58 protein-coding genes and 1 tRNA gene (2 of these 59 only partly in view) are annotated in these 57,671 nt (G+C 34.4%); 40 read left to right on the forward strand and 19 right to left on the reverse strand.

Annotated features, from left to right (window positions below; genetic code table 11):
* Window positions 1-396, forward strand: partial view of a peptide-methionine (S)-S-oxide reductase MsrA gene (gene msrA / locus BUC31_RS01220; protein WP_073240550.1) — the 3' portion only. Its footprint begins 147 nt before the window's first position; only the last 396 of its 543 coding nucleotides appear in the window; its start codon lies off the left edge, out of view; it ends in the stop codon at window positions 394-396.
* A 129-nt stretch (window positions 397-525) separates the two neighbouring features.
* On the forward strand, window positions 526-933 hold the full coding sequence (locus tag BUC31_RS01225; protein ID WP_073240551.1) for a DoxX family protein: 408 nt from the start codon (window positions 526-528) through the stop codon (window positions 931-933).
* 69 nt (window positions 934-1,002) lie between these two features.
* Here BUC31_RS01225 and BUC31_RS01230 read toward each other — a convergent pair whose 3' ends face one another.
* A complete protein-coding gene (locus BUC31_RS01230; RefSeq protein WP_073240552.1) occupies window positions 1,003-3,141 on the reverse strand; it encodes a carboxy terminal-processing peptidase in 2,139 nt (712 codons plus the stop codon).
* Window positions 3,142-3,332: 191 nt separating this feature from the next.
* Here BUC31_RS01230 and surE point away from each other — a divergent pair, with 191 nt between their 5' ends.
* From surE to BUC31_RS01255, 5 genes are all read left to right on the forward strand, one after another.
* On the forward strand, window positions 3,333-4,106 hold the full coding sequence (gene surE / locus BUC31_RS01235) for a 5'/3'-nucleotidase SurE (protein WP_073240553.1): 774 nt from the start codon (window positions 3,333-3,335) through the stop codon (window positions 4,104-4,106).
* A 45-nt stretch (window positions 4,107-4,151) separates the two neighbouring features.
* A complete protein-coding gene (locus BUC31_RS01240; protein ID WP_073240554.1) occupies window positions 4,152-4,436 on the forward strand; it encodes a hypothetical protein in 285 nt (94 codons plus the stop codon).
* Window position 4,437: 1 nt separating this feature from the next.
* A complete protein-coding gene (lpxB, locus tag BUC31_RS01245) occupies window positions 4,438-5,559 on the forward strand; it encodes a lipid-A-disaccharide synthase (RefSeq protein WP_073240555.1) in 1,122 nt (373 codons plus the stop codon).
* A 68-nt stretch (window positions 5,560-5,627) separates the two neighbouring features.
* Window positions 5,628-6,191 carry a C40 family peptidase gene (locus BUC31_RS01250; protein WP_073240556.1) on the forward strand — a complete coding sequence of 188 codons (564 nt, stop codon included), beginning with the start codon at window positions 5,628-5,630 and terminating at the stop codon, window positions 6,189-6,191.
* Between the two features lies 1 nt (window position 6,192).
* On the forward strand, window positions 6,193-8,205 hold the full coding sequence (locus BUC31_RS01255; protein WP_073240557.1) for a ComEC/Rec2 family competence protein: 2,013 nt from the start codon (window positions 6,193-6,195) through the stop codon (window positions 8,203-8,205).
* A 6-nt stretch (window positions 8,206-8,211) separates the two neighbouring features.
* Here BUC31_RS01255 and BUC31_RS01260 read toward each other — a convergent pair whose 3' ends face one another.
* Together BUC31_RS01260 and BUC31_RS01265 are read right to left on the reverse strand one after the other, a co-directional pair.
* Window positions 8,212-9,744: a peptide MFS transporter gene (locus BUC31_RS01260; protein WP_073240558.1), complete on the reverse strand. Its 1,533-nt coding sequence runs from the start codon at window positions 9,742-9,744 to the stop codon at window positions 8,212-8,214.
* Window positions 9,745-9,780: 36 nt separating this feature from the next.
* Entirely contained in the window at window positions 9,781-11,946 is a 2,166-nt protein-coding gene (locus BUC31_RS01265; protein ID WP_073240559.1) for a S9 family peptidase, read from the reverse strand.
* Window positions 11,947-12,157: 211 nt separating this feature from the next.
* Between BUC31_RS01265 and BUC31_RS01270 the strand changes: the two genes are divergently transcribed.
* Both BUC31_RS01270 and BUC31_RS01275 read left to right on the forward strand, forming a co-directional pair.
* The gene (locus tag BUC31_RS01270; protein ID WP_073240560.1) at window positions 12,158-13,474 is read left to right on the forward strand and encodes a hydroxymethylglutaryl-CoA reductase, degradative; all 1,317 of its coding nucleotides are present in this window, start codon (window positions 12,158-12,160) and stop codon (window positions 13,472-13,474) included.
* Window positions 13,475-13,481: 7 nt separating this feature from the next.
* On the forward strand, window positions 13,482-14,390 hold the full coding sequence (locus BUC31_RS01275; RefSeq protein WP_073240561.1) for a GYDIA family GHMP kinase: 909 nt from the start codon (window positions 13,482-13,484) through the stop codon (window positions 14,388-14,390).
* A gap of 56 nt (window positions 14,391-14,446) precedes the next feature.
* Here the strand turns inward: BUC31_RS01275 and BUC31_RS01280 are convergent, their stop codons facing one another.
* From BUC31_RS01280 to BUC31_RS01310, 7 genes are all read right to left on the reverse strand, one after another.
* Window positions 14,447-16,564 carry a peptidylprolyl isomerase gene (locus BUC31_RS01280; RefSeq protein WP_073240562.1) on the reverse strand — a complete coding sequence of 706 codons (2,118 nt, stop codon included), beginning with the start codon at window positions 16,562-16,564 and terminating at the stop codon, window positions 14,447-14,449.
* Between the two features lie 110 nt (window positions 16,565-16,674).
* Window positions 16,675-17,901, reverse strand: a complete 1,227-nt coding sequence (locus BUC31_RS01285) for a hemolysin family protein (RefSeq protein ID WP_396627745.1) — start codon at window positions 17,899-17,901, stop codon at window positions 16,675-16,677.
* 59 nt (window positions 17,902-17,960) lie between these two features.
* Complete coding sequence (locus BUC31_RS01290) at window positions 17,961-18,167, reverse strand: hypothetical protein (protein WP_073240564.1); 207 nt, start codon at window positions 18,165-18,167, stop codon at window positions 17,961-17,963.
* Complete coding sequence (lptC, locus tag BUC31_RS01295; protein ID WP_073240565.1) at window positions 18,160-18,771, reverse strand: LPS export ABC transporter periplasmic protein LptC; 612 nt, start codon at window positions 18,769-18,771, stop codon at window positions 18,160-18,162. Before lptC ends, BUC31_RS01290 begins: the two co-directional genes overlap by 8 nt.
* 5 nt (window positions 18,772-18,776) lie before the next feature.
* Window positions 18,777-20,150, reverse strand: a complete 1,374-nt coding sequence (locus BUC31_RS01300) for a tetratricopeptide repeat protein (RefSeq protein WP_073240566.1) — start codon at window positions 20,148-20,150, stop codon at window positions 18,777-18,779.
* Between the two features lie 37 nt (window positions 20,151-20,187).
* Window positions 20,188-21,477, reverse strand: coding sequence for a BamG family beta-barrel-assembly machinery protein (locus BUC31_RS01305; protein WP_073240567.1), 1,290 nt, complete (start codon window positions 21,475-21,477; stop codon window positions 20,188-20,190).
* Window positions 21,478-22,206, reverse strand: a complete 729-nt coding sequence (locus tag BUC31_RS01310) for a type III pantothenate kinase (RefSeq protein WP_073240568.1) — start codon at window positions 22,204-22,206, stop codon at window positions 21,478-21,480. It abuts the gene before it with no gap.
* Window positions 22,207-22,306: 100 nt separating this feature from the next.
* On the opposite strand from BUC31_RS01310, the gene BUC31_RS01315 reads away from it, so the two are divergent.
* Window positions 22,307-22,379 (forward strand) — tRNA-Phe (locus BUC31_RS01315).
* Between the two features lie 363 nt (window positions 22,380-22,742).
* Here the strand turns inward: BUC31_RS01315 and BUC31_RS01320 are convergent.
* A complete protein-coding gene (locus BUC31_RS01320) occupies window positions 22,743-24,326 on the reverse strand; it encodes a glycoside hydrolase family 32 protein (RefSeq protein ID WP_084134922.1) in 1,584 nt (527 codons plus the stop codon).
* 55 nt (window positions 24,327-24,381) lie between these two features.
* Between BUC31_RS01320 and BUC31_RS01325 the strand changes: the two genes are divergently transcribed.
* Genes BUC31_RS01325 through BUC31_RS01340 form a run of 4 tightly spaced genes read left to right on the forward strand, consistent with a single transcriptional unit; the run spans window position 24,382 to window position 27,150 of the window.
* Complete coding sequence (locus BUC31_RS01325) at window positions 24,382-24,888, forward strand: rhodanese-like domain-containing protein (RefSeq protein WP_073240570.1); 507 nt, start codon at window positions 24,382-24,384, stop codon at window positions 24,886-24,888.
* A gap of 29 nt (window positions 24,889-24,917) precedes the next feature.
* A complete protein-coding gene (locus BUC31_RS01330; RefSeq protein ID WP_244534033.1) occupies window positions 24,918-25,589 on the forward strand; it encodes a TIGR04282 family arsenosugar biosynthesis glycosyltransferase in 672 nt (223 codons plus the stop codon).
* Window positions 25,586-26,401 (forward strand): purine-nucleoside phosphorylase, encoded by an 816-nt coding sequence (locus BUC31_RS01335; RefSeq protein WP_073240571.1) that lies wholly within the window; start codon window positions 25,586-25,588, stop codon window positions 26,399-26,401. The genes BUC31_RS01330 and BUC31_RS01335 overlap by 4 nt, the downstream gene beginning before the upstream one ends.
* A gap of 44 nt (window positions 26,402-26,445) precedes the next feature.
* A complete protein-coding gene (locus BUC31_RS01340) occupies window positions 26,446-27,150 on the forward strand; it encodes a TIGR04283 family arsenosugar biosynthesis glycosyltransferase (RefSeq protein ID WP_073240572.1) in 705 nt (234 codons plus the stop codon).
* Window positions 27,151-27,153: 3 nt separating this feature from the next.
* Here BUC31_RS01340 and BUC31_RS01345 read toward each other — a convergent pair whose 3' ends face one another.
* The 4 genes from BUC31_RS01345 to BUC31_RS01360 form a co-directional block, all read right to left on the reverse strand.
* Window positions 27,154-28,188: an N-acetylmuramoyl-L-alanine amidase family protein gene (locus tag BUC31_RS01345; protein WP_073240573.1), complete on the reverse strand. Its 1,035-nt coding sequence runs from the start codon at window positions 28,186-28,188 to the stop codon at window positions 27,154-27,156.
* A gap of 66 nt (window positions 28,189-28,254) precedes the next feature.
* On the reverse strand, window positions 28,255-29,520 hold the full coding sequence (locus BUC31_RS01350) for a BamA/TamA family outer membrane protein (protein ID WP_073240574.1): 1,266 nt from the start codon (window positions 29,518-29,520) through the stop codon (window positions 28,255-28,257).
* Window positions 29,521-29,693: 173 nt separating this feature from the next.
* Window positions 29,694-30,569 (reverse strand): hypothetical protein, encoded by an 876-nt coding sequence (locus BUC31_RS01355; RefSeq protein WP_073240575.1) that lies wholly within the window; start codon window positions 30,567-30,569, stop codon window positions 29,694-29,696.
* A gap of 27 nt (window positions 30,570-30,596) precedes the next feature.
* A complete protein-coding gene (locus BUC31_RS01360; RefSeq protein ID WP_073240576.1) occupies window positions 30,597-31,313 on the reverse strand; it encodes a DUF547 domain-containing protein in 717 nt (238 codons plus the stop codon).
* 277 nt (window positions 31,314-31,590) lie between these two features.
* Here BUC31_RS01360 and BUC31_RS01365 point away from each other — a divergent pair, with 277 nt between their 5' ends.
* The 6 genes from BUC31_RS01365 to BUC31_RS01390 all read left to right on the forward strand — a co-directional run bounded on the left by BUC31_RS01365 (window position 31,591) and on the right by BUC31_RS01390 (window position 39,833).
* Window positions 31,591-32,937 carry an NAD(P)/FAD-dependent oxidoreductase gene (locus BUC31_RS01365; protein ID WP_073240577.1) on the forward strand — a complete coding sequence of 449 codons (1,347 nt, stop codon included), beginning with the start codon at window positions 31,591-31,593 and terminating at the stop codon, window positions 32,935-32,937.
* A 29-nt stretch (window positions 32,938-32,966) separates the two neighbouring features.
* The gene (locus BUC31_RS01370; protein WP_073240578.1) at window positions 32,967-34,550 is read left to right on the forward strand and encodes a 4Fe-4S binding protein; all 1,584 of its coding nucleotides are present in this window, start codon (window positions 32,967-32,969) and stop codon (window positions 34,548-34,550) included.
* A 155-nt stretch (window positions 34,551-34,705) separates the two neighbouring features.
* Window positions 34,706-37,111: an alpha-L-rhamnosidase-related protein gene (locus BUC31_RS01375; RefSeq protein ID WP_073240579.1), complete on the forward strand. Its 2,406-nt coding sequence runs from the start codon at window positions 34,706-34,708 to the stop codon at window positions 37,109-37,111.
* Window positions 37,112-37,166: 55 nt separating this feature from the next.
* Window positions 37,167-37,658, forward strand: a complete 492-nt coding sequence (locus BUC31_RS01380) for a toxin-antitoxin system YwqK family antitoxin (RefSeq protein ID WP_073240580.1) — start codon at window positions 37,167-37,169, stop codon at window positions 37,656-37,658.
* Window positions 37,658-38,347 (forward strand): glycosyltransferase family 2 protein, encoded by a 690-nt coding sequence (locus BUC31_RS01385; protein WP_073240581.1) that lies wholly within the window; start codon window positions 37,658-37,660, stop codon window positions 38,345-38,347. Before BUC31_RS01380 ends, BUC31_RS01385 begins: the two co-directional genes overlap by 1 nt.
* A gap of 1 nt (window position 38,348) precedes the next feature.
* On the forward strand, window positions 38,349-39,833 hold the full coding sequence (locus BUC31_RS01390) for a cellulose synthase family protein (protein WP_073240582.1): 1,485 nt from the start codon (window positions 38,349-38,351) through the stop codon (window positions 39,831-39,833).
* Window positions 39,834-39,908: 75 nt separating this feature from the next.
* Here BUC31_RS01390 and BUC31_RS01395 read toward each other — a convergent pair whose 3' ends face one another.
* Window positions 39,909-40,280: a hypothetical protein gene (locus BUC31_RS01395; protein ID WP_073240583.1), complete on the reverse strand. Its 372-nt coding sequence runs from the start codon at window positions 40,278-40,280 to the stop codon at window positions 39,909-39,911.
* 70 nt (window positions 40,281-40,350) lie between these two features.
* On the opposite strand from BUC31_RS01395, the gene xerA reads away from it, so the two are divergent.
* The 17 genes from xerA to BUC31_RS01480 all read left to right on the forward strand — a co-directional run bounded on the left by xerA (window position 40,351) and on the right by BUC31_RS01480 (window position 53,189).
* Entirely contained in the window at window positions 40,351-41,478 is a 1,128-nt protein-coding gene (gene xerA, locus BUC31_RS01400; RefSeq protein WP_244533990.1) for a site-specific tyrosine recombinase/integron integrase, read from the forward strand.
* Window positions 41,479-41,584: 106 nt separating this feature from the next.
* The gene (locus tag BUC31_RS01405; RefSeq protein WP_073240584.1) at window positions 41,585-41,809 is read left to right on the forward strand and encodes a hypothetical protein; all 225 of its coding nucleotides are present in this window, start codon (window positions 41,585-41,587) and stop codon (window positions 41,807-41,809) included.
* Window positions 41,810-42,113: 304 nt separating this feature from the next.
* On the forward strand, window positions 42,114-42,515 hold the full coding sequence (locus BUC31_RS20655) for an HAD domain-containing protein (protein WP_396627736.1): 402 nt from the start codon (window positions 42,114-42,116) through the stop codon (window positions 42,513-42,515).
* 51 nt (window positions 42,516-42,566) lie between these two features.
* Window positions 42,567-42,851 carry a hypothetical protein gene (locus tag BUC31_RS01415; protein WP_073240586.1) on the forward strand — a complete coding sequence of 95 codons (285 nt, stop codon included), beginning with the start codon at window positions 42,567-42,569 and terminating at the stop codon, window positions 42,849-42,851.
* A gap of 665 nt (window positions 42,852-43,516) precedes the next feature.
* Window positions 43,517-44,158 (forward strand): hypothetical protein, encoded by a 642-nt coding sequence (locus BUC31_RS01420; protein WP_073240587.1) that lies wholly within the window; start codon window positions 43,517-43,519, stop codon window positions 44,156-44,158.
* Between the two features lie 213 nt (window positions 44,159-44,371).
* A complete protein-coding gene (locus BUC31_RS01425) occupies window positions 44,372-44,881 on the forward strand; it encodes a hypothetical protein (protein WP_073240588.1) in 510 nt (169 codons plus the stop codon).
* Window positions 44,878-45,171: a hypothetical protein gene (locus tag BUC31_RS01430; RefSeq protein ID WP_073240589.1), complete on the forward strand. Its 294-nt coding sequence runs from the start codon at window positions 44,878-44,880 to the stop codon at window positions 45,169-45,171. The genes BUC31_RS01425 and BUC31_RS01430 overlap by 4 nt, the downstream gene beginning before the upstream one ends.
* A gap of 228 nt (window positions 45,172-45,399) precedes the next feature.
* On the forward strand, window positions 45,400-45,876 hold the full coding sequence (locus BUC31_RS01435; RefSeq protein ID WP_034669023.1) for a cupin domain-containing protein: 477 nt from the start codon (window positions 45,400-45,402) through the stop codon (window positions 45,874-45,876).
* 246 nt (window positions 45,877-46,122) lie between these two features.
* The gene (locus tag BUC31_RS01440) at window positions 46,123-46,473 is read left to right on the forward strand and encodes a hypothetical protein (protein WP_073240590.1); all 351 of its coding nucleotides are present in this window, start codon (window positions 46,123-46,125) and stop codon (window positions 46,471-46,473) included.
* A gap of 350 nt (window positions 46,474-46,823) precedes the next feature.
* On the forward strand, window positions 46,824-47,303 hold the full coding sequence (locus BUC31_RS01445; protein ID WP_073240591.1) for a hypothetical protein: 480 nt from the start codon (window positions 46,824-46,826) through the stop codon (window positions 47,301-47,303).
* A 133-nt stretch (window positions 47,304-47,436) separates the two neighbouring features.
* Window positions 47,437-48,480 carry a hypothetical protein gene (locus tag BUC31_RS01450; protein WP_073240592.1) on the forward strand — a complete coding sequence of 348 codons (1,044 nt, stop codon included), beginning with the start codon at window positions 47,437-47,439 and terminating at the stop codon, window positions 48,478-48,480.
* Window positions 48,481-48,823: 343 nt separating this feature from the next.
* Window positions 48,824-49,252, forward strand: coding sequence for a helix-turn-helix domain-containing protein (locus BUC31_RS01455; RefSeq protein WP_073240593.1), 429 nt, complete (start codon window positions 48,824-48,826; stop codon window positions 49,250-49,252).
* A 431-nt stretch (window positions 49,253-49,683) separates the two neighbouring features.
* Window positions 49,684-50,235: a TetR/AcrR family transcriptional regulator gene (locus tag BUC31_RS01460; protein ID WP_073240594.1), complete on the forward strand. Its 552-nt coding sequence runs from the start codon at window positions 49,684-49,686 to the stop codon at window positions 50,233-50,235.
* Window positions 50,236-50,289: 54 nt separating this feature from the next.
* Entirely contained in the window at window positions 50,290-51,150 is an 861-nt protein-coding gene (locus tag BUC31_RS01465) for an SDR family oxidoreductase (protein ID WP_073240595.1), read from the forward strand.
* A gap of 155 nt (window positions 51,151-51,305) precedes the next feature.
* On the forward strand, window positions 51,306-52,358 hold the full coding sequence (locus BUC31_RS01470; RefSeq protein WP_073240596.1) for a YHYH protein: 1,053 nt from the start codon (window positions 51,306-51,308) through the stop codon (window positions 52,356-52,358).
* Window positions 52,348-52,974, forward strand: coding sequence for a hypothetical protein (locus tag BUC31_RS01475; protein ID WP_073240597.1), 627 nt, complete (start codon window positions 52,348-52,350; stop codon window positions 52,972-52,974). Before BUC31_RS01470 ends, BUC31_RS01475 begins: the two co-directional genes overlap by 11 nt.
* The gene (locus tag BUC31_RS01480) at window positions 52,974-53,189 is read left to right on the forward strand and encodes a hypothetical protein (protein WP_073240598.1); all 216 of its coding nucleotides are present in this window, start codon (window positions 52,974-52,976) and stop codon (window positions 53,187-53,189) included. The genes BUC31_RS01475 and BUC31_RS01480 overlap by 1 nt, the downstream gene beginning before the upstream one ends.
* Before the next feature lie 95 nt (window positions 53,190-53,284).
* Here BUC31_RS01480 and BUC31_RS01485 read toward each other — a convergent pair whose 3' ends face one another.
* The 3 genes from BUC31_RS01485 to BUC31_RS01495 all read right to left on the reverse strand — a co-directional run bounded on the left by BUC31_RS01485 (window position 53,285) and on the right by BUC31_RS01495 (window position 56,353).
* Window positions 53,285-53,701, reverse strand: a complete 417-nt coding sequence (locus tag BUC31_RS01485) for a hypothetical protein (RefSeq protein ID WP_073240599.1) — start codon at window positions 53,699-53,701, stop codon at window positions 53,285-53,287.
* 98 nt (window positions 53,702-53,799) lie between these two features.
* Window positions 53,800-54,471 carry a class I SAM-dependent methyltransferase gene (locus tag BUC31_RS01490; protein WP_073240600.1) on the reverse strand — a complete coding sequence of 224 codons (672 nt, stop codon included), beginning with the start codon at window positions 54,469-54,471 and terminating at the stop codon, window positions 53,800-53,802.
* Window positions 54,472-54,550: 79 nt separating this feature from the next.
* A complete protein-coding gene (locus tag BUC31_RS01495; protein ID WP_073240601.1) occupies window positions 54,551-56,353 on the reverse strand; it encodes a DUF885 domain-containing protein in 1,803 nt (600 codons plus the stop codon).
* Window positions 56,354-56,626: 273 nt separating this feature from the next.
* Here BUC31_RS01495 and BUC31_RS01500 point away from each other — a divergent pair, with 273 nt between their 5' ends.
* The 3 genes in view from BUC31_RS01500 to speB are tightly spaced (at most 29 nt apart) and all read left to right on the forward strand, a layout consistent with a single transcriptional unit that may run on beyond the window.
* Window positions 56,627-57,172, forward strand: a complete 546-nt coding sequence (locus BUC31_RS01500) for a forkhead box protein (RefSeq protein ID WP_073240602.1) — start codon at window positions 56,627-56,629, stop codon at window positions 57,170-57,172.
* Between the two features lie 10 nt (window positions 57,173-57,182).
* Entirely contained in the window at window positions 57,183-57,560 is a 378-nt protein-coding gene (locus BUC31_RS01505; protein ID WP_073240603.1) for a nuclear transport factor 2 family protein, read from the forward strand.
* Window positions 57,561-57,589: 29 nt separating this feature from the next.
* Window positions 57,590-57,671: the 5' end (the start) of an agmatinase gene (gene speB, locus BUC31_RS01510; protein WP_073240605.1), read on the forward strand. It continues 701 nt past the right edge of the window; the window shows 82 of its 783 coding nt (coding positions 1-82); its start codon is at window positions 57,590-57,592; the stop codon falls past the right edge of the window.

Below are 57,671 nucleotides of genomic sequence, written 5' to 3' on the forward strand. Positions count from 1 at the left end.
ATATGTTCAGGGTTAACTGGTCATGCAGAAGTAGTTCAAGTTACTTTTGATCCCACCATCATTTCTTATGAAGATATTCTGATAATTTTCATGACAACCCACGACCCCACCTCTTTAAATAGACAGGGTGCCGATGCTGGAACTCAATATCGTTCTGTCATTTATTTTCATAATGACGAACAAGAGAAAAAAGCAAAAATAGTATTGAACGAGATGCAAGTGGTATATGAAAAGCCTATTGTAACCGAGTTAAGTCCTTTAGGAATTTTCTATGATGCTGAAGAGGATCATCAAGATTACTACAAGAATAATTCTGAGCAAGGCTATTGCCAGGTTGTTATCAATCCGAAGTTGGCAAAGCTTAGAAAGTTACATGCAGACAAGCTTATATCTTAGTATGTAGTTCGGTTTATCTTAAGAGATATTCTATTCAACTACAGTAATTTTCAGTTCACCTTTAAAAACTTAAAACTTTTTAAAGGTGAACTTACTTTTGAGTCATCATAACATTAAAACCTACTTATTATGAATTCTCAAAAATCTTTTTATTACATCGCTTTAGGGCTTTTCGCTATCGCTGTTATAGGTTCTATCATCAATTCATTCTTAAACTATGAGATGGTTGCTGAAACATTTACAAAACTTGGCTACCCGGTTTATCTAATACATGTTCTTGGTGTATGTCAATCTTTAGGTCTTATCTTAATTCTGTTCAACAAATCTCATTGGTCTTTAGAATGGGTATATGCTGGCTTCTTTATGAATTACACATTGGGTGCTATTGCCCATTTATCTATAAAAGATGGTAACGGAGCATCTGCGGTAATATGTATCGTACTTTTATTTGTAACATACATTCAAAGTAAAAAAATACGTAGTACAAATAATGAATTAGCTAAATTTGGAAAACCCGAGCACGCTAAATTTATTTAAAATATTTGCACATAAAAAAGCCGCTATATAAGTTATATAGCGGCTTTACTATTTTATAAAATAAGAACTCTAATTCTTAACACTAGCTAGTTTACCTTGCTTAATGTTGTTCATTTTTAAATCTTCTAATACGTTTACAGCTTCTTCAACATAAACATCTTTTGCTAAATTTTTATGCCATCTATTACGCTTTTCACGTAAAACAGAATCTTTAGTGAACAATTGCTCTTCATAACCTAAAGATTTAAACGTAAGTTTAGAATCATAATCGGTTAACTTTTTAAAGTAGTTCGATTGCTCTTTATCCTTGTTTTTCTCTTCCTTATAAGTGTCAAAATTTAAAGAAATCTCTGTTTCATCTTGCTCAGCTTTCAACCACTTTGCATTCTCTTCTATCAACTTAATTTGTTGACTAGTTGCCATTCTTTTTTCACTATCGGCAATAGTTTTCTCATAGTTAATATAACCATCCCAAGCTTTATAATCAGCAGGTGTGATTTTATCCCATCCTAACGGATTAGATTGATCTCTTTCTCCTAAATCAATATAGCTATATCTGTCTGGTACAACGATATCACTCTTAACACCTTCTAACTGCGTAGAACCACCGTTAATTCTATAGAACTTCTGAGTAGTAATTTTAATAGCACCTAAATCTCCGTGTTCATTACTACGTAACATATTGTTCAACGGTATAACGTTCTGTACCGTTCCTTTTCCAAAAGTCTGCTTACTACCTATTACAATAGCTCTTTTATAATCTTGCATTGCAGCGGCTAAAATTTCAGAAGCAGAAGCAGATAATTCGTTTACTAGAATTACCAACGGGCCATCCCACTGAATTCTTTCATCTTTATCATCATAAACATCTTTGCCTTTATCTTTAGATTGCACTTGAACAATAGGACCATCTTTAATAAACAAACCTGCCATTTCAACAACAGTCTTTAAAGATCCACCTCCATTATCACGTAAATCTAGAATTAGACCTTCCATGCCTTCTTCTTTTAAACGCTCTACTTCTTTAGCAACATCCGTTGCCGCATTTCTTTCGCTATAATCATTGAAATCAACATAGAATTTTGGAAGATTTATAATTCCGAATTTTTCTTCTCCTTTAATAATATTCGCAGATTTCGCATACGACTCTTCTAACTCAACAACGTCTCTTGTTAAAGAAACAACATCCAAAGAACCATCTACCTTTTTAACAGTTAAATCTACAATAGTACCTTGTGCACCTTTTATTAGTTTAATAGCATCGTCTAAACGCATACCTACAATATTTATAGGCTCTTCTCCATTCTGACCAACTTTGATAATTTCATCACCAACTTCTAATCGCGCATCTCTCCATACTGGTCCGCCAGAAATAATTTCTACAATTTTTGCCCCTTCAGCTTTTTTCTGAAGTCTTGCACCAATACCTTCAAACTTACCTGACATGCTGGTATCAAACTTCTCTTTCTCTTCTGGAGCGAAGTAAAATGTATGTGGGTCAAATTCATCTACAATAGTATTGATGTATTGTACGAACCAATCTTTACGTTCTAAATCACTTACAAAATCAAAGAACTCATCCAAAGTAGTTTCTGTAGATTTTCTTGATTCTTCTTCTGCCTCTTTTAGCGAGTGTGCAGTATGATCATGCTCATCTGTACTTTCGATTTCGTCATTCTCCATATGAGAAATTTTAGAATCAAACGTACCTAAGGTGGCATATTTCAATTGCTTTCTCCAACGTTCTTTAAGCTCTTTTCTATCTGCAGCAAATGGCTCTTCATCATATTTAATACTGATGCTTTCATTCTCAGAATAATCAAAAGGAGTTTCTAAGACTTCTTTATAAATTCCTTTTGCATCGCCCATACGCTCCATCAATCTTTCATATACTACATTGAAAAATGTGATATCTGTATTTTTGATTTCATCGTCTATCTGATACTTGTACTTTTCAAATTCTGCGATATCTGATGCTATAAAATATCTCTTGGTAGGATCAATTACATCAATAAAATCTTCAAAGACATGTACCGAAAAATCATCATCAAGCGCTTTTGGCTCATAATGTCCTTTTTCTAACACATAGGTTATTAAATCTAACAACAATTTATCCTTATCGTCATTTTCAAAAGTCTTATTTGTAAAACTGCATGATGCTACAGCTGCAAGCATCAACAATAGTACGTAGGCTAAATTTCTTTTCATAAAATTATCTTTTACTTTCCTTTTCAATATCTCCGAATTTGAGGGTTGTAAGCAACATATAAAGCTACTTAAACCCCTAAGGTAAAGAAAAAACCATGCCAATTAAATGTGCTTAGAACTAATTTTTTGTTAAACGGCATTTCGGGCTTATCATATTTAAAAACGTATTTTTACTACAGAAAGTATATGATATGGAAAAACCACTGATTTTAATAACGAATGATGACGGAATTACTGCGCCTGGTTTACGCATGCTAATTACGATAATGAAAAAAATAGGCGATGTGGTTGTGGTAGCGCCAGACAGTCCGCAATCTGGTATGGGGCATGCCATTACATTGGATACTGCGCTATTTTCTAAAAAAATGAAAATAGACCTTGACCAAGATGGTATAGATGAATATAGTTGTAGTGGTACACCTGCTGATTGTGTAAAATTAGCGCTTCAAGAAATACTACCAAAAAGACCCGACATTTGTGTTAGTGGCATTAACCACGGCTCTAACTCTTCAATAAATGTTATTTATTCAGGCACTATGAGTGCTGCGGTAGAAGCGGGAATCGAAGGAATTCCTGCCATTGGTTTTTCATTATGTGACTATAGCTGGAACGCTGATTTCTCTCAAGCTCAAGATTTTATTCATGACATTGTCACCCAAGCTTTAGCAAACGGAATTCCGAAAGGCACAGTATTAAACGTGAATATACCTAAGCTTAAAAAAGAGGAAATAAAAGGTATAAAAGTGTGTAGGCAGGCAAAAGCAAATTGGAAAGAAAAATTCGATAAGCGAACCAACCCTATGGGTAAAGATTACTATTGGCTTACCGGAGAATTTGAATTACTAGACAAAGGTGAAGATACTGACGAATGGGCACTGGCAAACGGATATATTTCTGTTGTACCTATCCAATTCGATTTAACTGCCCATCATGTCATTCAAGAATTGAATACTTGGGAGCTTTAGTAAATCACTGTTTAAATATTTAATTATACCGCACAATTATTTTAAATGAATACCAAAAAAGAAATTCTAATAGGCTTTATAGTAGGTATCATAGCAAATGCTCTTGGTACATTACTATACATTCTTATATTTTCAGACTTAAGCATTACCGAAACTTTTGAAGCCGCTGTTAATCAAGAACATGTTGGCAGCCTTTTGGCATTAGGCGCTATTCTAAACCTAGTTGCTTTTTTTGGATTTCTAAAAATTAAAAGGGACATTAGAGCTAAAGGGGTTTTGATCGCTACAATTTTAACGGCTTTCTTGATTCTTTACTACAAAGTATTTTAAAATGAAGTACTACATTATTGCAGGCGAAGCTTCTGGTGATCTTCATGGCTCTAATTTAATTAAGGCGCTGAAGAAACAAGATTCCAATGCTGACATTAGATGTTGGGGTGGTGACTTAATGCAACAGGCAGGCGGAACTTTAGCCAAACACTACAAAGAATTGGCTTTTATGGGGTTTCTAGAAGTTGTTCTCAACCTAAATGTCATTTTTAAAAACATAAAATTCTGTAAGCAAGACATTGCAGCTTTCAACCCTGATGCTATTATTTTTATTGATTATTCCGGATTTAATTTAAGAATTGCTAAATGGGCAAAAGAGAACAATTTTTTGACCAACTATTATATTTCTCCTCAAATATGGGCTTCTAGGGAAGGTAGAATAGAGAAGATAAAGGCAACAGTAGACCACATGTATGTAATTCTGCCTTTTGAGAAAGAATTTTACGAAAAGAAACACAATTACCCAGTCAATTTTGTAGGGCACCCATTACTAGACGCCATTGACAATAGACCAAAATTAAACGAAGCTAAATTTAGATCAGATAACGGCATAGATCAGAGTAAACCAATAATAGCATTACTACCTGGCAGTCGCAAACAAGAAGTTCAAAAAATGCTTTCTTTGATGCTTTCCTTAACCAACGACTTTGCTGAATATGAATTTGTTATTGCAGGCGCACCTAGTTTAGACAAAGAATTCTACGCTACTTTTCTTACCAATGCGAATGTAAAGTTCATTCAAAACAAAACTTACGAATTACTTTCTATATCAACTGCTGCTTTAGTTACTAGTGGCACCGCAACTTTAGAAACTGCCTTATTTAAAGTGCCACAAGTAGTATGCTACAAGGCAAATTGGATTTCTTATCAAATTGCTAAACGTATTATCACTTTAGAATATATTTCTTTGGTTAACCTTATCATGAAAAAGGAAGTAGTTAAAGAATTAATACAAGATGATTTCACCAAGCAGAATCTAAAAAAGGAGCTGACCTTAATTTTAGATGGGGAAGCTAGAAGTAAACAACTGGCTGAATATGATGAGTTAATTGCAAAATTGGGTGGTTCTGGAGCTAGTGCTGAGGCTGCTTCGCTTATCATTGCAAATGCTAAAATTTCATAGCTTTATTATTTTTAAAAAATAATTCTATAATTTTGGAGTTACACGTACTACAAGGTACACTCTATTTTATGCGCATATTACCATATTTTATTATCATTTGCTTTTTAGCCAGTTGCGGAGTCAAAAAGACGAGCACTTCTGACAAAGAGCGAAAAATATCTGTTGCTGCCGCAAATAATGCTAGAACAGGAAATGTTACCGAACCTACAAGAACAGAAGAACGAAGAGCAATAACTTCTTCAACGCACACAAAGGCCGACGAAATTATTAATACTGCCCTTTCATTTTCAGGTACACGCTATAAGTTTGGCGGTACCACCAAAAAAGGAATGGACTGCTCTGGTCTATTATATATTTCTTTTGGCGAACATGATGTGCAACTGCCTAGAACTTCTATTCACATGGCAGAAGAAGGTCATCGTGTTACTGTTAAAAATGTAGAAAAGGGCGACTTGCTATTTTTTAAGACTTCAAGAGGCTCTAAACGCATTAACCATGTAGGTATGGTGGTAGGTACAGACAATAACGAAATTACATTTATACACGCATCAACATCACGTGGTGTTACCGTTTCATCTTTACGAGACGGATTCTGGAACCAAGCATTTGTAAAGGCTACAAGAATATTATAGCATGAAACTCTTAGCGTTTATTCCTATCAGATTAACGCTTTTACTCATCCTTGGAATTTTAATAGGTTACTTTTTTTCCTTTAACTTATTATATACTCTTCTTTTCACAACTTTTCTTTTTCTACTATTAGCTTTTATTTTCTTTTTTGAAAAGAATACAAAATCGATTTTATTTGGAACCATTGCCGCGCTAACATTCGTATCATTAGGCATTTTTAGTTACACTGCTGCACAACCTAAATATTATAGCAGTCACTACAGCAATCACCAAAATACCAGTAACGAACTGTGGACGTTAAAAATCAAAGAAGTTCTAAAACCTAATCAGTTTTCGACCCGCTATTTAGCCTTGGTAAAAAGTATTGGTAATGAACATGTAAGTGGCACTATTCTTCTCACCATACCAAAAGATGCAGTGAATTTAAACTTAGCTATCGATGATGAATTTGTTACTTACGCCAAAGTCAAACCTATTTCTTCTCCACTAAACCCTCATCAATTTAATTATAAAAAATATCTGGAGAATCTAGGTGTATATCATAGTATACGAATAGAACATGATAAGCTTGTGAAAATTAAAAGTTCGCAAACTACCCTTCTCGGCATCGCAGCAAGAGCTCGAAATCATATTATTAAAAAACTTGATAAAGAAAATTTTGGAGCAGATGAATTAGGAGTCATACAGGCACTATTGCTTGGGCAGCGTTCAGATATTTCAGAAGAAACGTATACCAACTACCAGAAAGCTGGTGCTGTGCATATTTTAGCAGTATCTGGTTTACACATTGGTATTTTACTCTTGGTTATTCAATTTCTATTGAGTCCGATGAAAAACATACCTAATGGGCGAACCTTTATTTTAATTCTATCAGTTCTCTTTTTATGGGGTTTTGCTTTTATTGCCGGGTTGTCTGCTAGTATTATTCGTGCTACTACGATGTTCACCTTTGTGGCATATGCATTATATTTAAACAGACCCAGCAACACCTTCAATATACTTGCGCTTTCCATACTATTTATTCTACTATTTATCAATCCGAATTTATTGTTTCAAGTCGGATTTCAAATGAGCTATGCAGCTGTTTTTGCTATACTTTGGATTTTTCCCTTGCTTAAACAATTATGGTTTCCGAAGAATAAAGTGGTACGCTACTTTTGGCAATTGCTATGTGTTAGTATAGCCGCACAATTAGGAGTTCTACCAATTAGTTTATTCTATTTTCATCAGTTTCCTGGACTGTTCTTTATTTCGAATTTAGTGATTGTACCTGCTTTGGGAGTGATTCTTGGTATGGGAATTTTAGTGATTGCATTATCACTATTAAACTGGCTCCCCACTAAATTAGTATGGTTTTATAATGAAATCATTGGTTTAATGAATAGCTTAATAGCTTGGGTGGCAAAACAAGAAAGTTTTATTTTCAGTGCTATCTCTTTTGATTTTATTCAACTATTGTTAAGTGTTTTGGTTCTGGTAATGGGCGTAGAACTTTGTACAAAACTCAACTACAAACGAATAGTTTTCTTCTTATTAAGTATTCTATGTTTTCAAGGTTGGACAATCTATCAGGAATATGAAACTCACAACAAGTCGCAAGTATTGGTGTTACATCAAACGAGAAAGAGTCTCATTTTTAACAAAAGCGGAGATGATTTATCCATCTTAACAGATCTTGATAATAAACCTGATTATCTAATTTCTGATTATGTAACTGCTGAACGTATAGATTCTGTTCGATATTATTCTTTAAAAAATAGCTATGCTTTTGAAGATGAATTACTCTTGATCATTGATAGTACCGGAATTTATCCGAAGTCGGCATCCCATAAAATTCTACTAACACAATCACCAAAAATCAACCTAGATAGATTGCTAGACAGCATCAGTCCAAAAGTGATAATAGTAGATGGCAGTAACTACAAAAGCTATGTTGAACGCTGGGAAGCGACCTGTATAAAAAATAAAATCCCTTTTCACTATACTGGTGAAAAGGGAGCTTATTATTTTGAGTAGTATAAATTAATGCACTTTACCCATCATTTTTTTAATCAATGGAGATGCAACTAGTACTATTAATGCTGCACCTAGCGCGTATTTTGCAACAAGACCAAATCCATCTGTATAGATACCTAAAGTTTCGAAACCTCCAACATTTTTATCAGTGCTTTCAATTGCTAATTGTTTACCAATGAAACCTACAATCTGAAAAGCAAATGCTGATGCTAAAAACCATATACCCATCATAAATGCAACGATTCGCTTAGGTGATAAATCGGTGATTTTTGATAATCCTACTGGCGACATTAATAATTCACCTACGGAGATTAAGAAGTACATAATTAACAAATAAGAAAAAGGTACCATACCATTCGAGTCAGCACTACCACTACTCATTGAAAGAATCAAGAAACTTATACCTGCAAATGCCAATCCTAAACCAAACTTATATGGTGTTCTAGGATCTAGATTTTTCTTCTTTAAATAGGTAAACAACATTGATATAGGAATAGATAATATGATGATATACATTGAATTTAATGCATTTGTTTGTGATGCATCTATAAAAGTCAAATTAACATTACGTGCAGCAAACAAAGTGATAATACTTCCTGAAAGTTCATGAAAACCCCAGAAAATTGTAATAAAAAATGTAAATAAAATAGCTACTATTAATTTTTTACGCTCTTCTGCAGTTGCCTCTATTAATATTTTCAATAGAAATGCACCAATTGCTATCGCAATTAAATAGAAGATAATATTTACAATGTTATTGCCCTCTAAAAAGCTACCTTTTTCCCCTAATGATTTGTAAGCAGAAAGTAAATAAGCAATCACAGGAACTGACAATACCGCTAAAATCGGTATCATTAAACCCTGTTTTACACCTAATATTGGTTTATCTAAAATAGTTTCAGTTGGAGGCAAACCTTTATCTCCAAATACATTTTTATTAATACCACTCCAAAAAGCGATTAATCCTAATAACATACCAATACCTGCAAGACCAAAACCATAATGCCATCCATAAGTTTTACCTAACCAACCACAAAGTAATGGTGCAGCAAAACCTCCAATATTAATACCCATATAAAAGATAACAAAACCCGAATCTTTTCGAATATCACCATCTTTATAAAGAGAACCGACAAAAGTGGAAATATTCGGTTTAAAAAAACCATTCCCAACAACTATTAAAGCTAGGGCTAGAAAGAATGCATAATTGTTTTCTACAGCTAATACAAAATGTCCGAATGCCATTAAAATACCCCCCAAAAAAATAGATTTACGCATGCCTAATATTTTATCAGATATGCGCCCTCCAATTACTGTAGATGCGTAAACCAATGAACCATAAGAGGCATAAACCGCTGCCGCTGCAAAATCCCTAGTAGCTAATGCCTCAAAAACAACATTAACCATGTAAAGCGTTAGCAGTGCACGCATACCGTAGAAACTAAATCGCTCCCACAATTCAGCAAAAAACAAATAAAATAAACCTTTTGGATGCCCAAACAATTGCTGCTCTTCGACTGGTTTAATCGTATTTTCCATATAATTAATTTAAAATTTTTGAGTGCTTAGTTTTGATTAAAGTTTTTCTTTTATAAAATTGGTCATCTTATTGAAAAGGTGAATTCTTGTGTTTCCACCATAAATTCCATGATTTTTATCAGGATAAATTCCCCAATCAAATTGCTTATCTGCCTGTATTAAAGCTTCGATCATTCGCATGGAGTTTTGCACGTGTACATTATCATCTCCTGTACCATGTATTAACAAATAATCACCTTCTAACAACTGCGGATAATTAAATGGAGAGTTGTCATCATAACCACTTGGGTTTTCTTGCGGCGTTTGCATGTAGCGTTCCGTATAAATAGTATCATAAAAAGCCCATGATGTAACAGGCGCAACGGCAATTGCCATTTCAAAAGTATCGTTACCTTTTAAAATACAATTAGTTGACATAAAGCCACCATAGCTCCAACCCCATATACCGGTTCTTTCTTCATCTATATACGGTAATTCACTTAATTTTTTAGCTGCAGCAATTTGATCTTCTACCTCATATTTGCCTAATTCTTTTTGAGTAACTTTTTTGAAATCTCTTCCTTTGAATCCGGTTCCACGACCATCTACACATGCTACAATATACCCTTCCGCTACTAACATTTGGTGCCAGTAATCATTAGCGCCCATCCAACTATTACTGACATTTTGCGAACCAGGACCACTATACTGATACATAAACAAAGGATACTTTTTTGAAGGATCAAAATCTTTAGGTTTGATCATGTACATATTAAGATCATTGCCATTAATAGAAATTGTAGAGAACTCTTTCGGACTCACAGCATACCCTTCTAATCTCTTCAACAATTGACTATTGTCTTTTATATCTTTAATCTTCTTACCATTAATAGCTTGGTGTAAAGTATATACCTGAGGCATTTCTGCACTAGAAAATGTATTAATGAAATATGTAAAATCAGTACTAAAAGAAGCGTTGTTTGTTCCTTTGATTACAGCTAAACCTTTTTTATCATCACCACCGCTACTAATATTATAGACCCCACGGTTTATAGAACCATTTTCAGTTGATTGATAGTAAATTTTATCTTCATTTTGGTCGTAACCGTAGTATTTGGTTACTTCCCAATCGCCTTTTGTAATCTGATTCATTAAACTACCATCTTCCCCATAAAGGTAAATATGGTTCCAGCCATCTTTTTCGCTAGTCCAAATAAAGCTATCATCTTCTAAAAATGTTAGGTTATCGGTAATGTCTACATACGCATCATCTTTTTCTTCTAACAAAACAGTTACTTCACCTTTTTTTGCATTTACCGCATACATGGTTAAATGATCTTGATGCCTGTTCAAGGTTTGAACACTCAACATATTTTTATTATTCATCCATTTAATACGCGGAATGTAATACGCATTATTGGTGTTTACTGCAGAAATTGCTCCACTTGCAACATCTAAAAGATGCAACGTAACTATAGAATTGTTCTCACCAGCTTTTGGATATTTAAATACATGTGGTTGTTGGTATAATCCCGTACCATAAACATCCATAGAAAACTCTGGAACATTGGTTTCATCAAAACGAAGAAATGCAATTTTAGAACCATCGGCATTCCATTCAAAAGCACGAACAAAAGCAAACTCCTCTTCATAAACCCAGTCGGTAACACCATTGATGATTTTATTGGTTACTCCGTCAGTAGTAATCTGTCTGGTTTCTCCTGACACCATGTTAAAAATGTAAATATTATTACTCTTTACATAGGCAACCTGACTACCATTTGGAGATAATAACGGTTCTTGTATTTTGTCTGCACTAATTTTCACTAACTTTTTTGTAGCTATATCGTACACATAAAAAATGCCTAAAGTAGAGTGTCTAAAAATAGGCTCTACTTCTGTAGATAATAAAATCTTTTTTTCATCTGAACTAAAATCATAAGATGAAAACGAAGGAATATCTGCTAAATCTGCAGAAGAAACTACTGTACCTACTTTTTCTAATGTTTTGTAATCGTATTTATCAACCGTAGTAATTTGGCTGAACCTATTCGAATTAAGAACTGTATACTGGGTGCCATTCTTCATAGATCTAAGGGCATCCATCCCTTCTGTTCTAAAAGCGCCTTGATATATTTCAGCAACTTCAATCTGTTTTTCCTGTGCCCAAGTAATTGCAGTGAATGAAAGTAAAATCAACGCAAATAAGTGTGTTTTTCGCATAAATAATTGAATTTTGTTAAATCTCTCAAGTTTACCACTATTTCCTCAAAAAAACACGCTTTACAGTGAAAAAGAAAGCGGTTTTAACGCTTTGCCCTTAGAAACTAGATTATAGTCAATATGCTTATCTTTACAACCATAGAAATGTGTAGTATTTTTCTAAATCTAGACGTTTACACAACATCGAATATTAGTTGAAAGTTATACCTAAATGACCAAGCCAATAAGCGGTTTCTCCAAGCTTACGAAAGAAGAAAAAATAGATTGGGTCACCACAAATTACACCCAAAATGCAACGCAATCAAAGAAAATATTACAAACCTACTGGAATGAAAATTCTAGTATTCAGCAGTTGCATGATGAGTTTATTGAAAATACTCTGACCAATCTTTATATGCCATTAGGCATAGCCCCTAATTTTTTAATTAACCAGACACTTTATGCCATACCAATGGCTATCGAAGAAAGTTCAGTTATTGCAGCCGCTAGTAAGGCTGCAAAATTTTGGTTGAACAAAGGCGGATTTAAAGCTGAAATCATAGGCACCGAAAAAGTAGGTCAGGTACATTTTATTTTTAAAGGCGAAGCAACAAAGCTGAACTCCTTTTTTACGTACTTGAAACCTATTTTACTTGCCGAAAGTGCTTCTTTGACAACCAGTATGAAAAAAAGAGGTGGTGGTATTTCTGATATCGTTCTAAGAGATAAAATCAGCGAATTAGATCATTACTTTCAGCTACATGCTACTTTTCAAACGAAAGATGCTATGGGCGCTAATTTCATAAATAGCTGCTTAGAGCAATTTGCAGCTACCTTAAAAAAAGAAGCCGCAAATTATAATGAATTCTCAGCCTTAGAGAAAGATGTAGAAGTTGTAATGAGCATACTTTCTAACTATGTACCCAATTGTACCGTTCGTGCAGAAGTTAGCTGCCCAGTTGAAGATTTAAAACTAGCAGCAGAATTAACGCCACAATATACCGCAGAAAAAATAATACAGGCCATTAACATCGCTAAAGTAGAACCCTATAGGGCGGTTACACATAATAAAGGAATCATGAACGGTATTGATGCCGTTGTATTAGCTACAGGAAATGACTTTAGAGCTGTTGAAGCTGGTGTACATGCATATGCCTGTAGAAATGGTCAATACAGTAGTTTAACACATGCCAATATTGAAAACGGAATTTTTAAATTCTGGATAGAATTACCCTTGGCATTAGGTACCGTTGGCGGACTAACAAACCTACATCCGTTAGTGAAACTGAATATGGAGATACTTCAACGACCATCTGCTGAAGAACTAATGCAAATTGTAGCGGTCGCGGGTCTAGCACAGAACTTTGCCGCAGTAAGTTCTTTGGTAACCACCGGAATTCAAAAAGGACATATGAAAATGCACCTGATGAACATATTAAATCAATTAGGTGCAAATGAAAAAGAAAAGGCTACGTTAGTTGAGTATTTTAAAACCAAACCCGTTACGCACCACGGTGTAGAAATTCAGCTGAGTAACTTAAGAAAGTAAGGTATCTATGAAAGAATTTTATAGTAATGGAAAATTATTGCTCACAGGCGAATACGCCATTCTTGATGGTGCAAAAGGTCTAGCATTACCTACATCTTTTGGACAATCATTAAAACTTAGAAATAAAAATTCTGAAACCATTCACTGGTTTAGTGTTGACGAGAATGACGACACTTGGTTTTATGCTGAATTTTCTAAATTAGGTTTTAAAACTATTAATACAACTGATGAAGCCGTCTCAGATAGATTACAACAAATATTAACTGAAACGCAAAAGTTTAATTCTGAGTTCTTATCACGTATTTCAGCATACAGTGTAATTGAAGCTAAAATTACCTTTCCTAAAGATTGGGGATTAGGCACATCTTCTACGCTAATAGCAAATATGGCAACATGGGCAGCCGTAAATCCATACCAATTGTTAGAAGCTACATTTGGCGGTAGTGGTTATGATATTGCATGTGCAACACATAACACAGCAATTACCTACCAAAGAAATGGTTTTGAGCCCAAAATAAACAAGGTGTTTTTTAATCCTGATTTTAAAGATGATTTATTTTTTGTTTACCTAAACCAGAAAAAAAATAGTAGAGACGCCATTAATAGCTACCGTAGTTTAGACATTAATAAAGAGGCACTTATTACCAAAATCGATAGTATTACAGATAAGATATTATCTTGTACTGATTTAAAGGATTTTGAAGTCCTACTAGACCAACACGAAGCTATTTTATCAGAAGCACTTCAAACACCTACTATTAAAAACACTCTTTTTTCTGATTACTCCAGAACTATTAAAAGCTTAGGTGCATGGGGCGGAGATTTTGTGCTAGCAACAGGCACTGAAGATGACATGCAATACTTCAAGAAAAAAGGATACAACACCGTAGTCCCCTATTCAAAAATGATACTATAAAAAAAGAGCATCCAAATTGGATGCTCTTTTTTTATATATAAATCTTAAAATGACTACTAGTAGAAAGTAGCTCTTTTATCTTCTATTTCAGAACCGTCCTTTAACGCATTGTAAACTGCAGTGTTCACGCGGCTAGCTGCTCCTGTTTTTAGAGTATTAGCATATACACTATAGTTATCTAATTTAGGAGCTTCTGTTTTCTTCACGATTTCAATTTTGAAAACACCGGTGTTTCCTTGAATCAACCCTGAAGTTGCACCAGCAGACATTCCGTAAGCAGTACCTACTACTACAGGTTCGCTACCTGCACCAGGAATTGTCGGAGATTTTACGGTAAGAGCAGAAGCATTAGAAATACTTACACCGTTATCAGATGCAATAGCACTCATATCTTTACCCTTGTTAGCTGCGATGATTTTCGCTGCCTTACGTTCTTTTCTAATGATTGGCAAAACAAGCACAGAAGCATCTTCGGCACTCATTACTCCTTCAGCATAACTACCTGTCAACTGAACAACTGCATAACCGTTATTAATGTTGAATCTCTTTACATCGCCAACTTTAGTATCACCGTTAAAAGCCCACTGAACAATGTTTCTTTGATTTGTTAAGCCAGGAAGATTTTCATCTAATGCCTTAATCTTATTTACTGGACGAACTACATATTCATCTTTCTTAGCCAACGTTGAAAATGCACTTTCATCATCTGTAGTTTCCATTTCAAATTTGGTAGCACTTGTAAACAATGTATTAATTGTTTCTTCTGATGCAACGATTTCTCTTGAGATGGTAGCAACTTGAACTACATCTTCTTTGTCATCTATTTTGATAACGTGAAAACCGAAATCAGTTTCAACCAAACCAATTGACCCTTCATTATTGTTAAATGCAAAGTCATTGAATTTAGGAACCATAACTCCTTTTTGGAAGTATCCTAAATCTCCACCGTTTGGTGCAGAAGGTCCGTCAGAGTTATCTCTTGCCAATTCTGAAAATACTACTCCAGATTTCTTAGCCTCTCTTAATAATTCTTTTGCTTTAGCTTCAGCCTCTTCTTTAGTTCTTGTTACAGTAGGGTTAGCTCTAGTTGCACCTGTGTAAGCCAATAGAATATGACTAGCTTTTACAGAACCATTTGGTTTTCTAGCGATCATTTTAGAAATCTTGTACGAATCTCCATCTTTATAAGGACCGTAGATCTGACCAACATTTAAACTAATTAACGTATCAGCAACACTAGAAGGTAAATTCTTCTTCGCTTTAAAGATAGTATCAAACTTAGTATCTGAAAATCTATCTAAAAATGCAGTAACATCTTTTGTATTCCTAAAACCTCTAATAGTATCGTTACGATCGGTTTGAGAATTGTACTCAACTGTATCATCTAAAAGTTTAGTAATCTCATCTTTAATAGCAGTTTGATCCGCTTCAGATGGTTTTTCTTGAAAATATACATATTGTAAATCTCTAGCAGGATCTTGCTTATATTCCTCTTTATGTTTACTAACGTAATCAGCAATTTCACTTTTAGTTATAGAAATAGTACTATCTGCAATTGAAGTGTAAGGTACTCTTACGTACTTAATGTCCATTTTTTCGTTAGCCAATTTATAATCTAACTCACCTTCTTTCAAAGTAGCACCTACACCAGCTCTTACCATATTAAAGTAAGTCTGCTCTTTTGCCAATTCAATAATTTCATCTTCTGTTTGCAACCAAGCTTCGTATTGTGCAGGGTTGTTTACTTTCCAATCTGCTACAGTTTGTCTAAACATGTTTGCATCAAACTGACCGTTCTGATCTTGAAACTGAGGATTCTGAGCATAACCGGTAGTTCTAAGAAAATCAACAATTTGATCTTGCTCAATACCAATACCTAAATCTTCAAATTGCTCACCTAAGATCGTCTTTCTTACTTTGTTCTCCCAAACTTGGTTTACAACCTGCATAGATGATGCTGTTGGACCAACTCTATTTGAAGCAACTTCAACTTCTCTTCTGAATTCATCAATAGAAATATCTTCTCCATTAATTTCAGCTACTGATGAGCCTACTTTTTCTCCTCCAAAATTGCTACTGGTAAAAACCCCAGAAATAACAAATGCAAAAAGTGCTAAACCTATTATCAAGATCAACACTGTTGTACGTTTCCTAATATTTTCTAATACTGCCATTCTAATTAACGTTTAAAATAATCGTTTGTGGTTATTGGGAGGCAAAACTACCATTTTTAATTGAAATAATAAAAACTAAAAAGCCTCCTAATTTATTGATTGATGCACTGTTATTCCTCTTCCAAAACTTCTATAGAAATCAAATCGATTTTGGTGTTAGAAACTTCTAGCACAGTAAACTTATAAGACGCTATGGTAAGCTCTACTTCTTTATCTGGAATTTCCCCTAGTGTATGCACCAAAAGACCCCCTAAGGTCTCATATTCATCTGATACCGGAAGATTTAATTTGTGGTTTTCATTGATATCATCAACTTCTAACCTTGCAGAAAAAAGAAAGTGACGTTCATCAACTACTTCTTCTCTTAAGTCAGTAGTATCATGCTCATCTTCTATTTCCCCAAAAAGCTCTTCTACAATATCCTCCACGGTCACAAGACCAGATGTACCACCATATTCATCTAAAACTACTGCTATACTCTTGCGTTTTTTGATCAAAACGTTTAAAATATCTTGAATTAGCATTGTTTCTGGTACAAACTCTACAGGCAATAAAATGCTTTTAATAGTCTTTGGCTTCTTAAATAACTCATAAGAATGCACATAACCAATTACATTATCTACGGTATCATTGAATACCAATATTTTGGAGTAGCCTGTTTCTGTAAATATTTTAGCCAAGTTTTTTGGACTCTCATACATTTCTACAGCTACAATTTCCGTTCTTGGAACCATAACCTCGCGCGCTTTTACAGCCGCAAATTCTAATGCATTTTGAAATATTTGTATTTCGGTATCTACCTCATCTTCTTCTTCTATAGTTTCCATCTGTTCGGTAATATAATCACCTAACTCTAGCTTACTAAAGGCTAGTTGCACTTCATCACCCGATGTTCCAAACACATATTTCAATATCAAATCAGAAATCCAAATAATGAAATCTGATATGAACGAGAATAATATGTAAAATAAAAATGCTGGGATTGCCAATAACTTCAACAGGTTATTTGCATAAATCTGAAAAAGCACCTTTGGCAAAAACTCTGCTGTTATTAAAATAACGAAGGTAGAAATCAGTGTTTGGGTCAACAGACTAAAATCTGTTATCAACAACTTTAAAAGAGCATTATCTGGAACAATACCCGTAAACCAATTCATAAGTACATCGCCCATGAAAAGACCATAAATAACCAGCGCTATATTGTTGCCAATAAGCATGGTTGCAATAAACTTAGATGGTTTTTTGGTTAATCTAGTTAATACCCTAGCCAAAAAGCCATCTTGCTTTTTCTCTATTTCAATATGGATTTTGTTCGCAGAAATAAAGGCAATTTCCATTCCTGAGAAAAATGCTGAAAAAATCAAGGAAAGTATAATGATAATACCGGCTGTACCCACTATTTGTTTTGATTATCCCGTTTACGTTGTTCGAATTTTTTTCTATAGTTTCTTCTAAACAAGAACATACTTATAGATACTATGGCAAAAAATATGAAAAAATAAGCCATACTTCTATCCGTATTCCAATCTGTAAAAATTCTATAAATTGAAAAACCAGCTACTATTACATATAAGTACTCTGTATACCTTAATATATTAATCATTCTCTTGTTCTTTATCTTCTTTAATCAACATAAGACCATAGGTTTTGTGTGCATTTAGAAATTTAAGGTCTTTCTGAATATCCATTCCCTCACCATCCATCACCGTTCCATCATCAGGATTGGTAAACGTAAATTTCTCTTGCGTAAATGCCCATTCATTACCGCGATCATAATATAATTGAGATGTTGACAATTTCTTGCCATCATCACTTTTTATAAGCACATTACCACGCAAATCTACGATAGAAGTCTTAGAGTACAACACCCCGTAGTCTGCTTCTATGGTTGTTTTTTCATTTTTATCATTAAAAATCTCTACCAACAAGCCTTTTGGAAAAGTTTGATACGGAAAAGATAACTGCTCAAAATCGTTTCTTATAGGTCCCGATAGTACCGCCATAACTTTAGAAGAACCTTCATCTTCAGACCCTAATTTTTCAGGAGACTCGGTATAGGTAGCCACAAAGTTCTCTGCCACACTTCTAGGGAAAACTTCCTTTGCCGCTTCTTCACCAACTCTCTTGTAATCATCTTTACAAGATAAAAAAAGCATTGCCATGGTACATACCACGGCAATGCTTTTAAAATTATTAATCTGTATCATTTTTTCTATAAAGAAGGTACTTTTACGCTACCACCAACCCAACAGTTGAAAGTAACAGTTTTACCAGCCATACCTGAGCTAAAGATCATTTCTTTAGATGGCGCTTTTGCACTATAACTGTTTGCAGCTTGACTTGAAGAACCACTTAATGATGGATCTACTCTACCTGCTTTTCTTGCCATATCTGCCGCCTTCCAATACATTGCTCTTTTTTCGAAAGCAGATGTACCACAACCGTTTGCACTTGTAGCATATAAATTAGCTATTAATAAATATGCACGACCATTAGATGCATTTGCATCAATCGCTTTCTGTGCGTAGCTACGTGCTGTTGACTTGCTACCTTTTCTTTTATTAATTACAGCTACTTTGTAAGCAATTTTAGATTTTTTCTCATTATTCGTTTCTAAAGACAATGCTTTATCGAAATCTGCAAGAGCTCCTTTAGTATCTCCATTCTTCATTTTCAAAGTACCACCGTATACATAAGCATCGGCAGATGGATCTAATCTTAACTGAGCTTCAAATAATTTCTGGAACATTGGATCATCTGTACATTCTTTGTTGAACATAAGACCAACAGCTCTTTTTACCCAAACAACATCATTCTGCTTCTCTTCAAAACTCTTTTCGTAAAGTGGAATTAAGTTGCTACAATCAGCTAAAGGGCCTAATTTAGAATCTATACTTCCTGCGATTTTACCGTAAACTTCAGAATAAGAATTATAAGATTTTAAACGAGATTTTTCTTTAGAAGTTAATGTACCAGCTTCTTCTTTAGGCAAAAGCTTAGCAATTTTACCAGTAAGTTGTTCGTTTTCAACCTCAATTTTTTCAGTAACAGCATCGTACACATCAAATACTTCTTGCAAATCTTTTCTACCAGCCTTATGCTCATCTACCAAACTCGAGAAATAGATATATAATGCTTTAGGGCTTTTAAAATTTTCTTGATCTTTTGTAAATGCATCGCTCAACATGCTGTACATTTTAGCATCATCTGCCATTTTATTATCGTACATCACTAATGCTTTGTCAACTTCAGTTTCAGCTACGCTAGTTTTAGATGCAAAATACTTCATCTTATTATCATAAAGACCCATAAGATCATTCGCAAATTTCTCTTTGTCAGCACCTGTCGCGTTTTTCATCTTATCTTTCAGTATACGTTCACCATATACATAGATAGCATTATTTAATTGTGGACAAGTTTCATAAACCATTTTCCATGGCTCATAAGCCGCATCATAATTTTTAACTTTCGAATGCTCAGAAAATATAGATAAGTTAGTCATACATTCAGGGTTCTGTGCCTGTGCATTACTTACTCCCATCATCCCTAGGAACATTATTGCCGTGAAGTAAAGTTTCGATTTCATATTTCTCTTTTTAAATGGTTAATGTACTAATTTTTTATTAATTGATTTTTCTTTTCTGGAACCAGCGATCGTTCAATGAAAGACCTACATTAAACTTAAAATAGCTCTCTTCTATTAAATTAGCTCTAGTCGTTCCTCTTTTGCCAATTTCAAAACCTAAGTTAAGATTAGAGAAACTTCTACCCAGTGGTAAGCCTAATCCAAAAGTTATGCCAAAGTTATTTATATCAACATCATTCACCAACATACCAGTCTTATCTAAACGCAAACCTGCACGGTAAGTAATTCGTTTTAAGTAACTTGAAAACGAATTATGATCTGGCGTAATAAAAGCACCCAATGCAAATGAACTTGCATCTTCATATGCTATACTATCGGCACCTAAGAAAGAATTTTCAAAAGAACTCATCTCTTGAAAACTATATTCAGCACCTACAAACCATTTATAATCTTCTCCATAACCTAAACCTATTGTAGTTGTCGTAGGTATCTTCAACTCGGTATTACTTAAATTTTGAGCGGCCAAATTAACTTCCACCTCTTCAATTGTTCCACCATTAGCAACTGAGAAAGAACCTATTTGTCTATCATTCTTAGATACTAAATTACCTTGGGTATTTACTCGAATAGAAGAATGTAGTCGTTGCCTTCCTTTTATAATAGGGGTATAATTTAATGCGTAGTTAAAGTCAAACCCATTAATTCTAGAACTTCTTCTATCAAAAGTCCCAAATTGAATATCTTCTACCTGTTGCAATCTTTCGCTATCCAAAGTACCGAAGTTGAAATTTACCGTAGCTCCAATACTTAAGTCTTTTACAACTTCATATCCTATAGAATAAAAAGCACGGGTTAAACCGCCTTCTCCATTATATACATTAACTAAATCTGAGCCACTTGCATTTGTACGTTCTTCAACCAAATTATACCCTACTGAAGAGTATGGCATAATACCAAACCCCATACCTAGACCATTACCTACACTAAAACCAAGTGCCAAATAATCCACATTAGTAATAGAGCTTTGTTGTTCTTCGGTAAAACTTTTAAGTGTGTACTGTTTATTAGAGACACCTACTGTATAGGTCACCAGACCTTCTCTATCCATTACCTCTAAACCAAGCTTACCATAAGCTGCAGGATTTTTCAAATTTATATGAATACTATCGGCATAGACGCCAATACCACCCATCATTTGATTTTCAACCGTGCTTTCGTTTTTTAAATCGCCAATTCCAAAGAAAGAATAGGGAGAAACGGTGCCATCTTGAGCGTACATACCCACGGTGGTTATGTATACAATTGCAATTACAATTTTTCTGATCATTTAGTGCTTGTTGTATTCCAGCAAATAATTAAGCCCTTTCAGGAGAAATTTGGAATCCGCAAATATGGTATTTTTTAATCGTTTAGACAAAAATAGTGTGTCTCCACCAGTTAAAATAACTGTTAAATTTTCAAATCTGGCTTTGTAGAGATCAATGACACCGTCTATTTCAAGAGTTATACCGTTCACTACACCACTATGAAGACAGTTTTCTGTTGTATTACCAATATAGTCTAACAGTTCTTTTTTTTCCAGTAAAGGTAACTTTGCCGTTTGCTGATGCATGGCATTATAACGCATTTGAACTCCTGGAGAAATTGCACCGCCCAAATATTCATCAAAATCATTTAGCATATCATAAGTAACACAGGTACCTGCGTCAATGACCAAATTATTCTGATGCGGATTAAAATAATACGCTGCAGTTGCCAAAGCCAAACGATCAACACCCAAGGTCTGAGGTGAGGCATATGAGTTCTTAAATGGCACTTTTGAGGCGTTAGTTAACTCATGTAAATCACAAAATACGGCAACAACCTTCATTTGATCCTTAGAAAGTGACCCTACACTAGAAACTATTGAAGATTTTATATTTGGAAATTCTTTGAAGATTTTTTTTACCGCTTCAACAAACAAATCGACAACAACAGTCTCTAAATGAATTATTTCCGACTTTTTAAAGATTGCCAACTTAACGTTTGTATTACCCGCATCAATTATTAAATTCATGTTACAAAGATTAAAAATTAAAAAAACATTTTTCTTTTTTCACGATTTAGTTTGTAAATCATAAAATTGAAATTATATTTGCAGCCGCTTATAGCGACATGGTGCCTTAGCTCAGTTGGTAGAGCAATGGACTGAAAATCCATGTGTCCCTGGTTCGATTCCTGGAGGCACCACAATAAATCCTTACTTAACGGTAAGGATTTTTTTGTTTTAACACCCTTCCTTCCTAATACAAAAATATATAGGTTAGTATACAAATCATAGAATGAGGTTGTGCTTTTCACCTTTAAATCGACAAAAAGAATAAATTAGAAATTTTAAGATTTCCTTGAAATAAAACAGGTTTTAGAATTATACTGCTATTTATTCTAAAAAAAATATGAGCACATCATCATAGCCAACGATTGAGCTAACACAATTAGCCCAACCGCAGCATAGAGATACTAAAAACTATCTTGCAAATTATATGAAAATGGAACATAGCAAGTAGAAGTACAGACGAAGAAGTTTTGACCTATGCGGCAACACTTCTGGAACTAATCCCAGACACGCTCTACTTTATGTTCTGTAAAGTCTTCAATAACTAACTCTTCTTCTGAATTATTTACAATGGTTATCGCCCTGAAAAACTCAGTGGGAAAGATTTGATTGGTCATTACATACTGACCTCCATTGATGAAAAGTTCTAACGAAGAATGATCTAGAAGCAATACAATTTCAATTGGATCATCTGGCAAATTCGGAATTTTCATTTGCTGAACTCCCGGCGAAAATTTATCACTAAAATCAACATTGCCCGATTTTCTTCGATCTAGCGTAACCAACTTTTTATCCCTATCAATATCAACACTAAGGCTATCTCCATTTTTATTCCTAAAATAAATCTGAGCATTTGGAACTGACAACGTAAATTTCGTTTTGCTTTGATTACTATATTTAAGTGGAATAATTCTTTTTCTAGTAGGTAGAATCTTTATTATGCTTTCTGGGTATGCCAAGGCAACATGCTTTTCAAAACCTATTACCGGATAATTAAATAAAGATACTTCGTCACCAACCTTACGCAAAGTCAACTCTCTTGGAACTGTCATAGCGCTACGCCATTTTTCCGTTGGTGTGTCACGTGCATAATCCCAATTACTCATCCAACCTATAAAAATACGTTCATCGTTAGGTGCGTCATTGTAAGTTACACCAGCATAATTGTCCCTACCTAAATCTACCCACTTATTTTCTTTTTGATCTGTTGTAAATGTTGTTCCATCAAAATCACCAATAAAATATTGCGTACCGCTTCCTCCATTTGGAGCACCAGGATTAATACTAACTAGAAGTACCCATTTTACTTCCTCTGTACCTTCAATTTTCAATGGAAACAAATCTGGACATTCCCATACTCCGCCATGAGCACCTTTATCCTTGCCAAATTCACTTACTTTTTTCCAGTCTTTTAAATCAGGAGAATTCCATATTTGTAAATGATCTCCCGCCACTAAAAGCATGGTCCAGTTTTCTTCAATTTCATTCCAAAATACTTTAGGATCTCTAAAGTCTTTGATTCCCGTATTACCTATTACTGGATTACCCTCATACTTGGTCCAGCTATCGCCATTATCTAAACTATAGGCAATTCCTTGAGTTTGAAAATCCTTTTTCCCTGCCTGCTCGCCTTCCATATCATGATAGGTGAAAATTGCTACCATTGCCGGGTTATCTTCTGTGCCAAAGCCAGAAGTATTATAATGATCCATAACCGCACTCCCAGAAAAAATTAATCCGTTTTCATCAGGGAATAATGCAATAGGCTTATGCTTCCATTTCATCATATCTTCACTAACGGCATGCCCCCAATGCATAGGACCCCAAACCGTACTATCAGGGTAATATTGGTAAAACAAATGATATACTCCGTCATTATAAACGAGTCCATTAGGATCGTTCATCCAATTCTCTTCTGGTGTAAAATGAAACTGAGATCTATACGGTTCCACATAGTGCCCCGTAACTTCTATTTCGTCTGTAACGACCTCCTTTTTTACTTCTTCCTTACAACTAAAATTGCACAGAACACTTAGTAGTACAACTACCATCAAACCTCTATTTCGTATAGTTTTAACCATAAATTCACTTTTATACCGATACTCCTTATATCTTAATTATAGTACCTTTGTGACCATGAATTTAATCAATTATAAATTAACATTCTGCTTACTCATCTTACTTTCTATTTCCAAAATAGGTTTAGGACAAGATGATATATCAAAAGTTTTGAATACTTGGAACAAAGGCTCCATACCCTACGCCTATTTCAACAATATACCGGAAGCCGATTCCATTCTATTTTTAGACACCAGAGAAAAAGAAGAATTTGATATTAGCCACCTAAAAAATGCGGTGTGGGTTGGTTATAAAAATTTTGATGAAGAAAAAGTACTTCAAACTATACCTGAAAAATCACAACCAATTATTGTTTATTGTTCTATTGGGGTTAGATCAGAAAATATAGGTGAAAAATTAAAAAAACTAGGATATACTAAAATTCTAAACCTGCATGGTGGTATTTTTGATTGGAAGAATAAAGGAGGAGCCGTTTTTAACGACAAAGAAGTAGTAACCGATAGTGTTCATGCTTTTAACAAACACTGGGGAAAGCTATTGCATGAAGGAGTTAAAGTTTACTAGTTAGGAAAAATTAAAAAATTACATTGGCAATACTACAGAACAACAAAGCAGAGCGAGACGAAAAGGTTATAGATTTCACCCTCGCAAACTCAAATAATCTTTTACTTATTTTCACCAGAAACCCTGAAATAGGTAAAGGAAAAAGACGCTTAGCAGCTACTGTTGGCGACCAAGCTGCATTTGATATTTATAAATTTTTATTGGACCATACCGTAGCGATCACCAAAAATTTATATGCCGAAAAAGAAGTGTATTATTCCGAAGAAATTTGGGAAAATGATATTTGGGACAATCAAAAATTTGGTAAAAAAATACAAGTGGGCGAAGATTTAGGTGTTCGTATGGCAAATGCTTTTCAAGAGGGATTTCAAAACGAATATCAAAAAATCATTATCATTGGTAGTGATATGTTAGACCTTTCTCAAGAAGATTTAGAAAATGCTTTTAAATCTTTAGAAAAAAATGATTTTGTAGTTGGTCCTGCTGAAGACGGCGGTTATTATTTACTTGGCATGAAGCAGTTTATGCCTGCACTTTTCAAAAACAAAGCATGGGGTACAGAAACCGTTTTAAAAGATACATTAGCTGATCTTGAAAATAAAACTACTGCCCTCCTAGAAACAAAAAACGATGTAGATTATTACGAGGACATAAAGGATATTGATGCCTTTAAACCCTTTTTAAAACATATAAAATTATGATGAAAGATGAACTTTTAGAATCTGTAGCATACCTTAAAAATAAAGGTTTTGACAAACCAGAAATTGGCATAGTTCTAGGCACAGGATTAGGAAAACTGGTTGATAGTGTTGAAGACCCTATTGAAGCTCATTACAATCACATTCCATTTTTTCCATTGGCAACCGTAGAATTTCATACAGGTAAATTGGTATATGGCACTATTTCCGGTAAGAAAGTAGTGGTAATGCAAGGTCGTTTTCACCTGTACGAAGGGTACGACTTTTTAGATATTACTTACCCTATTCGCGTAATGCATATGTTGGGTATTTCTAAATTATTCATTTCTAATGCTGCCGGTGCAGTAAACCTTGATTATAAAAAGGGCGATATGATGCTGATAGAAGATCACATTAACCTACAAGGTGGTTCCCCATTAGCTTTTAAAGGTGTTAGTGATTTTGGCGAGCGTTTTGCAGACATGTCAGAACCTTATGATTTAGATATGCGCAACAAATTAATGACCATTGCTAAAGAGCATAATATCTCCCTGAAAACTGGCGTTTATGCCTCTGTTGTTGGACCACAATTAGAAACTAAGGCAGAATACAGAATGATTAAATTAATTGGTGCAGATGCTGTTGGTATGAGTACCGTACCAGAGGTTATTGTTGCCAATCATTTGTCATTACCTATTGTTGCCGTTTCTGTTTTAACAGATGAATGTGACCCAGACAATTTAAAGCCTGTTGACATCAGTGAAATCATCGCTATTGCTGAAAAAACGGAGCCTAAAATGGTGAAATTATTTCAAGAATTAATCAAGCAATTGTAAGGATTCTCAATATTTGGCTACCATAAGTAAGCAAACAGTATTGTATGAGTGCCCACCAGCCAACCATTAGTATTATTATACCGGTATTGAATGAAGAAAAGTACATTAGGGATGTACTTTTCGCTATTTCAACCAATGCAGGCTCTGACCGCATTAAAGAAATACTAGTGGTTGATGGCGGTAGCACAGATAACACCGTTGCAAATGCTATAAAACATGGCGCATCTGTTGTTAAAAGTAAAAAAGGACGTGCTGCACAAATGAACCTTGGGGCAACAAAAGCCAGTGGTGATATCCTTTATTTTTTACATGTAGATTCTTTACCTCCAAAAGATTTTGACAGTGCTATTCTAAATGAAATTGACCAAGGTTTTGAGGTGGGTTGTTTTCAAATGCGCTTTAATAGTAACAGCCGCTTTTTAAAATTCTTTTCTTGGTGCACCCGTATTAACCATCAAATTTGTCGTGGCGGAGATCAGTCATTGTTTATCACTAACAAACTTTTTCACCAACTTAATGGCTTCAATGAAAAATTTGTGATTTACGAAGACAATGAATTTATTAAACGGGTTTACAAAATAAAAACTTTTAAGATAATCTCATCTGCCGTGACTACTTCTGCACGACGTTATGAAGAACGCGGTATGGTAAGATTACAATGGCATTTTGGGATGATTCATTTAAAATACCATTTAGGCGCTAAACCAACGGAGCTGCATCAATACTATTTGAAATATATTGCGGCTTAATCTTTATTCTCCCTCAAAATCTAACAGCACTCCTTCACTTATCCATTTGGCGAGTGCCTGTCGATTGTCTGGATCCAGAATTCTGACTTGATCTTTTTTATTCCTAATATTCCCAATCTCAATGTATGCCATTGCAGGGTGTGTTTTCTTTACTAAATACAGTGATGTTCTATCTTCAAAAGTACCCGAATACGTTCTATTAGGCTGGTATTTTTTGTACTTATCCCCAAAGGTCTTATGAATACTTTCTGCTAGTTTTTCTCCATTTTTACTTTTCTCGTGGTGGTAAAAGAAAACATCTATATTTTGATTTTCGCTTCTACTATCTACATGGGTTACGATCAAGCGCTGGTATTTTCCTCTATTTTCTTTATACAAATCATTAACGATATATACCCGCTGTTTTAATCTAGCAACTTGGTTTAGCGGTATTGTTTTATTCATATATGCCACCTCATCATGGTCAATTTCAAGAACGAAATCATCTCTAATTCCGTCATTTTCGTCTTGTATAATGATATATACTTCTGCACCATGAGCCAATAGCTCTTTAGCCAATCTTAATGTAATATCATAGGCATATTCATCTTCAGCTATCGCCTTGCCTGCATAAACACCCATAGCACCAGGATCAGGACCACCGTGACCAGAGACCAAATAATATACGTTACCTTTTAACCGTTCGCTTTTAGTAATTACTGTTTTATGCTGCTCTCCAAAAATGTCATAAGAATCACTTTCTAACTCTTTAATTTCTTTTGATTGCAGTTGCAGGGAATCTACAATTGCAACAGTATCTAATTTTATTCTTGGAAGCACATAAATTCTACCAGCGAATAGGTGCACACTATCGCGTAAATCATGATGATTTAAGGCTACAAATTCATCATAAACCTCATACGGATTAACACCTTGCTTTCTTAACAGCGACAAAATTCCGTCGCCGGGTTCTGCCACTACCGTTTTCAACGAATCTTGCGCAACGCAAAAGGCGCTCAAAAACAATAAAAACAAAATTGTAAAACTGTTGTGTTTCATGCTATTATTAACCGCAAGGTCTATGCCATAGTTTACTTATGACTATCTAATGAAGTACAAAGATTGCTAAAAATATTGACCAATACCAAAGACAATTCCGTTGTCGCCATCTTTTGTGATTCCGTAGCCGTAATCTATCCTAAAAATGGCATTGAAAATTCGCTTGTGCATAAATCGGAGTCCTACACCTGGGTAAATTCTAAGATTCTCACTCTTTAGCAAATCATCAAATCCGCCTGCGGGATTTCTCCATGTGCCTCCATCTATAAATACGTTTCCTTGCAATACAAATTTATTTTTGTCAATTAAGGTTTGTCGGTATTCGGTATTCAAAACAACCATACCTGTACCTCTATCAATGGTATTACCTACTCCTCTAATATTTAAGTTATTATCTACAGTAAAGGGCGCGAACGGACTATCAACATTACTTGCCAAACCTAAACGCAACCTATTTGCCCAGTTACCCCTATCGCCTATTCTTTTAAAGTAGGTAAAATCATTGAACCCAATTAAGAATTCAGGCAAATTTGTATTGGTACTACCCACATATTGCAAATTCAGCTGACTTCTAAATCCTTCTAAATAGTGATAAAAATAATCTAAACTGTTATGGTCATAAATAAATTTGAACAGATGCTTATCTACATTTAAATTCAATGGTACGCCAGAACTGGTAGCCCCATCAATATATTCATAGTCTTCAGTAAAAAAACTAAAGCCCAATTCTATTCTATTCTTAAAATTGAGTTCGTAAAGTCCTAAGAGTTCAAAGCCGGTATTGTTATATTTATAATCTGCTGTATCATCTTGAAAAAAAACAGGTTCTAATGTGGTGAAATTATTATAATTTACTGCAAGCCCAAGTTTATTAGAGAATAGGTATGGTGCTCTAACACTTAGCCCAAAAGAGCTATAATTATCATACTGATAAAAAGCACCTAATGTAATATTGCGACCAAAAGAATTGAACTCTTGTATCCCTATTCTAAAAGCAAAATCATCATTTGATGAGCTGAAAAGATTTGCGAACGGAATTAACGTGAAGTTTTCTTCAATTACATACTCAACGTTGCAGGTTTCGTTCGGTAAAATATTGACGTTAAAATAAGCATGAGATATAGAGGGCAACCTTTTTAAACGAAGTATATCTCTATTCATAAGAACAGAATCTAACAGCATACCTTCCCTTACATCTACAAGATTTTCAATGAAAGATACTTTGGTACGCTTTGTTCCAGAAAATTGCAATTCTGCCACAGTAACATCTTGCCCTTTCATAATGAAATTGACAAGCATTAAAAATAGAAATGGTAGCGTTTTTGTATTCATTTTTTCAAATACTCATATCTTAAGCTATACGAATCTTTCATCAAGATTTTCAATATAGAACAAAATAATCGCGTAATCAATTATAGTTCAAAAGCATACCTATAATCACCAAAAAAGAGCCTAGTTGTTTTCAACAACAAAAGGCTCTTTAAAGGAACACTCAAACTATTTATTTAAAAAATTCCTCTCAAACCTAAATTAAAGGTTTGTCCAAGTCCTGTATTATTACCACGCACAAAGTTGGTATACAGTATTTCTAGGTTCAAGGCACTTGTTAATTGATATTTTGCACCGCCACCTAAGGCTGTAAAATCTTGTGTAAAATTGTTTCCTAAATCCAATCGCTGAGAATGTTGCGCCAATGCTAAAATGGTGAATTTACTGGACGGGAAATAGCTAAGAAATAATCCCGGACTAAGATTTAAGCTATTATTTGCAAAACTCTCTTCTTTGTCACCAAAGCTTAACTCTGAGTTAATTTCACTAAAAAGCTGCCATTTATCGCCAGGAAAAGTATAATCATAAAAGAATCTATTCTGCCAGATGTATCCTTTTTGATCCAAAAAGACTCCGTTTTCAGATTCGTTATCTACCAACGGAATAAAAAATGAACTTTGAATAGAAAAATTACTGACCGAAGCAATTGGTACAAATTTTACCGATGGCGCTATCGATGTTAGCCCCGATCTAGCTGTATTATTCTCACCATCAAATTTAAATACATCTAAGGCACTTCTATCACCAATTACATTGGACCTGAATTCTAAAATTGCACCTACATTCCATCTTTTATTTGTACCAACACCTGTGTACCCTTCTAATGTAGAAGTAAAAAAAGTCTGCCTTGGCTCTTTACCTTCTGTAAATGTACTTTCGGTTTGTGTGTATAAATTATTAAACCACTTAACATCGTACTGACCTTGACCTACCAATTTTGAGGGTGTGTACTGCTGTATATTGCTTTTCTGTTGCAAACTATCTTGACTATACCCCTTAAATAAGGCACAAAAAGCTACTACAAGAAATAGATTTCTAGTTAAAATATTCATTTTTAGGTTTTTAAAATTCTTAGTTGATTATTTAGCTTCGTTCAAAGACCAGTCATAAGAGTAGTAAGATACTTTTGCATTATCTGGTAATTGTTCTTTTCTATAGGTATTGATAAAATCTACCGTACTTCCTTTTTGTTCAAAATCTCCTTTGTACCACTCAAACAATTGTGATATCTGGACTTTATTCTTATTTACTTTTATAAAAGTAGGATTGTTCAATGCCATTACGGTCTGCTTTTGCAACTGATTTTCTAATGCTTTAGGTGTATAAGCCGAGTTTATTATTGGTGGACATCCTAAACCTGCGCATACCAATACAAAATGAAACCTTGCTTCTGCTGGGAATTTTGCTCTCAGCAAATCATTTTCTATTCCGTTTAAGGTTATGGACCTACCTCCTATTTTATGTTTGGTTTTATCAAAAAAACCAGCAACATCTAAAGGAGATTTTAATGGATAGTTTTTTACGATACCATCAATTACAAGTAGGTTATATGCATTGATCCAAAAGGCTTGGTAGGTAGCAGCATCAGTTTCTGATACAGAGATACCTTTTGCAGATTCTAAAATAGATTTTAGAGCATCTGGATTATTTTTGATATCAGCATACTTAACTTTACCATCAACTACATTAGTTTTAAAAAAGCCATCGCTCTTGTTAAAAAAGGCAGCTACATCTTGTGCAGATATATTGGTTACTATTAAAAGGAAAAACAAAGTCTGTATTAAAGTTCTTTTCATCGTATTTTAAATTTATGATCGCTTTTGAGATTGTTTAGGTCGTGGCTTTTTTCAAAAACATACACTTTCTAAAAAATATAATTTTTTTTATTTAAAATTTTAAAGCCAATTAAACACTGATTTACTGCATGTTACAAATCCGTTTTAATTCTATTAAAACGCAAACTACGTTTAAAAGTATCACAGAAGTATAACAAGTTTATAATCTTTCTAAATAAAAAGGGTCGTGTTAAGTTCTTACCTTTATTACCGACACAACCATCAACAAAAGCATTTTATGGATCATATTGTAATTATTGGTAATGGTATTTCTGGGGTTACCCTAGCTAGGCACATACGTAAGCTATCAGACAAAAGAATCACCATTATTTCTGCAGAAAGTGACTATTTCTTTTCCCGTACCGCATTAATGTATGTTTACATGGGGCACATGAAATTTGAACATACACAACCATACGAAAACTGGTTTTGGAAGAAAAACAGCATCGACCTCGTAAACGGATTTGTAGAAAAAGTAGAAACAGATGCAAAAAAGCTAGTCTTAAAAGGTGGTTCTTCCATATCATATGATAAGCTAATTATTGCAACAGGTTCTAAACCGAACAAGTTTGGCTGGCCTGGTCAAGATTTAAAAGGTGTACAAGGTTTGTACTCCAAACAAGATCTAGAGATGCTTGAGAAAAATGCCCCTAATAAAAAGGTTTGTAACCGTGCTGTAATTGTCGGCGGAGGACTCATAGGTATTGAAATGGCAGAGATGTTGCGTTCTCGCGAAATACCGGTTACTTTTTTGGTTCGCGAAAAGAGCTTTTGGAACGGTGTATTACCTGCAGGTGAATCTGCAATGATCAACGAACATATTCTAGAACATCATATTGATCTACAGTTAGACACCAATCTTGAGAAAATTATTTCTGATGAAAATGGGCGTGCAAAAGCAGTAGTCACAGATAAAGGCGAAAACATTGAATGTAATGTGGTGGGTTTAACTGCTGGCGTAACACCAAATATAGATTTTCTAAAAGATTCTGGTATTGAATTAGGCAGAGGTGTTAAGGTTAATAGATTCTTGGAGACCAACGTAAAAGATGTATTCGCTATTGGCGATTGTGCAGAGCAGCATGAGGGTATTGGTAGCAGAAGACCTATTGAAGCTGTTTGGTATACGGGTAGAATGATGGGCGAAGCGCTTGCGCAAACTATTTGTGGCAACCCAAGAGAATACAACCCTGGTCACTGGTTCAATTCGGCTAAATTTTTAGATGTAGAATACCAAACCTACGGCTGGGTATTTAGCGAACGTAGTAAAAAAGATAATGAACACCATTTTCATTGGCGCCACGCTTCTGAAAAAATATGTATTACCGTTGCGTTTGACAAAGACAGCCATCAATTTTTAGGTATCAACACCTTTGGCATTCGTATGCGACATGAAATTTTTGACCAATGGTTAACAGAGAACAAGGATATTGACCATGTAATGACCTATTTAAAAGATGCCAATTTCGATCCAGAGTTCTTTAAACTTTATGAGGATGAAATTATCGCCAAATACAATGCTGATTTCAATAAAAATATCAGTGCAAAGAAAAAAAACTGGAAACGTATTTTCAGTATCGCCTAACTAAATAACAATCACAAACAACACCTACTATGGGTAATTTTGACAGAAGTATGTCACTTGCGGGAGAACCGCCTAAAGCATTAAATACAGGCCAAAAATTGGCAGTAGTAACAGGAATGATCGGTTTAGGCATTCTCATATTACAATTGTTCAATTTAAACCTAGGCAATACTGCGCTATGGTTAACGGTTTCCATTGTTGCCATTTTCACGGGAATCATCTGGTTTTCCCAAGCTGCATACGCACACAAACACAAGGGTATTAAAAATGATGGTGTTTGGTTTAAATCTATTTCTAGCCGTGGCGTACTTGCCTGGATGGGAGGTATTGCCTTAACAGGGTTTTACATTGTGCTCTATTTTTATCCGCAGTATTTAGGTCTGGTAAAAGATGGTGATAACACTGGCTTAATTGCATTATTTGATCCATTAAGTAAAGGACTTAGTGGTAACCCTGCCAGCCAATGGTTCGTTTACGGTACTATGTATACCGTTGCTATTTTGGCTTTTGGCGCTAAATTCATTTGGAAATATCGTCATAATAAATATGAGCAATTGAGAACGGTTAGTGTTATGTTTTTTCAAACTGCATTTGCCTTTTTCATACCAGAAATCATGGCTCGATTAAATGGCGATTTACCATATTATGACCTTAAGAATATGTGGCCGTTAAACTATTACAACTTTGAACGTTACCGTATTAATGGGTTCATAGATTCTGGTAGTGTTGGTATGACGATGTTATTTTTCGGTATCATATCCATCTTTGTGATTTCTCCTTTTTTAACCTATAAATACGGTAAACGTTGGTATTGCTCTTGGGTTTGTGGTTGCGGCGGATTGGCTGAGACTGCAGGAGATTCTTTTCGTCAGTTAAGCGACAAATCTAAATTTGCTTGGAAAGTAGAGCGTTGGGTAGTACACAGTGTGGTAGTATTCGTAACCTTAATGACTACAGCAGTTATTTACTCATATTTAGGAAATGACAGTAGTAAATACTGGTTAACAAAAACAATGTTCATCTCTGGTGTAGCAGTTATTTTGACTGCAGTTTTTGCATGGGTAATGATTTATAAAAGAGAAGAATTGGCGAAAGATGCCAAATATGGTGCTATCGGCTACTTCACCATTATCGTTGTATTAATAGGAATGCACTTTTTTAGTGACTCAGCAAACATATTCATTTTCAAAGCAGAAACATTAAGAACCACTTATAGCTTTTTAATTGGTAGTATATTTTCTGGCGTTATTGGAACAGGATTCTACCCTATTTTAGGTAATCGTGTTTGGTGCAGATTTGGGTGCCCAATGGCAGCCATGTTAGGTTTTCAACAACGTATGTTCTCTAAATTTAGAATTACCACCAATGGTGGTCAATGCATTTCTTGTGGTAACTGTTCTACTTATTGTGAAATGGGTATCGATGTTCGTGCCTATGCTCAAAAAGGAGAAAATATTGTACGTTCTAGTTGTGTAGGCTGTGGTATTTGTTCTGCGGTTTGCCCAAGAGGAGTTTTAAAATTAGAAAACGGACCAGAAAAAGGACGTATTAATTCTCAAGATGTTTTATTAGGTAACGATGTTGATTTAATGGATTTAGTGAATAAAAAATAGATCTCATTTCTAAAATGAAATATGTTATTTTTTTGCATTGTGATTCTTATACTCACTTGAACTAAAATTATATAACAGGAAAAATTTCATGAAAGACTGGTTTTTACTAATCTTTCATGATCTTTACAACCTACTAACACCAACCAATACATTAGATGAATCGCTTTTTAATCCTCTTACTTTTAGTATCAATTTCGGCTCAATCGCAAACGGAACTTAATTATCCTGAAGTTGTTTATGGCAAAGAAAATATAAGTGCCAGCTGGGTAAGCCACCCAGATACTAAAGGCGGCGAAGACACAGCCGTGTTGTTTCGTAACACCTTTGAAGTAGCAAATTCCAAAGCTGATTTTATTATCAATATTTCTGCAGACAACCATTACTACCTTTATGTAAACGGTCAGTTTATTACTCACGGACCTCAGTTGAGCGACATTCAACATTACAAATTCGAAACCTTAAATCTTAAAAATCACCTAAACCAAGGGAAAAATATTATTGCGGTTAAGGTGATTAATTTTGGTAAAAGAAGATTTTTAGGCATGCAGTCCATTTTTACTAGTTTAATGGTGAATGGCGTTTCTGAAAACGCCAAAATCATTAATACCACCGGGTTCAATGACACTTGGGTAAGCGCCATTGACGAATCTTACAAAGCGAACGAAGTAGTTTGGAGAGGCGACGGTGAAAAGGCTATCGTTGGCGGCTTTTATGCCAACAACCCTACTGATATCGTTAATATGAACAACTACCCTACGCATTGGGAAACGTTAGATTTTGATGATAAAGATTGGAAAAAAGTAGAGTTCTTTGAGAATGCAAGCAGTATGGGCGGCTCTATTGCTTATTTATTAGAACCTCGTAATTTACCTTTACTTTCTTGGGACGAAGAAAGAATTGCAAGTATCGTTCGTTCATCAAAACCTATTAAAACTGAGTTTCCGGTATTAGGCACTTTGACACTTGCTCCTAATACAAAAACTACTTTTCTTTTAGATCAGCAGTATGTTACCAACGGATTCCCAGAATTGATTTTCAGCAAAGGGAAATCGGCTACTATAATCATTAAATATGCTGAGAACCTTTTTGGTGCCAATAATGAAAAAGGGGATCGTAATGACTTGGAGAACAAAAAGCTTCTAGGCTATTACGATGAAATTATTTCTAACGGAAAAGATGCCCAAAAATTCATTCCGAATTGGATGCGTACATTCCGGTTTATTGAGTTTGAAATTGAAACTAAAGACCAAGAACTTGTTCTTGAAAATTTCGTAAACCACAGGTCTAGAACTACCATACCATCTATTGCAAAATTCACTTCAGACGATGACATGTATAATGACATTTTTGACATCTGTAAACGTACTATTGATATCTGTACACAAGATTACTTTTTAAGTGATGCCTATTATGAAACCATGCAGTATGTAGGCGATACAAAAATACAAGGCTTAATCTGGGAAACTTTAAGCGGTAATGCCGAACATACCAAAAATGCGATTCGCCAGTTTGACCATTCTAGAGATTCTGACGGAAACATCTTAGGTGCTTATCCGCTTCGTTCTACATTTATTTACCCTACGTATTCTTTGGTCTGGGTAGATATGATTGCCGATCAGTACAATACCTCTGGTGATAAAGAATTTATAAAAACCTACAAAGATGGCATTATTAATACCCTAGCGGGATTTGAAAAGAATATGAACGACCTTAATTTGGTCAACAAAACACCATACCGTTATTTTATAGATTGGTACACCGGACCAAATAACGGAAGCGGAACCGCTACTAAAAACGACGGACTCAACTCTGCCGTAGTTAGTTTACATTATGTGCATGCGCTACAAAACGCTTCTCGCCTTTTCAGTGAAATTGGTGATGAGCGGACTGCTAGCAACTATAAAAATCGTGCGGACGAAATTATTACATCGGTATACAAATTGTGCTATGATACCGATAGAAGTCTTTTTGCCGAAAGACCCGATAAAACCATTTATGATCAGCATACCAATATCATGGCAATATTAACAGATGCCATACCAGAGAATCAACAGCGTGCGCTTTTAGATAAAATTCTAAACGAAGAAGATTTATTACAAGCCACTTACTACTACCGTTTTTATCTATTTGAAGCGATTAAAAAAGTAGGCGCTCCAGAATTATTCGATGTTGCCCAAGAACCATGGGAGCAAATGATAGATGACCACATGACTACTACTTTAGAGCGTTTTGAAAGTGTAGAGAAACCAACAAGATCAGAGGTACACCCGTGGAGTGCATCGCCCGCATATTTTTATTTTAATTATTTGGCAGGCATCCGCTCTGTAAAGAATGATTTTGAAGAGGTAGAAATAGCTCCGGCATTTGGCAAACTAAATCAGATAGCAGGTCTACTTCCTACATCAAAAGGAAATATTGAATTTGAATTAAAAAGAAACAAACATAAATTATCCGCAGAAATAACCCTTCCTACAACCATAAAAGGAAAAATAGTTTGGCAAGGAACAGTGGTTAATCTAAAAGCAGGAAAGAATACATATACCCTAAAAAGCTCTAAATAATATGGCATTTTCGGTACCTGTTTCAATAAAGCAATGAACTTGAAATATTAAAAAAATGAAGCTATTTAAACTTTTTTCCGCCGCTCTTATTTGCTTAGGACTGTTAGCTTTTATAAATCCTGAAGACAAACGTTACGAGCGCACTTATTACGATGACGGAACTTTAGAAAGTGAAGGCTGGATTCGCTATAGCACAAAAACAGATTATTGGACCTTCTACCACCCAAACGGTCATAAGTCTGAGCAGGGTTTTTACGCTTATGGCAAAAAAGAGAAATATTGGTTCTTCTTTAGCGAAGACCGTATTAGAACCAAAGAGGGGAAATTCGTTGAAAATAAAGAAATAGGTTGGTGGTTGTTTTACGACAAAAAGGGACGTGTAAACCACAAATGCCAGTTGACAAAAGGAATTAAAGACGGATATTGCCTAAAATACAAGGATACAAAATTGATATCTGCAGAGAAATATAGCAATGGTGAAAAAGTAAAAGAATGGACCTCTTTTCGCGCTTTTACCAGTGAAAATAGTTTATCAGATTTAAAATAATGACAGACATTAAAGTAATTATACCAGCTTTTAACGAAGCAGAATCCATTGCACATGTCATCAACGAGCTTCCTAAAACGGTTTCTGAGGTAATTGTTGTGAACAATAATTCTACCGACGATACCGTAAAAAATGCAAAAGCTGCAGGGGCTACAGTACTTACCGAGACTAGAAAAGGTTATGGTTATGCCTGCCTTAAAGGGTTAGACTATGTTGCTTCAAAATCTAAACAACCCAACATTATTGCATTTATTGATGGAGACTATTCTGACTACCCAGAAGAGCTAGATAAGCTAGTTGCGCCTATTTTAGAAGATGACATTGATTTTGTGGTCGGTGCCAGAACTAAAAACTTACGAGAAGAAGGTTCAATGACGCCGCAACAGATTTTTGGTAACTGGTTAGCGACATTTTTAATGCGATTATTTTTTGGCGCAAAATTTACGGATTTAGGTCCTTTTAGAGCAATTAAATACGAAAAGCTCAAGGAATTGAATATGGAAGACAAAACTTATGGATGGACGGTTGAGATGCAACTGAAAATACTTAAGAAAAAAATGACATATATCGAAGTACCAGTACGTTACAAACGAAGAATTGGCATCTCTAAAGTATCAGGAACCGTAAAAGGTAGTATATTTGCAGGCATAAAAATTTTGGGGTGGATCTTCAAATACAGTATTAAATAATATGGCACTAGCTTTAGCTTATTTTATTATCATAATTTATAGTATTTCATTACTATTAATTTTCTTTTATAGCTTGGCGCAGCTGAATCTGCTAATCAACTACTTATCTCAAAAAAGACAGAACCAAACAGCACCAAAATTTAATCTGTTAGACCCAAAAGAAATTCCGTTCGTAACCATTCAGCTTCCTGTATTCAACGAGGAGTATGTTATGGATCGCTTGTTAGAAAACATCGCTAAAATAGAATACCCTAAAAGTAAATTAGAGATTCAGGTATTAGATGACTCTACAGATGAGACCGTTATTACTACCGCTGCTACTGTTGCAAAATTACAAGAGACCGGTTTAGATATTCAACATATTACAAGAACTGATCGTTCTGGTTTTAAAGCAGGAGCATTAAAAGAAGGCCTTAAAGTAGCAAAAGGAGAGTTTATCGCCATTTTTGATGCCGATTTTCTACCTGCATCAGATTGGTTGAAGAAAACAGTTATCTATTTTAAAGATGAAGAAATAGGTGTAGTACAAACCCGTTGGGGGCACTTGAACCGCGACTATTCTACTTTAACCAAAATACAGGCATTTGCCTTAGATGCGCATTTTACTTTAGAACAAGTTGGGCGTAATAGCAAAGGACATTTCATCAACTTTAACGGTACCGCAGGTATTTGGCGTAAAGAATGTATTATAGATGCCGGTAACTGGGAAGGCGATACACTTACAGAAGATCTTGACCTTAGCTACCGTGCACAATTAAAAGACTGGAAATTCAAGTATTTAGAAAATGTAGAGACTCCTGCAGAACTTCCTGTTGTTATTAGTGCCGCACGTTCTCAACAATTTCGTTGGAACAAAGGTGGTGCAGAGAACTTTAGAAAAACTGTTTGGAGCGTTGTAACCGCAAAGAATATATCTTTTAAAACGAAGTTTCATGGGGTAATGCATTTACTGAACAGTTCAATGTTCTTATGCGTTTTCTTAGTAGCATTGTTAAGTATACCATCACTTTATATCAAGAACACTTACGGTCATTTAGACTGGGTATTCTCTCTATTAAGCTTGTTCACCGTAAGTACAATCATCTTATTCGTTTGCTATTGGTTTACTTACAAGAGTATACAAGGTAGCGGCTTTAACAACTTTGTAGATTACATACGTATCTTTTTTACCTTTTTCTCTGTTGCCTTAGGTTTCTCATTACATAATACCATTGCAGTAATTGAAGGTCATATGGGTAAAAGAAGTGAATTTGTGCGTACGCCAAAATTCAATATTAGTACCATAAAGCAAAGCTGGAAAGGTAACAAGTACTTGGCTAAAAAATTATCTCCAAATATGATCTTAGAATTTGCCTTAATGATTTATTTCATGTTTGGTATGTACAGCGCAATACCATTAAATGATTTTGGACTGTTTCCGTTTCACTTTATGCTATTCTTGGGCTTTGGGTTTGTTTTCTTTAAATCATTGACCTCAAGAGCGTAAAATAGTTTTAAACAATATATTACAAAGGGATAGCCAATTGGTTGTCCCTTTTTTTATGTTAAATCATCTTATTGATTAATCATTCATATAATCTTGCCATTGTACGATTAGATACTTCTGCACTCCGTTTCTATTCATACTTAAAAATCCAAAATCATAACAAAATAAATAAAGCTCCCCTTTCTTCGTTTTCCAATAATGCGTAAAATATTTAGGATTAAATCCGTCGTTTAAGAGAACCGTACTTCTAATGGTAGTAAAACCAGATTTATTAAACTTTTTTAAAAGCCTTCTATTTTTTTTCAACTGCTTGTCTACACTTAGATAAAAAACTTCTTGTTTTTGAATCTTTTCATATTGATGAATGGATTTACATTTTGCAGAACAAAATTTCTTATCGGATCTTCCGACAACTTCAATATTGCACTCTGGACATCTTTTTTTCATAAACGAATGTAAACGTATATTACCCAGTTAATATACCGTTAATTATTTTATTTTCAATTATTCTTACAACATGAATCCATTAAAGTCAATAACCTTATACCATTTAATGATTAAAGATCAGAAGATGATCGGTATTAAATTCTCACCAGATAAATTGATACAGAACTTGATCAAGGGGCTTCCTAACCCTAAATGGAGTCAACAATATAATATGGCTTATATACTGAACACAAAAGAAAACCTGGGAATTCTCTTTACTACTTTTAAAGGCATCGTATGGATTAATTATAATAAATTTTACCCTAACAAACCTGTCAACACCTCTAATGAAATAGTGGACGTTCAATGGTTTAGAAAAAGGTCAATAGTACCAGGCTACCGACTTTGCCCAGAAGAATACTTGTTAAAACTGGAACTAAAAAAATACGCCAATAGTACTGTTAAAACCTATGTAACCTTCTTCGAAATGTTTATAAACCATTATAGTGATCGAAAATTAGAGACGCTTGATGAAGGTGACATACGGGCTTATCTACAAGTTCTAATTCAAAGAAATGCATCTAACTCTTATTTAAATCAAGTCATCAACTCCATTAAATTTTATTACGAAGTTGTATTAGGAATGCCTAATCGGTTTTATGAAATAGAACGACCAAGAAAAGAGTATAAACTACCAACGGTAATTTCAAAAGAGGAAATAATATCTATAATTGAACATACCAACAACTTAAAGCACAGATGCATTGTACAACTACTGTATGGTTCTGGTTTGCGCCGTAGCGAGCTTTTGAACCTAAAACTAAATGATATTGATAGCAAACGAATGCTTATAAGAGTTGAAGGAGCAAAAGGCAATAAAGACCGACTTACACTTTTATCAAAGAATGCACTCGAAGATTTGAGGATGTATTTTAAGGAATGGAAGCCTAAAGAATTTCTTTTCGAAGGGCGCAAAGGGGGAAGATATAGCCCAGAAAGTGTAGTGCAAATAGTTAAACAAGCCGCTAATAAAGCAGGTGTAAAACAAAATGTGTCACCGCATACACTTCGTCATAGTTTTGCTACACATCTTTTAGAATCTAATGTTGACCTTAGGCAGATTCAAGTACTTTTAGGGCATGGCTCAAGCAAAACAACAGAAATTTATACCCATGTTGCAACAAATACTTTTAAAACAATTAAAAATCCTTTAGATTAGAGTTTATATAATGGGGATATATGTAATTGTACACATATCCGTACGTTAGCTACAAGTACTCCAAAAATAAAAATATTGATATTATGGAAAAAAAAAAATAAAAGATTTGTCAAAAGAAGAGCTTAAACGTAAAGAAAAAAGCCTAAAATCAATAATAATATTCTGCATACCAATAATTATCGGACTTTTTTATTTTGTTCTTCGAGATTATTTTGATGGAAAAGAAATTGACTTTGCGATGCTGACTATTGCAATATGTACAATTGGTGGTCCAGTTACAGTATACCCTGAATTAAAAAAAGTTCAAGAAGAACTAAAAAACAAGAAGTAATTAACCCAAGCATCTACTAGAATTCTAAGTTTATTTCCAAAAATGGTATTTACTCGTTCGGAAAAAAATTTAGTTTGCGCAGATGGATTTCACTCGGTCGGAATTCTTACATGGGACTCTACTCGGATGGAAAATCAAAACGGAATCGAAATGTGCTTACTCGTATGTGTCGTACCAGCAGCTAACAATACCTATAATTAATGCGGGTGCTGGTTCTAGCCGAAATGTTGGTTGATTTGCATTTTCGCAAAAGCTTTTTTCTTATTTTTAAACTCAAACTAAAAAACGCTAAAAGCTTTTACTTGTGCTTGGCTTGAAATTCCCTGAATTTCTACGCCGCACTAATCATAGCTTAAGCGTTATCTGCAATTTGAGAAACGACAAACTTTTGATATTAGATTTAGATGGAGTTCTAATAACAAATCCATCTTGGAAAGCCGACCGAATTCACTCGGATGGATATTCTGAATTTAATAAATCTTGTGTTGAAAATCTAAACAGACTTCTCACTCTTGCGGAATTTGACATTTGGTTGAGCTCAACTCGTCGAACCGTGAAAACTCTGAATGAATTTAATCTGATTTTTAAAAATCGTGGAATAAAAAAAGATATCGTTGGATTTTTACCAGAATACGCAGATTGCAGAAATCGAAAAGAGGAAATCCTAAAATTTATAACGGAATTTAAAGCGTCTGATTTTGACTGAATTGACAAAAGGCTTAAATAGTGAAAAATTAAAAGAGGCTATTGAAAAAATATGAAACGAAATTGTCAAAAATGTTCTGATAGAGAATTTGAAGTTCCTGAATATACTCTTGAACAAAAAAAGATGCTATCTGATTTAAAAGCAAATAAAAAACTCGGAGAATTAATCACAAAAATAGAATCACTACACAATATCAAAAGTATTGACGCCAAATTTAATTTTATGCATATCAACACAAAATACGGAAAATGTAATCGTTGCAAAGTTGATAACCTTAAAGGAGAATATGTGATTTGTCCGAAATGTAAAGCGCTAAATTTCAATTGGAAAGTATAAAAACTGTAGCTAACAAGGTGTATAATTCATTGCTAGTTATAGCCTACTTACGAAAGTCCTCGCGGACTTTCTATCTGTGATTTATTTGCTAACTTTAATGCTTAAAACACGCAACGAAATCATACACTATACCGTTGTGGGGCATACTGTGGTTCTGAAGAACGGTACGCAATCAGAACGCAACGGCGAACGGACGCCAGCCCAACGACCGCTGATTTTTTGCGGTGGTTTGTGCCTCATCGAAAGAAAAAAGCGGTGAAAAATCCCAAATTGAGGAGGGTTACGGAGCAGTTCGTGCAAAAAACCGCTTTTTTTGGGCTTGTTATCGGCGGACGAAATAAAGGTCAAAGCAATTTTGGTTTGGACTGGAACTAATCGATTGGTAGCAAGGCGACTGCGGTGAAAATGAAAATCAGGACGGAGTGTTATCTAAGTAATGTCCCCTTGCTACGGAGTGTTTGCTTAGTTCAGGATTTTGAAAAATGGTACGCCCCACAACATTATATAAGTGATCATAGCAGTTTAAGGATAAATCGATTGGATCGTGTATTTTTGCAATGGCGCAATGCTTGATTTTGAATAATTTATCAATCCTTGCGCAGAAAATGTCGAAAGTTTGGTAACTTTTTGCCCTGCTACGACACTTATATTTAGCGTTGTACATAATGTTGAAAAAAGTACTTTTCATAATATTTCTAACTGCTCAATCAGCCTTTTCACAGGTCGAAAAAGTGGATTATGAATTGTATTCTTTGATAATATCGGAGCAATTAGAATTTGGAATTAAAAGCAGCATTGACTCAGTTTTATTAATTGAGCAATTCGAAAACAAATTTGACAATTTATATGATGTTTTTAACTCAAAATCTGATTCTATTTCGAAGTCAGACATAAATTTCATTTCAATAAACACGGGAAACGATACAATCTTTATAAAGCGACTTATACAGGAATCTAAATTTAGAAATTCTGTGAAGAGATTGACAACTGATTTTGGTTTAAGCCCGAAAATTAATGCAAATCTATTATCGACGGAAAAGCTAAATATTCAGTCAATAACTTCAAAAAAATACTATTCGATTTTTGGTAAAAAATTCAAGCGAAAAAATCCTTGGAAACGGATTATCAAAAAATACGGAACAAAAAATATCATTGAATTCTCTAAAGTTAAGTACAACGGAAATTTAGCTTCAGCTTATTTCGGATTTCATTGTGGAGGTTTATGTGGAAATGGAAGGGTAGTGATTTTCGAGAAAGTTAATGGAGTGTGGGAAATTCTGACTTCAATAAACCAATGGGAATCCTAAAAAAACACTATGTACAACAAAGCCTAAACGTAATGCGGAGTTTTGGGCTAAATCGAAAGGTCTGTGTATATTTATGAAGTCGCTAAATCTTTGGGATTTAGCTTTGGGCAAAAAAAGAAAAAACAAAACCAAAAGCTTTAGCTTCGTGCGCAGTCGGAAACGAAAAGTTTCCTTGCCCCCGCACTACGCTTAGCCGAACCGTTAGCAATAATTATGAATCATATCAAATACTTAATTCTTTTAGTTCTTATTTCAGTATCTATTGAAGTTGTTTCACAAGATACCTTGGACATGAAAGAAGTGTATATCGACAATGATTTGGTCTATAAAATGGATGGTCAAAGATTTACTGGACTTGCTCAACAGAAACGGAAAAATGGAAAACTGAATTATGAAGAACAATATAAAAACGGAGTAATTCTATGGAGTAACTTATACTTTAATACTAAAGACAAGAAAGTCTCTGATAAAACAATCTACAACCGTTATAAATTATGGGTAATTGAAAAGGAGATAAGACTCCGACTATCACAAGATACTTTACATATCAAAACCTACGACGAAAACGGAAAAAAAATATTACTTGAACAGTTTGAGAATAACAAAGTGACCTATAGCTGTGAATACAACGGAAAGAAAAGACATGGACGGGAAATGTGTTATGACGATGATGGAAATCAGTTGATTTTCCAGTATGTGAATGGAAAAAAAGTAAAAGAATGAAACCATTACTAATACTAGGAGTCGGTCTTGTACTATGGGCGCTAAGTATTTATTTAGTTCGCAAATGGAAACATTTTTGGATTTTCTTTGCTATAAATTTTGCAATATTAGCCATTTACACCACATACATAATCTATGGAAATTTGGATTTTTTAGGACATGACGAATATGGATTGGGAAGATTAATGATGTTATTCGCAATACCCTTAATACATGTTTTAATTGCGTTCATTCTTGCTATGGTTATAAATTACCGCCTGCAAAAAATAACTATTGCCAACAATGCCTAAACGTAATGCGGGCTTTGGGGCTAAATCGAAAGGTCTGTGTATATTTATGAAGTCGCTAAATCTTTGGGATTTAGCTTTGAACGAAAAAAAGAAAAAGCAAAACCAAAAGCTTTAGCTTCGTGCGTAGAAGGAAACTCAACGATTCCTTGCACCGTACTACGCTTAGCCGCACCGTTGTACGCAAGCATGAAAATCGGAACAAACAAGAAATATATGAACATCAAGAAAATGAAAAAATCAATTTTCCTCCTATTACTTTTAACCTCTGTATCTGTATTTTCCCAAAACTCAGATTACAAGGTATCCTCCTATCTAACGGAAGGAACAAAAGCACCGAATACTCATTATATCGGAGAAGCTTGGTTGAATGCTATTATCCACGATGATGAGGAATTGGGTTATAATATTACAAAAGCAACTTTTAAAGCTAACTCGACCTTGGACTGGCATAAACATGGAACTGCGCAAGTCTTAATAATTGTAGATGGAGAAGCATATTATCAGGAGAAAGGAACTGCGCCTGTAATTTTGAAAAAAGGCGATGTAATTAAATGTGAGAAAGACATTGAACATTGGCATTCTTCTACCAAATTTAGTGATGTAACATATTTAGCTTTATATGGTGGTGGACAACCAACTTCTTGGACTGAAGTAGTTACGCAGGAGTATTATGATGAAGTAGCCGAAAAACTAAAGGGTAATTGAAATAACACACTCGGACGGAAATGCCAACGTACAACAATGCCTAAAAACAATACGGGCTACGGGTTTTGACGAATGGCTTGCGTATTTTTATGAAGTCCGCCAAAACAATTGGATTTTGGGATTTTAAAAGAAAAAAATAAAACCAAAACAAAAGGTTTCGGCTAATCGCTGAACGGAAAGCAAACGCCAGTTTGCTCCCGTACTGTTCTTAGCCGAGCCGTTGTAATCAATAGCCAAAAAAATAAAATGTTTGGAAACAGATTTTTGAACCGATTGACTTTTACCATTCTTTTACTACTTTCAATTTTATTAGCATCGTGTTTTCAATCTGAAAAGGAATTTATTGAAGAGTATCGTAAGGAGCTAAAACCTATTGAAATTCAAGGACTAATCATAGCAACAAGAAAGAACAACAAAGGGCGATTTCGTTTTTTGATAACTCAAAATATGGATACTACTACTATATTTTATACTGGAGTATTATATCCGAGTAAAAAGTTTCATGTAGGAGATTCAATTTTCAAACCTAAAAACCAAATGAAATTTACAGTTAAAAGGAAAGATTCCATATTTGAATATGAAGAAAGAAAATATTAATCCAAAAGAAGATAAGTAGTTTGCGCGAATGGACACCTTACTCAAAGGTAACTGTTACGCAGATGGAATGTACTCTGGCGGAAAAGTAGAAAACGTAATCGCTATGTGCTTACTCAGAAGGCAGCTACTGATTACAACAAAACCTATAAACAATACAGGCTTAGGGCTTAAACAAAAGGTTTGTGTATTTTTATAAAGTCCGCAAAATCTTTGGGATTTTGCTTTAAACAAGGAAAAGAAAAAACAAAACAAAAAGATTTTGCTATGTGCGTGGGGGAAAGCAAACGCCAGTTTGCTCCCGTACTGTTCATAGCTAAAACGTTGTACGCAAGCTGAAAAACTCACTCGAATTGACAAAAAAGATAATATTTGGAATTATAGCATTCATAATCGGATTTGGAATCGCATTGTATTCTGAATCTTTTTTTCGTGAAATAATTCAAGATGTTTTTAAATGGTCAACTTCTGACAAAATTAAATTTGTTGCAAATAATATGTATATTTTCTCTGATAAAACATATTACATAACATTGGGAATAGTTCCTTTGATTTTGACACTTGAAAATCTGAATAAGAAGATGACTACATTTCTAAAAAATGGAATTATTTGCTTACTGATTTTCGGAATTTCTTTAGTCACTATTTCAGTTATCGATGCGAATATAAAAATTGCAGAATGTACAGCCTGTGATGACGGAATTAGAAAATTACATTGGAATGGAATAAATTACGGACTGATTATAGGTGCAAGCGCCATCATTTCGATTGTTCCGAGTCTGATAAGAATAATAAAACGAACGAAAAAAGCCAGCGTACAACAACGTGTATAATTCATTGCTAGTACTTGCCTACTTACGAAAATCCTCGCGGATTTTCTATTCGGTTTGTATTTGCTAATTTAGTTGCTGAAACACGCAACGAAATCATACACAAGACCGTTAGCAGTAATATCAAAAAAATAAAATGACATTTAAAATATTAGCATTTAGTACATTTTTACTTTTATCAAGTAACATTTTTGGGCAATTAAAATTTGATACCGATATTTTGGACCTCAATAAAAAGGGAAATATTTCTCGTATTGAACTAAAATCGTATAATTATAATAGAGGTGCAAAGAAACAAGAACTAAAAAAGACAGAAGTTTTTACTTTTAATTCAAAAGGGTTTAGAGTATTATATTTCTCAAATGACTACTTATCCCAAAAAGACTCTATTGTATATGATAATTCCAATAACATAAAAGAGATATACCTTTTTAATAAAGATGGTTCAAAGAAAGAAAGGATTCACGCCTTTTATGATTCGCAAAACAAACTAAATTCTGTAAAGTACTATTTGTACAATACTATCAAGAAGGAACCTATAAATTACAACAACTTACATTTTTTAAATGAAACACCTTCTAAAAATGGAACTATTCAAAAATACAAATTTGATGACGGTATTGAACAAGAGTTTCACTTCAATAAAGAAGGTCTCATGACAAAGAAGACTCGCGGAAACATAACGGACTCAAATTATCAAAAACTAGAATATGAGTATTCCGAAAAATATGACAACAAGATAAAATCTAATAAATATCGAAAAAAGTATGAACATTTATTAGTGCAACAATTTCAAAATAATTGTATTCTTTTAAACTCCCTTTATCAAGATATTTTTGATGCTAGTTCTCATATTACACAACGAGAAATTACAACAATCAAGACATTTCAGAAAAATGACACATTAATAAATATAGATTACTTTGAATATGACTCAAGCGGAAATAAATCAAAATCAATTGTGGATTACATAGCTGCTGATATAAAGTATAGTGTTGAATACAAGTACAATGACAAGAATAATTTAATTGAAGAATCCTATATAAGAAAAAATGGTACAAAAACTTATCAATATGAATATGCATATGATTCTAATAATAATTGGATAGAGAAAACTTCTTACAGAAAGCATCTAAAAAGATATGCCGACATTACAAAAAGAATAATAGTGTACAAATAATACTACTGCTAACAATGCCTAAACGTAATGCGGACTTTAGGGCTAAATCGAATGGTCTGTGTATATTTATGAAGTCGCTAAATCTTATGGATTTAGCTTTGGAACAAAAAAGAAAAAGCAAAACAATAAGCTTTAGCTTCGTGCTAAGACGGAAACGAAAGGTTTCCTTACTTCCGCACTACGCTTAGCCGAACCGTTGGCAACAATTAGGTACGTTAAAGGCACATCGTTTACAAAGTTAAAGGGACATCGTTTACACTTTTTTAGGAGTTAATTTGAGGGTACGATATACAAACAACGTTTACACTTTTTAAGTTGCATTTGAAACTAAAATTCAGATGCTATGCCTTGGAAAGAACAGACGATTATGGAACAAAAAATTGAATTTATCTGTGAATGGCGAACTGGAAAATTCACTATCACGGAGCTTTGCAGAGTCTTTAAAATCTCAAGACCGACGGCTTACAAAATCATTGCCCGGTTTGAAAATGAAGGTTATGAAGGTCTTAGTGAACTCTCCAGAAAACCACGTAGCCCACATCCTAATTCCACCGATGAAAAGATGGTGAACAGGATTCTTGAATTGAAGGTAAAAGATGGCATACAATACTTTGCATTTGATTTCGAAAATAAAACCATTGTTCTTCAAAGTTTCGGCGAAAATAATTTGGCAGCAACAAGCGTTAATGGGGAAACTCACAGAATCAATATCAACAAAGAGATTAACTCAGACACTCTACTACTTCCTAAAATTGAAGAATATCGAGTTTAGCATAATAAGCATCGTTATAAGTTCTATTATTGTGACAAAAAATGTAGCGGAATAAAAACTGACTATTATTCAAATGAATCTACTCGAACCGATGGAAAATTTAGTAAAGGACTTGCAATTGAGGAATTAAAAAAAATCTATATCAGAAAGAAATCACTTAGCTAATGAAATATAAGAATCTAATTATTACAATTGGGGTTATAGGAAATATCCTGCTTTTAATCAGGTTCTTAATTGACCCCTATTTAATATTTTGCGAACCTTGTATTTCAGGTCGCACGTGCCCACCTTGTCGCACCGAGTTTGCTAACAATATTTGGATTTATTTCCTCATATGGAACCTGTTGGTTGTACTATTAGTTACGCTTAGCAAACAAAAAATAAAATAAAATATTTTGGAATAATCATTCCAATATTATTACCTTTGCTTCGTGAATAAGAAAGAAGCCATACTATCATCAGCACTTAAATTGCTTACAGAGAAAGGAGTACACAATACCCCAATGTCCGCTATTGCAAAAGCTGCCGGTACTGGTATGGGAACTATCTATAACTACTTCCCTAATAAAGATGTTCTTATCAATGAAATTTACATTAGCATCAAGAATAAAGAAAAAGCCCTCTTTCTAGATTTTGATGCCAACCAACCAATTAAAACCCAATTTGAGACCTATTTTTCCTCAATAATTGAATTTTTTATTGAAAATCCGGAGAGTTTTAAGTTTATGGAGCAATTACAAGCATCTCCTATTATTACAGAAGAAATACGAACAGAAGGTGCAAAAGCTATCAATCCGGTAAAAGAACTATTAATAAAAGGTAAACAGGAACGCATTATAAAAGTTATTGCAGTAGATGAGTTACTCATGTTTATTGGTGGTGCCGTATTATCGTATTTAAGATGGTATTTTAATCAATCTACCGTAAAAAAAGCTTCCCTTAACAACCAATTACAATTGGTTTGGGACGGAATTAAAGAATAAAAAAATTTGTTTAACATTTGGAATGAACGTTCACTCCAATAAAATTATGTACTTATGAAAAAAAATGTGCTTATTACAGGAACATCAACAGGTGTTGGTTTTGAAAGTGCCATCCTATTCGCAAAAAACAACTACAAGGTATATGCAACCATGCGTAATCTTAAAAAAGGGGTAGAACTAGAAAAAAGGATTGCAGAAGAAAATTTAGATATTGAAATTCTACCATTAGATGTTACTAAAATAACCTCTATTGAATCTGCCCTTAAAACAATCATAGACAAGGATGGGAGAATAGATATTTTATATAATAATGCAGGAGCCGGATTTGCAAAAACAACCGAGCAAAGTACTGAAGATGAAATTAGATGGGTTACAGACGTAAATTATCTGGGAGTTGTATTCTGTACCCAAGCTGTCTTACCTTATATGAGAAAGCAAAAATCTGGTCAGATAATTACTATAACTTCCGTAGGCGGTTTGGTTGGTCAGCCATTTAATGAATTGTATTGCGGAGCAAAATTTGCCGTTGAAGGTTTTATGGAAGGTCTAGCTACCTACGTAAGTGATGCCTTTAATATTAAAATATCTTGTGTTGAGCCTGGCGGAATTTCAACAGAATTTATGACCTCCGCTATTGGTAAAACCGCTGTTGAAGGTCAGTTTGCCACCGGAGAATATCTACCCATTTTTGAAAGGTACATGGCCGGTAACCAAAAGAGAGCCAATGAAAGTAAAGATCAAGTATACCAAACCGGACTAGAGGTTGCCAATGTAGTTTTAGAGGTGGCACAAAACGAAAACCCACCTTTACGCATTAGAACTTCTAAATGGGCAGAAGAATTTTGCAACCTAAAAACACAAGCAGATCCAGATGGATCTAAAATAGTTCAACAATTAAAAGATAGTTTTCTATAAAACATCTGTTCAAAACTCAATGACCTTTATTAAGGTCATTGAGTTACTTTAAAGTTCGTTTTAATTTGTACTATCATCACAAATAATATAATACTTATGTAACCTAAACTATTTAAAATTATTAACTTTAAATTCCTTAGCAATACGAATTTATAATGTTAAATATTCAATTTAAAAGCATAGTTGTAGGCCTACTACTAATATCTTTCACAGCTTGTAAAAATGCAAAATCAAATACCAAAACAGATGCTGATAATGAAGTAACCATTTCGGTAAAAAAAGAGAACTTTTTATCTGGCGGTTTAGTTGAGCCCATTTCTATTGTTAGTAGAGAATTATCTGATGGTTCTACTGCAGATTGTTATAAAATAGTGGTCACCTCTACCCCAACTGACCATGAAATGGGACCATGGTGTCCTGATAATATTGCTGATGATGCATCTGCTGGCGGAATTTGGTTAGAAGATGGTAAAGTATATGATGTAGATGGCGAATTCGTAAAAAACTTAGGTACGTTCTATGATGATGAGACTTGGATGATGTACAATAGTGAAACGGGAAAAATCACTAAAACAAGTACTAAAGAAGAATGTAACGATGCCGCTAACCCTAACGTAGGTGAAGAATATCAAAATTTTTGTGTAGAATGTTTGCCCTCTTATGTCGCTGATATTTCACACACATACTATATACCCGTTACTCCTAAAAAAGCTAAAAATCCATATCCGTTTTCTAACGGACCAGCTGGCGGACCACCTCCTGGTGGCGGACCAGATGATGGACATGAAAGACCAGGACCACCACCTGGCGGACCTGGCGGTAATTCCACAACCCCATCTGATAGAGGACTAGCATTTAACGGCGTTGTCTTTAATGCTCCTGCACCTACAGACAATATTTTAGCTGCTTATACCTTGGCTCCTTTTGATGATGCTGGCGGACATATAAACTTACATGAAGGGTATCATTACCATGCCGCAACAGGTGTATCAAAAAAAATAGAACAGCAAGATAATCATTCTGCAATGATCGGTTATGCTTTTGACGGTTACGGAATTTTTGAAAATGCGGATTCAGATGGAAATGAATACACAGACTTGGATGATTCTAGAGGTCATTATGATGAAACTAGAGGCTATCATTACCATGTAGACAAAGCCGGAAACAATAATTTCATTGATGGCTTACGTGGTGAATATGCTTTGTAAAAACACTGCTTTAAAAATTATATTTTTCAGTTTGCTATGGTTAAATACTACCGCATTTGCCCATAGTCCTGATTTTTCAAGTATCATCATCTCTAAAACCGAAAACGGACAAATTGTTTTACAACTAAACAGTTCATTGACTGCTTTTCAACAAGAAGTAAATTATGCAAACGGAGAAGGTGCTTATAAATCTCCAGAAGAATTTCAAAACCTAGTACTTGATCTTTTTAATTCTAGGTTTTCTTTTATCATTAATGAGAAAGACACTTTACACTTCAAAAATTCTAAAGTGTTTTTAGGTCATGAAACTAAAATTGTCACAGAGATCGTAGGCCTACCAGAAGAGGTAAAAGTTATTCAATTAAAAAATGAGATGTTTAAGGATATTCATGGTAACCAGTCTGTAGCCATATTTTTATTGGACGGGTTTCCAAAAGAAAAATTTACTTTACATCCTGATAATCAACACGAAATAAACATTATTTTAGAAGATGGAAAATGGGTAGTGCCAACAGCTAAAAGTAATCAAGCACCCTTGAAGTATTTACCTTATCTAATTACTTTGATAATTGGAGGTCTCCTACTTTTAATTTCTAGAAAAAGAAAATTTCAATAATGAAAAAACCAAAAACAGTAGTCTATATTGCTTTGGTCATCGTTGTAGTAGGGCTAGTCTTTCAATTTATGGAAATGGGAGTTTTTGGTGAAGATCCCATACCTGACATTACCCAATACAACCAGCTGTTTTTTTGGACTGGAATTCTTGTTTGGTCTCTTGGATATATGCAGCAAGAAGCTGTAAAAAAGAAGGATAGCGAAAATGACCTGTGAACTAAACAACAATCTAAATGGTCTGCTTGTTATGAACTACCACTGTAAAACAAACGAACCTTTCGCTACCCTCTTCTTAAAAAATTTATTCTCGTTTACTTGAATAAACGAATAGAAGATTCTTTCAAATTTAACTTTGCCGGTTGTGGAAACTCAGCATGAACAATCAACACATTTTCATGATGTTGCTCTAGCTTACTTAATATATCTCTATTGAGTAATAAAATGGTTGAATGGCCATAATGATCTAATTTATCAAGAATGGTTTTTCCGTTGAACTCACAAACCCAATGGGTCTCAGACATATTCTCTTCATAAAACAATTCTAAAGTAGGCACTTGGTAATAATCATGCTCACCAATACCTTCTAAATCAAAAACCAAACGAAGTAATCCGCTTTCTAACTTTGCACCTTCATTAGAGATTCCTAATTCTTCAAAAGATAATTTACCTGAAGTTGGTTCATTAAATTTCACTTTTATCTCTCCTTGATTTATTTCTACTTTGCTCATCTACGTTTGTTTTTATGATATCATCAAAGCTAGAGAACAACGTAAATTTATACTATGATATTTATCAGGATTGAAAAAATTAATACTAAAAAGAAGATTTACTTACAACGATATAAAGTGGTTACAATTAGGCCGTTTTTATCAATAACTGATAATAATACGCTCTCTTCAAGCATCTTAAAATTAAATGGAGGCAACAAAAGATTTATACCACTCTGCTTTTTTAAACGAGTGCCTTGACCTGAGATAATATCTATATTAGGCACGAAATCACCTTCAGGTACATGCTCTGTTACTATTACATAATCATAACTCGATAATTTTGCCACCACTTGTTTTATCTCATCGTTAGAGATGTGTTGTAATACTTGGCGTACAATAGCACAATTTGCAATTGGCAACTCATCTACGGCTATATCTAAACATTGAAATTCTAGATCTGCCAATTTAAACTCTTGCTTGTTTCGCTCAATTAGCTCAGGTACAATATCAACGGCAATGTAGTTCTTGGTATACTTCACCAACTCCTTGCCAACGTTAAAATCTCCGCACCCTAAATCGCACACCGAAACCGGACTTTCAAACGCATTTAAGAATTTGACCAGAGCTTCTACATAAGGCGCTACAATTTCTGAACGATATGATCCATCACCAGAGTAAAAATCTGAAGTACTGCTACCCCACAGGTTCTTTTCATAGACCTGCTGCATGGCATCTTTCGTGGGCCATGGTTTTTTATTGCGTTTCGATTTATTTTCTTTTTTATTCACCGTACTCTATATTAAAAAAAACAAGCCATAAACTTTCGTTTATGGCTTGTTAATATACTTTAAAATAGATGAATTCTAATTATTTCTGAGTTGCTATCCAAGTCTTTACTCTACGTTCTAACAATTCTAAAGGCAAAGCACCTCCGCCAAGAATAGTATCGTGAAATCCTTTGATATTAAATTTATCACCTAACTCGGTTTCTGCCATTTTACGCAATTCTTGAATTTTAAGCATCCCAATTTTATAAGAAGTCGCCTGCCCTGGCATTACCATATACCGCTGAACTTCTGCAACAATTGCACCTTGAGAAATTGAAGAATTCTCTGTAAAATATTTTACAGCATCTGCTTCTGTCCATCCTTTTGCATGTATTCCTGTGTCTACCACCAAACGTATTGCTCTCCAAATTTCATTTACCAAACGACCGAAATCATAATATGGATTCTGGTAACCGCCCATTTCTTTTGCCAATGCTTCTGAGTATAATCCCCAACCTTCACTATAAACACTAAAACCAGCCTGAGTTCTAAACTTAGGTACAGATTCTAATTCTTGTGCTATAGATATTTGCATGTGATGCCCTGGGTTACCTTCATGATACGCAACACCCTCCATCGTAGATTTAGGCATAGCGTTCATATCTGATAAATGTACATAATACGTACCATTTCTAGAACCGTCGGGTGTACCTGCAGAATAGTGCTGTGGCGCTCCATCCTGTTCACGAAAAGCCTCTACCCTTTTTACCTGCAACTTTGCTTTTGGCAAAATACCAAAGTAGTCTGGCAGCTTCTTCGTTAAATCATCTAAATACTTTGTGGACTCATCTAAATACCCCTGTCTACCTTCGTCTGTATTTGGAAAAAAGAATTGCGGGTCTGTATTTACAAATTTGAAAAAGGCATTTAAATCGCCATCAAAACCTACCTTTTCTTTGATTGCCATCATTTCTTCTTTTATCCTTGCTACCTCTGCCAGACCAATTTCATGAATTTCGTCTGCTGTTAAATCTGTGGTAGTAAAAACTTTTAAACGATAATTATAAAAATCTTTACCGTTCTCATGACGACTTACTCCCGTTGGTGTTTCTTCCGCATTATCAACCTCACTTTCTAACCAAGCCAACAATTTATCATATGATGGTGAAAAATACTCATTAAGAACCTTTACCGATTCTTCTTTTAGTGAAGTAGCCTCTTCTGCCGTAATTTCTTCTGATGCTAAAAGCGCATCAATTTTACCGTTCATATCATTAAGCAATGGTGTACCATCTTTCAATGATTTTGTTTGAGCAATAACCGTGGTAAATGCAAATTTTGGAGGTAAATTTCCTGCTGTGGCTTGTTCTTTTGCTCGCTCTACCAATTGATCAATTCCTCTGGAGACCTCTTTAACCCTAGAGATATAAGCGTTCATATCAGAAAGACTATCTACCTTATGAAAATTGATTAAATAACTTGGTAAACGCGTATGCATACCACGCATTTGATCAAAAACGTAATCTAAGTTCTCAAAAGTGGCACCTTCTTTTAATGTTTCATATTGGTAGACCCATAAATCATAAGACGTTTTATCGGCATCATTTAGCTTATCATAATCGAATTTCTCTTTTAATTCGTTGGTAGTTTCTGTATACCAAGCCAACTCTTTTTCTTCAGCTGCTTTACTTAAATCATCAATTTTATCATATTGATCTTTTCTGCCCTGAGCGGTCAACGCTAACGGACTCATTTGTAACTGCTCTTCGTATTTATCGTCGAACCATCTGTTCAAGGCTACCGTTTGATCTACCTCAACCTTTGGTTCTTCTTTACATGAAGAAAGTAGCAGAAAAGCTATCAAAAAGCTTGTTGCAATGCTCGTAGAAATAATTCTTTTCATGATAATTAAATTTGGATTTAGTTTGTTATAATTCTGCTTCTCGTTATTATTCTGAACAGCAGGTGGGGAAGATTTAAAGATACTGATTTTGATTATATACACTCCTCTTTTTATATTCAACACTTAAGGCTTTTTCACATCAAGGAATTAAACTATTTTTCTAGACTTATTTAAACTAATCACAAGAATATCCGCATTAAACCATAAAAATATATATTCACTAACTTAAGATAAATATTAAAGCTTAAAATTCTTAACCCTATAGTCTTATCAATGGAACAAATTAAAATCATTTTCTTTCTATTAGCTTCATTCTTTGGTATTACAGAAAGTAAAATTGCGGCCGACAAAAACACCGTAACCGTTTATCCGGAAGACCATAAAATTGAGATTGTACAAGAACATCTTTTTACCATTATACAAACAGAAAAAGATACCGCACTGACCCTAGCACAATGGGAACAATTAGCAAAATGGAAAGAAAATAAACTGTCATGGGCTAAAGAGTTAGAAAATTTTACCAATAAAGATGTGACTATTGAAAATAATGAAGGAACTATAGCACCACGCATTTCTTTTAATTATACTGACGAAAAAGATTTGCGTGCCCTGGGCATTTGGTATAACAAAGAGAAAAATCAATATTCAATTAATAATGTTCCAAGAGAGCATACCACTAGCAAAAACGGTAAATTAGAAGGTAATTATTGGACTTTTGACGGAGGCAGTACATTTAGCTTTACTAATGAGGCTTTTGTTGACCTGCCTAATGAATATAAAAAATTAAAACTTCCGATCACTGAGATCCTTAAGGACTAAATTTCAAATTATGGACTTGCAGAAAAATAAAGAAAATGCCATCGCATTCTACAAAACAGCTTATTTAGGGCAACCAAAACTGGCTATAGAGAAATATGTGGGTAATGAATATATTCAACATAACCCAGATGTAGCCAACGGCACACAAGGTTTCATTGATTATTTTGAACGTATGAAGACAGAATACCCAGAAAAGTCTATTGAATTTGTACGTTGTATTGCCGAAGGTGATTTAGTGGCATTACATACGCACCAAATATGGCCAGGAAATGACCAATACATTACCATGGATTTTTTTAGATTTGATACCAACGGTAAAATTTGTGAACATTGGGATTCTATTCAACAAATACCCGAAAAATCTAAGAACCCAAATACAATGTACTAATACAGCAACGGACAAAAGAACTCAACTTTATGAAAAATATTAATATTCAAGGTCTTAATTGGGATGCCAAATCATCGTTTCAACAAGGTCCGGCGAAAGCTCCTAACTTAA

Source organism: Maribacter aquivivus, assembly GCF_900142175.1.
In the GTDB taxonomy this organism is placed as follows: Bacteria; Bacteroidota; Bacteroidia; order Flavobacteriales; family Flavobacteriaceae; genus Maribacter; species Maribacter aquivivus.

Bases quoted from the DNA above. Each gene is read 5' to 3' on its own strand.
- BUC31_RS01225 (WP_073240551.1), top strand. From the start codon at position 526: ATGAATTCTCAAAAATCTTTTTATTACATCGCTTTAGGGCTTTTCGCT.
- BUC31_RS01230 (WP_073240552.1), bottom strand. From the start codon at position 3,141: ATGAAAAGAAATTTAGCCTACGTACTATTGTTGATGCTTGCAGCTGTA.
- surE (WP_073240553.1), top strand. From the start codon at position 3,333: ATGGAAAAACCACTGATTTTAATAACGAATGATGACGGAATTACTGCG.
- BUC31_RS01240 (WP_073240554.1), top strand. From the start codon at position 4,152: ATGAATACCAAAAAAGAAATTCTAATAGGCTTTATAGTAGGTATCATA.
- lpxB (WP_073240555.1), top strand. From the start codon at position 4,438: ATGAAGTACTACATTATTGCAGGCGAAGCTTCTGGTGATCTTCATGGC.
- BUC31_RS01250 (WP_073240556.1), top strand. From the start codon at position 5,628: ATGCGCATATTACCATATTTTATTATCATTTGCTTTTTAGCCAGTTGC.
- BUC31_RS01255 (WP_073240557.1), top strand. From the start codon at position 6,193: ATGAAACTCTTAGCGTTTATTCCTATCAGATTAACGCTTTTACTCATC.
- BUC31_RS01260 (WP_073240558.1), bottom strand. From the start codon at position 9,744: ATGGAAAATACGATTAAACCAGTCGAAGAGCAGCAATTGTTTGGGCAT.
- BUC31_RS01265 (WP_073240559.1), bottom strand. From the start codon at position 11,946: ATGCGAAAAACACACTTATTTGCGTTGATTTTACTTTCATTCACTGCA.
- BUC31_RS01270 (WP_073240560.1), top strand. From the start codon at position 12,158: ATGACCAAGCCAATAAGCGGTTTCTCCAAGCTTACGAAAGAAGAAAAA.
- BUC31_RS01275 (WP_073240561.1), top strand. From the start codon at position 13,482: ATGAAAGAATTTTATAGTAATGGAAAATTATTGCTCACAGGCGAATAC.
- BUC31_RS01280 (WP_073240562.1), bottom strand. From the start codon at position 16,564: ATGGCAGTATTAGAAAATATTAGGAAACGTACAACAGTGTTGATCTTG.
- BUC31_RS01285 (WP_396627745.1), bottom strand. From the start codon at position 17,901: ATGGAAATTGCCTTTATTTCTGCGAACAAAATCCATATTGAAATAGAG.
- BUC31_RS01290 (WP_073240564.1), bottom strand. From the start codon at position 18,167: ATGATTAATATATTAAGGTATACAGAGTACTTATATGTAATAGTAGCT.
- lptC (WP_073240565.1), bottom strand. From the start codon at position 18,771: ATGATACAGATTAATAATTTTAAAAGCATTGCCGTGGTATGTACCATG.
- BUC31_RS01300 (WP_073240566.1), bottom strand. From the start codon at position 20,150: ATGAAATCGAAACTTTACTTCACGGCAATAATGTTCCTAGGGATGATG.
- BUC31_RS01305 (WP_073240567.1), bottom strand. From the start codon at position 21,477: ATGATCAGAAAAATTGTAATTGCAATTGTATACATAACCACCGTGGGT.
- BUC31_RS01310 (WP_073240568.1), bottom strand. From the start codon at position 22,206: ATGAATTTAATAATTGATGCGGGTAATACAAACGTTAAGTTGGCAATC.
- BUC31_RS01320 (WP_084134922.1), bottom strand. From the start codon at position 24,326: ATGGTTAAAACTATACGAAATAGAGGTTTGATGGTAGTTGTACTACTA.
- BUC31_RS01325 (WP_073240570.1), top strand. From the start codon at position 24,382: ATGAATTTAATCAATTATAAATTAACATTCTGCTTACTCATCTTACTT.
- BUC31_RS01335 (WP_073240571.1), top strand. From the start codon at position 25,586: ATGATGAAAGATGAACTTTTAGAATCTGTAGCATACCTTAAAAATAAA.
- BUC31_RS01340 (WP_073240572.1), top strand. From the start codon at position 26,446: ATGAGTGCCCACCAGCCAACCATTAGTATTATTATACCGGTATTGAAT.
- BUC31_RS01345 (WP_073240573.1), bottom strand. From the start codon at position 28,188: ATGAAACACAACAGTTTTACAATTTTGTTTTTATTGTTTTTGAGCGCC.
- BUC31_RS01350 (WP_073240574.1), bottom strand. From the start codon at position 29,520: ATGAATACAAAAACGCTACCATTTCTATTTTTAATGCTTGTCAATTTC.
- BUC31_RS01355 (WP_073240575.1), bottom strand. From the start codon at position 30,569: ATGAATATTTTAACTAGAAATCTATTTCTTGTAGTAGCTTTTTGTGCC.
- BUC31_RS01360 (WP_073240576.1), bottom strand. From the start codon at position 31,313: ATGAAAAGAACTTTAATACAGACTTTGTTTTTCCTTTTAATAGTAACC.
- BUC31_RS01365 (WP_073240577.1), top strand. From the start codon at position 31,591: ATGGATCATATTGTAATTATTGGTAATGGTATTTCTGGGGTTACCCTA.
- BUC31_RS01370 (WP_073240578.1), top strand. From the start codon at position 32,967: ATGGGTAATTTTGACAGAAGTATGTCACTTGCGGGAGAACCGCCTAAA.
- BUC31_RS01375 (WP_073240579.1), top strand. From the start codon at position 34,706: ATGAATCGCTTTTTAATCCTCTTACTTTTAGTATCAATTTCGGCTCAA.
- BUC31_RS01380 (WP_073240580.1), top strand. From the start codon at position 37,167: ATGAAGCTATTTAAACTTTTTTCCGCCGCTCTTATTTGCTTAGGACTG.
- BUC31_RS01385 (WP_073240581.1), top strand. From the start codon at position 37,658: ATGACAGACATTAAAGTAATTATACCAGCTTTTAACGAAGCAGAATCC.
- BUC31_RS01390 (WP_073240582.1), top strand. From the start codon at position 38,349: ATGGCACTAGCTTTAGCTTATTTTATTATCATAATTTATAGTATTTCA.
- BUC31_RS01395 (WP_073240583.1), bottom strand. From the start codon at position 40,280: ATGAAAAAAAGATGTCCAGAGTGCAATATTGAAGTTGTCGGAAGATCC.
- xerA (WP_244533990.1), top strand. From the start codon at position 40,351: ATGAATCCATTAAAGTCAATAACCTTATACCATTTAATGATTAAAGAT.
- BUC31_RS01415 (WP_073240586.1), top strand. From the start codon at position 42,567: ATGAAACGAAATTGTCAAAAATGTTCTGATAGAGAATTTGAAGTTCCT.
- BUC31_RS01420 (WP_073240587.1), top strand. From the start codon at position 43,517: ATGTTGAAAAAAGTACTTTTCATAATATTTCTAACTGCTCAATCAGCC.
- BUC31_RS01425 (WP_073240588.1), top strand. From the start codon at position 44,372: ATGAATCATATCAAATACTTAATTCTTTTAGTTCTTATTTCAGTATCT.
- BUC31_RS01430 (WP_073240589.1), top strand. From the start codon at position 44,878: ATGAAACCATTACTAATACTAGGAGTCGGTCTTGTACTATGGGCGCTA.
- BUC31_RS01435 (WP_034669023.1), top strand. From the start codon at position 45,400: ATGAAAAAATCAATTTTCCTCCTATTACTTTTAACCTCTGTATCTGTA.
- BUC31_RS01440 (WP_073240590.1), top strand. From the start codon at position 46,123: ATGTTTGGAAACAGATTTTTGAACCGATTGACTTTTACCATTCTTTTA.
- BUC31_RS01450 (WP_073240592.1), top strand. From the start codon at position 47,437: ATGACATTTAAAATATTAGCATTTAGTACATTTTTACTTTTATCAAGT.
- BUC31_RS01455 (WP_073240593.1), top strand. From the start codon at position 48,824: ATGCCTTGGAAAGAACAGACGATTATGGAACAAAAAATTGAATTTATC.
- BUC31_RS01465 (WP_073240595.1), top strand. From the start codon at position 50,290: ATGAAAAAAAATGTGCTTATTACAGGAACATCAACAGGTGTTGGTTTT.
- BUC31_RS01470 (WP_073240596.1), top strand. From the start codon at position 51,306: ATGTTAAATATTCAATTTAAAAGCATAGTTGTAGGCCTACTACTAATA.
- BUC31_RS01475 (WP_073240597.1), top strand. From the start codon at position 52,348: ATGCTTTGTAAAAACACTGCTTTAAAAATTATATTTTTCAGTTTGCTA.
- BUC31_RS01480 (WP_073240598.1), top strand. From the start codon at position 52,974: ATGAAAAAACCAAAAACAGTAGTCTATATTGCTTTGGTCATCGTTGTA.
- BUC31_RS01485 (WP_073240599.1), bottom strand. From the start codon at position 53,701: ATGAGCAAAGTAGAAATAAATCAAGGAGAGATAAAAGTGAAATTTAAT.
- BUC31_RS01495 (WP_073240601.1), bottom strand. From the start codon at position 56,353: ATGAAAAGAATTATTTCTACGAGCATTGCAACAAGCTTTTTGATAGCT.
- BUC31_RS01500 (WP_073240602.1), top strand. From the start codon at position 56,627: ATGGAACAAATTAAAATCATTTTCTTTCTATTAGCTTCATTCTTTGGT.
- BUC31_RS01505 (WP_073240603.1), top strand. From the start codon at position 57,183: ATGGACTTGCAGAAAAATAAAGAAAATGCCATCGCATTCTACAAAACA.